We start from the raw sequence: 55,576 nt of genomic DNA, 5'->3' as shown, positions 1-55,576 counted from the left end.
CCCCCAGCGCGACCGCGACGATCACGGTCGCCGCGACGGTGGCCCTGACCCGGACTGACAGTCGTGACATCTCAGGCCTCCAGCCGGTATCCGGCGCCGCGCACGGTCACCAGGGTCGACCGGCCGAACGGGGCGTCGATCTTCCGGCGGAGCGCGCTGATGTACACCTCGACGATGTTCGGGTCGCCGTCGTAGGAGAAGTCCCACGCCTGGGCGAGCAGCTCGCTCTTGGAGACCACCTCGCCCTGCCTGCGGGCCAGGCCGTGCAGGACGGCGAACTCCTTCGGGGTGAGGGGGATCTCCGTCTCCCCCCGGCGGCACCGCAGCCCGGCGGGATCGACGGTCAGGTCGCCGACCGTGATGGAGACCGGCCGCGCCGTACCGCCCCGGCGCACCAGCGCGCGCAGCCGGGCCAGCAGCACGACGTAGGAGAACGGTTTGGACAGGAAGTCGTCGGCTCCGGTGTCCAGGGCCTCGGCCTCGTCCTGCACCCCGTCCTTGGCGGTGAGCATCAGGATCGGCGTCCAGTTCTCCGCGTCGCGGAGCCTGGCGCAGACGGCGTAGCCGTTCATCCGGGGCAGCATGACGTCGAGAACGATCACGTCGTAGGCGTTCTCGGTCGCCATCCACAGCCCGTCGCGTCCGTCGTGGGCGACGTCCACGGCGAACCCCTCACCGGCCAGGCCGCCCTTCAGCAGGTCGGTCAGGCGCTTCTCGTCCTCGATCAGCAGCACGCGCATGCGGTCAGCCTGACGCACGCCACCTAAAGACAACCTGAAGACGGGTTCGGGGACCTTCAGGCTCCTTTCAGGTGCCGGACGGGAGCGTGGGCCCGACCGAATCGCCGATCGACTCAGGAGAAGCACCCATGCGAATCCGCATTCTCGCCGCCGCCGTGGTCACCGCCGGGGCCCTGGTGACGGTCATGACCGGCGCGGCCGGCGCCGCCACGTCCGCGACCCCTCCTTCCCCGGCCGTCCCCGTGGAGGAGGGGGACTTCGTCATCGTCTGCGAGGGCGGTGAGGGCAGCGAGGGCCACGTCGTCGTCACCAGGCACAGGCTCGCCGACGACGAGGTGAGGAGGCTCAAGGGGAAGGCCAAGAAGTTCAGGGAGAGCGGGGACGTGGTGATCGTGAAGCGGCCGGACGGCATCGAGGTGACCCGGGCCGTCCCGGTCAAGGCCGGCAGGCACGGGGTCGTCGCCAGGTCGGCCAGGCCGGGCAAGCCGTTCCACGCCAGGCCGGCCAAGCCCGCCAAGCCCCTCCCCGACGACCTCGTCGTGGCCTGCGGCGAGCCGGAGTCCGTGGAGAAGATCGAGATCAAGAAGATCAAGGAGTGACACGGGCGCGGAGCCGTACCGGACGAGGGCCGGTACGGCTCGCGCGGACCCGGGCGTGCGGACCCGGGCCGCGCGCGTGATCCGGCCGGCCCCGCCCGCGGGTCCGGGCGTGCGGCCCGGACCCGCGGGACGGGGTCAGGCCTCAGGGAAGGACGGGTGCGGGCCCAGCGCCCAGTACTCGTAGAGGCCGTAGCCGACCTGCGTGCCCTGCGCGGCCCCCGACGGGTCGTCGTACTCGAAGCGGCCCACCGCGTCGATCATGCCCCACATGCGGGAGGCGTCCTGCGGGAAGGTGTGGGTGACGCCCTGCACCACCGGGTCCGGGCCCTGGTACATGCCGTGTTTCCAGCCGGGTTCCAGGCCATACCCGGTGCCCACCATCAGGTGCACCGGGAGGATCGGCGTGCACCGCATGTCGAAGGGCTTGCCGCCCGGTGGTGCGAAGGAGATCGTCGCCTCGCGAACCTCCCGGGTGCCCTCCGCGTACACGGGGCGGTACTCCGGGCGCCCGAGATACTCCTGCTCACCCTCCCTGGCCGAGCCGAAGCCCCAGACCCGGACCGCCTCCTCCAGGACGCGGCGGCCCTTCTCGTCCTCCTGGACGATGCACAGGATGGCGTGGTCGTCGAACTGGACGGGCGCGTAGAGCCAGTAGAAGGTCCCGGCGTTCTTGGTCTGGATGCCCGGGGGCTCCGGCTCGCCCACGGGGCGGATGCCCCACGAGCGGTCGCGGGTCCCCTGCCACCGGTCGGGGGTGACCTCGATCCGCTCGTCGCCGATCATGATGTGCCCGCTCCACCGCCCGGTCTGGGCCAGCCGCGAGGAGTTGAAGACGACGCGCTCCTGCCAGCGCAGGAAGTGGCGCGGCTCCAGGGTCGCGGGGATCGTGCCCTGCCAGGTGAGGTCGTAGGACAGGCCGTGCTCGGTGGGGTCGAGCACGACCCGGAGCGTGCGCAGCCCCTCGATCACCTCGACGCGGAACGGGCCGACCGCGGTGTCCATCCGGTCGTCGCCCAGTTCCCTGGAGGCGCGGACGACCCGGTGGATGTCCCGGTGGCGCACGCAGGCGAAGGCGTCGGTGACACCGAGGTTGGGGTACTGCCCGACGCCGATGATCAGCATCAGCTCGTCGGATCCGGCGTGGCAGTTGAAGTAGTAACGGTCGTAGAAGTTGCGGTCCGACGTCGTGACGTGCCGCATGACCTCGGGGGACTGGTGGACGGGGTAGTCGTCGAGCGGTGACAGCGTCATCCGTGTTCCTCCGTGCCTGGGGAACACGATCTAACAAGCGCTTGGTGAAACCGTCAACACCGTCCCGGGCCGGGCACGGGTACGGCCCGCATCGTGGGGATGCGGGCCGTACCCATGGGCACCCAGGCGTGTCAGGACATCAGATTTCAGGGCGAATTCTTGGAGGCCGTCGTCGACTCGGTGCTGATCTTGTTACCGAACTCGTCCGACGAAGGATCCGCCTTGTGACCGAACTCCTCGGCCCTGTCTTTGACGCCACCGGCGGTGCCGGAGACCTTGTCCGCGGCGGTCCGGGCCTTGTCGCTGACCCAGTGGGACGCGTCGGCCGTGGTGCTCTTGAAGCTCTCCGACCACTGGCTGCCGGAGCTCCTGCGGTACATCGCGAAGCCGGCGGCGCCGACCGCGACACCGGTGAGCAGCAGGACCACCGGCCACCGCGACCTGCTCCGGGGCGAAGGATCGACCTTCGCCGCGGCCTGGGACAGCATCGCCGTGATCCTCGGCGCGAGTTGGTCCTCGAAAGAGTGGGCGGCGGCGTCTAGTCTTGGTGCTGCCCACCCGCGGGCATCGAGGACCTTCGCGGCGGCGGCGTCACGCGCCGCGTCGCGGGCATGGACCGCCATCGGTCCGACCTGCCCGACAGCTCGCTTGAGCTGGGACTTCGCCATGTACAGCCGGGTTTCCGGAACCACCTTGATGGTGCGGCGCTTTCCAATTAGTGCAAGAGGCACAGCAACTCCTCCCCTGTCGTTGGGGCCCCGCAGGCACCCCTTCCCGCTCGAAAGCGGCTCAATCATGACCAGCCGTGGGAGGATGCTGGAGGGGTCGGCGGCGACCCTCAATCTCAAAACATCACAAACATCGCGCCTTGTACAGGCTCCGCCTGTTGACCTGAAGGGGGCAGCCCCATCGTGGCTGAGAAGTTGTTCGCGACCCTCAAGACCAACCGTGGCACCGTGAAGCTCGAGCTCTTCCCGAACCACGCGCCCAAGACCGTGCGGAACTTCGTCGAGCTGGCCGAGGGCGCCCGGGAGTGGACGCACCCCGAGACCGGCCAGAAGACCACCGACAAGCTCTACGACGGCACCGTCTTCCACCGCGTCATCGCCGGCTTCATGATCCAGGGCGGTGACCCGCTGGGTCAGGGCATCGGCGGCCCGGGCTACAAGTTCGACGACGAGATCAGCCCGGACCTCTACTTCAACCGTCCCTACCTGCTCGCCATGGCCAACGCCGGCATCCAGATGGGCCGCGGCACCAACGGCTCGCAGTTCTTCATCACCGTGGTGCCCACGCCGCACCTCAACGGCAGGCACACCATCTTCGGCGAGGTCGTCGAGGGCCAGGAGGTCGTCGACGCCATCGCCAAGACCGAGACCGACGGCCGCGACCGCCCGGTCGAGCCGGTCGTGCTGGAGTCGGTCACCATCGACCGCGTCCAGGGCTGACCCGCCTGCGGCGGCCACCCGCCGGTGGCCGCCGCACGGGCGCCGGTGATTCTGCATAGGCTGGACGCAGGAAGAAGCACGGTCGAAAGGGTCACCGACACGCCATGACCACCCAGCCGCCCGGCGAGCCCGGCACGCAGGCCGTACCCACCTGTTACCGTCACCCGGACCGCGAGACCTACGTGCGCTGCCAGCGCTGCGAGCGGCCCATCTGCCCCGACTGCATGCGCGACGCCTCGGTCGGCTTCCAGTGCCCGGAGTGCGTGGCCGAGGGAAGCAAGGGAGTACGGCGGGCGCAGTCGGTGTTCGGCGGCAAGGCGGTCACCACGCCCCGGGTCACCTGGGGCCTGATAGTCCTCAACGTCCTGGCCTACGCCGCCGAGTTGATCGCCCCGGACCGGGTGCTGGGCGACTACGCGATGCATTCGGGCGCCGTCGCCTACGGAGGCGAGTGGTGGCGCCTGATCACCGGTGCCTTCCTGCACGCACCGCCGCAGGGCGGAGGGTTCGCGCTCACCCACATCCTGTTCAACATGTGGGTGCTGTACGCCGTCGGCCCGGAGCTGGAGCGGCGGCTGGGCTCGATCCGCTTCCTCATGCTCTATCTGCTGTCCGCGCTGGGCGGCTCCGTCGCGATCTACTTCCTCGGCATCGCCGCTGTCGGGGCCTCCGGGGCGGTCTACGGCCTGTTCGGCGCGCTGTTCGTGGTCTCCAAGAGGCTCGGCTACGACATCCGGGGCGTGCTCTGGCTGATCGGCATCAACGTGGTGATCACTTTTGTGGTCCCCAACGTCAGCTGGCAGGGCCACCTGGGAGGTCTCATCACCGGCGCCGTCGTCAGCGCGATCCTCGTCTACGCCCCGGCCAGGAACAGGAACCTGGTCCAGTGGGGCGGGTGCGCGCTGGTCCTGCTGGCGCTGGTCGCCGCGGTCGTGCTGCTGCCGCCGTTCGCCTACGACGCGTACATGCTCTCCGGAGGCTGATCCACACCCTGGTGCTTCCCCAGGGTGTGGATATGTCTGTGGAAAGATCTAGCGCCAGCGGGTGGAGAGCACCACACCGAAGATGATGAAAGCGAACCCGATCAGCAGGTTCCAGTTCTGGAGCGAGCCGATCAGCGGGGCGTCCGGCGCCACATAGTAGATCGAGATCCACAGGATCCCGATGATCCAGGAGGCCACCATGACGGGCGCCAGCCAGCGCGGGCTAATCTTGACCTGCTGGGACGTCTTCGGCGGGGTGTAGACCGCCTTCTTGCGAGCCTTGGACTTGGGCACTGGGTTCTCCTGCGTCAACCCTGCGCGATCCGGATCGTGCGCAGGTTCTGTCAGCTAGCGTAATCGCTGGTGGGCGACGACCCGAGTAAGGATAGTCGCCGCGTGCGGGACATGCGATCCCGCGGCAGGACCATCCTCGGGCAAACAACCGTCCAACGCCTCGATCGTCGCGGTTCGGACGTGACATCCTCTCACTAGCCTGACGCCATGAGGGCCGTGATGCGCGTGTGCGGGGAGCTGGGCCTCACCGTGGGAGGGGTCCTGCTGCTCCTGTGCGCCTACCTGATCTGGGGGACCGGAGGCTACACCGCCGGTCGGCAGGCGGTGCTGCGCGAGCAGCTGCAGCAGCCGCCGCAGCCGCTCTCCGGCGGCTCCCGCAGGCCGGAGAGGGTCCGGACGGGTGAGCCCCTGGCGATGCTGCGCATCCCCCGCTTCGGCGAGGACTACCGCTACGTCGTGGTGGAGGGGGTGGACCGGGAGGAGCTGCGGGCGGGCCCCGGCCACTATCCCGGCACCGCCCTGCCGGGAGGGACCGGCAACTTCGTCCTGGCGGGCCACCGGACCACCTACGCCGCGCCCTTCAACCGCATCGACGAGCTCCGCAGGGGGGACGAGATCATCGTCGACACCCGCGACACCCGTTACGTCTACCGGGTCACCGAGACCCGCATCGTCGCCCCCGCCGAGATGAGTGTGATCGCCCCCGTCCCGGGCAGTCCGGGTCGCAGGCCCACCAGGGCGCGCATCACGCTGTCCACCTGCCACCCGGAGTACTCCGCCGCGCAGCGGCTCATCGTCTTCGGCCGGCTCGACGACAGGCGGGATCCCGACCGGTGACCGAGCAAGGAGGAAGCACGTGTACGAATGGATCTGGCGGATGCTCTCCGGCGGCCCCGTGGCCAAGATGTGCACCGCACTGGTGCTGGCCGGGATGACGGCGGCCGTACTCTGGTATGTCGTGTTCCCCTGGATCGAACCGTATGTCCTCTTCGACCGCGCGACCATGAGTCCATGAGCCGAATCCTGGTGGTGGACAATCACGACAGCTTCGTCCACACCATCGTCCAGTATCTTCGCGAGCTGGGCGCCGACTGCGATGTGCGTCCCCGGGACCACGTCGCGGTCGGCGACACGGCGGGCTTCGACGGAGTCCTGATCAGCCCCGGGCCCGGCACACCCGAGGACGCCGGGGTGAGCGTCCCCCTGGTCGGTCACTGCGCGGCCCGGGGCCTGCCGCTGCTCGGCGTCTGCCTCGGGCACCAGGCCATCGCGGTGGCCTACGGCGCCACCGTGGCCAGGGCGCCCGAGCTGATGCACGGCCGGACGAGCGCCGTCTCGCACGACGGGCGCGGGGTCTTCGCCGGACTGCCGTCGCCGGTCACCATGACGCGCTATCACTCGCTGGCCGTACGGCCCGAGACCGTGCCGCCGGTCCTGGAGGTGACCTCGACCACCGATGACGGAGTCGTCATGGGATTGCGCCACCGCGACGCTCCCGTCGAGGGCGTGCAGTTCCATCCCGAGTCGGTGATCTCAGAGTACGGTCACCGGCTGCTCGGAAACTGGCTCACGAAAATCGTGTAACGCATCGGACGCGCTGGACGACTAACCAGTGAGGGCCCTGCCGCCATTGCCCCCGAGTGGCGGAGGGGCCCTCCTCATGTGTGAGGAGGGCCCCCGTCGCGCGGCTGCGGAGATCAGCCGTTCTCGCCGTCTCCGGAGGGGTCGTCGACGAACGGGTCGTCCGTCGGCTCGTCGGTCGGGACGCTCGGCTCCTCGGTCGGGAACGTCGGCTCCTCGGTCGGGACGGTCGGGTCCTCCGTCGGGACCGGCGGCTGGCCCGTGGACACGGTCAGCGTGATCGTGGTGTTCGGCTGGAGCTTGGCGCCGGCCTCGGGGGTCTGGTTGAGCACCGTGCCCTCGGCCTGGTCGCTGGCCTGCTCGACGACCTTGACCCGGAAGCCCGCTTCCACGAGCGTGCTCCTGGCCTCCTTGATGTCGAAGCCGAGGACGTTGGGGACCTCCTGGGCCTGCGCGGGAATGGTGATCTTGACCGAGCTGCCCTTGGCGGCCTTCGTGCCGGCCTCCGGGGACATGGCGAAGACGACGTTCTGCTGGCGGGCGGACGGCTTGGTCACCACGCTCGGCCTGAAGCCCGCGTCCTCGAGCGTCTGCGTCGCCTCTTCCTTGGTCTGGCCGATCACATCGGGGATCTCGAGCCTCTCCACGCCCTTGGAGACGATGAGCGTGATCTCGGTGCCCTTGGGGACCTCGCTGCCCGGGCCGGGATCGGTGCCGATGACCGAGCCCTTGCGCTGCTCGTCGCTGAACTCCTCGGTCTTCTTGACCTTCAGGCCCATGTCCGTGAGGGTCTTGATCGCCGCCTCCTCCGTCCGGGAGGCCAGCGTCGGGACCGACACCTTGCCGCCCTCGGTGGGCGTGCCGGGGGAGCTCAGGAACTGGTAGCCCGCCCAGATGAAGGCGCCGATGATCAGGACCGGGATCAGGATCCAGGCGGCGACCTTGACGGCGTTGTTGCCCCCGCTCTTCTGGCGCCGGCGTCCGCGCTCGCCGCGCCCGGCCTCCTCCGTGCCGTACTCGTACGGCGGGACGGCGGTGGTGCGCTGCGTGACCGGACCGGCCGGGCCGGGCGGCTGCTGCATGGTGCGGGTGGCCGTGCCGTAGTTGGAGGCCAGCGCCATCGTCTGGGCGTCCATCGGCATGCCCGACATCGCCCGCTGGATGTCGGCCCGCATGTCCCCGGCGCTCTGGTAGCGCTGCGCCGGGTCCTTGGCCATCGCCTTGAGCACGATGGCGTCGGCCCACTTGGGGATGTCCGGGTCGATCTGCGAGGGCGGGATCGGGTCCTCGCGGACGTGCTGGTAGGCGATCGCCACAGGGGAGTCGCCGGTGAACGGCGGCTGCCCGGTCAGCAGCTCGTACAGCACGCAGCCGGTGGAGTACAGGTCGCTGCGGGCGTCGACCCGCTCGCCCCTGGCCTGCTCCGGCGACAGGTACTGGGCCGTGCCGATGACCTGGGCGGTCTGGGTCATGGTCGCGGCCGAGTCGGCCATCGCGCGGGCGATGCCGAAGTCCATCACCTTCACGTCGCCGTTACGGGTGATCATGATGTTGGCCGGCTTGATGTCCCGGTGGACGATGCCGCCGCGGTGGCTGTAGTCCAGCGCCCGCAGGATCCCGTCGACCAGCTCGGCCGCGCGCTCGGGCATCAGCCGCCGGTCGTTGCGCAGCAGGTCGCGCAGGGTGCTGCCGTCGACGTACTCCATCACGATGTAGGGCACGGGCGCGCCCTCGGAGGTGTCCTCGCCCGTGTCGTAGACCGCGACGATGGACGGGTGGTTCAGTGACGCGGCGGACTGCGCCTCCCGGCGGAAACGCGCCTGGAAGGTGTGGTCCCTGGCCAGGTCCGCGCGGAGGGTCTTGATCGCTACGACCCGGTCCAGTCGGATGTCCCGGGCGCGATAGACCTCGGCCATGCCGCCACGGCCGACGACGCCGTCAAGCTCGTAGCGATCGCCGAGGCGTCGGGGCTGAGTCATTTCCTGCACTGTCCCTTACCGTTCATCTTGGGTGCCGGTGGGCTCTCGGGCCACCGGTGTCCATCATCGGCCTCTCGGCGCATCACGTCTCCCCGTTCGGAGCGGTTGTGTCCCCGGGGCCGGGAGTGGCACTCGGTGTGAGGCTCGGTGTCACCGTCGGAGTGGGGGGCGTCGGGGTCGGGGTGGGCGGGCTGGGGCTCGGGGACGGAGACTTCGTCGGCCGGGGTGTGGGCGTGACCGACGTACTTACCGTAGCCGACGGCGAAGGGGACGGGCGTGGCGACTTGGCGGGAGTGGCCACCGGACGGGTCGTGACCGGCCTGCTCCGGGTGGCCTTGACCGTGGGCGACTCGGCGGCCGGAGTCGGGGGTGTGAACGGCTCCGACGACCCGTTGTCGTCCTGCCGGCCGGTCAGGTCCTGGACCACCAGGGTGCCCAGGCCGACGGCCGCGGCGCAGCCGGCCGCCGCGGCGACGATCACGCTGGTACGGCGCAGCCCGTGACGCCTCGGGACCGTGCTCCCCGCCGTCCCGGCGGCGAGCACCGGAACGGCGGCGGGCGGTGTCTCGTGATCACTCCGGCCCGTTCCGGGCTCCTGGAAGTGACCGGGCTCCTGGAAGTGACCGGCGTCCTGGAAACGGCCGGGCTCCTGGAAACGGCCGGATCCGGTCACCGTCGGGTGCCCCGCGGGCTCCCCCGGCGGCGCCGCGCCCGGTTCGGCCCGCCATCCGGCCGGATCGGTGAGCATGCCGAGCTCCAGCGCCCCCGCGGTGGCCAGCGACTCGCGCAGCACGTAGGCGCGGTCCGACAGGCTCCTGGAGCCGGCCGGGCGGTGCGCGGAGTCCTTCGCCAGGCACTCCATGACCAGGTCGCGCACCGGCGCGGGAACGTTCTCGGGCAGCGGCGGCGGAGGGTCGTTGAGGTGCATCAGCGCCATCGCCACCTGGTTGTCGGCGACGAACGGCGGGCGGCCGGTCAGGCACTCGTAGGCCACGACGCCCAGGGAGTACAGATCGGTGGCCGGAGTCGTCGTGTCGCCGGAGGCCTGCTCGGGGCTGACGTACTGGGCGGTGCCGAGCACGGTCCCCGTCTGGGTCACCGGCGCGGCCTCCAGCGCCCTGGCGATCCCGAAGTCAGTGATCTTGACGGTGCCGCTCTCGGTGACCAGCAGGTTGCCGGGCTTGATGTCCCGGTGGATGATCCCCGAGCTGTGCGCGGCGTGCAGGGCCCTGGCGGTCTGGTGCACGACGTCGAGCGTGATCTCCGGGCTCAGCGTGCCGTTGCGGGCCAGGATGTTGGCCAGGGACTCGCCCGGGACCAGCTCCATCACCAGATAGGCGACGTCGCCGTCCTCGCCGTAGTCGAAGACCTGGGCGATGCCCGGGTCGGCCAGCCCGGCGGCGATCCGCGCCTCGGTGCGGAACCGCTCGCGGAAGTGCGGGTCGGCCGCCACGTGGCTGCGCAGCAGCTTCACGGCCACATCGCGGGCGAGCAACTCGTCCCGGCACCGCCAGACCTCGCCCATGCCGCCGGCGGCGATCCGCCTCAACGGGCGGTATCGGCCGCCGAGCAACGACGTCATCTACCCAGCACCGCTTCCATCACGCTCTTGGCGATGGGGGCGGCGGTCTGGCCACCCGAGGCGTCGTTTCCGGCGCTGCCCGACTCGACGATGAGCGCGACGGCGACCTTCGGGTTGTCGGCGGGGGCGAAGGAGATGAACCACGCGTGCGGGGCGCGGCCCTCGGCGGTCTCGGCGGTGCCGGTCTTGCCGCCGACGGTCTCACCGGGGATCTGCGCGGCCGAGGCGGTGCCGAGGTTGACGACGTTGACCATCATCTCCTTGAGCTTGGCCGCGTTCTCCTCGCTCATCGCGGTGTCGAGCTCCTCGGGGTCGGCCGTCTTGATCTCCCCGCCCTCGGCGTCGGTGACCTTGTTGACGAGGTACGGCTTCATGACGACGCCGTTGTTGGCGATGCCGGCGGCGACCATGGCCATCTGGAGCGGCGACATCTGGTTGCTGCGCTGGCCGATCGAGGCCTGGGCGAGCGCGGCCTGGTCCTCCTCGGGCCCGATGCTGCTGGGGGAGACCGCCATCGGGATCTCCAGCGGGTCCAGGTTCTCCCCGATGCCGAACTTGGCGGCCTGCTCCTTCATCGCGTCGTAGCCCAGCTCCATGCCGATCTTGCCGAACGGCGTGTTGCAGGACTTCTCCAGCGCGAAGGAGAGCGTCACCCGTCCGGCGCCGCACGCCGCGCCGCCGTAGTTGGGCAGGTCGGCGGTGGTGTTGGGCAGGTCGAGCCGCTGCGGGGCGTCCACCTGGCTCTGCGGGCCCAGGGAGTCGTCGCTCTCCAGGTAGGCGGCCATGGTGACGACCTTGAAGGTCGAGCCCGGCGGGTAGGTGCGCGCGATCGCCCGGTTGACCAGCGGCTTGTCCTCGTCGGCGTCCAGCTTCTTGTAGGCCTCGTTGACCGCGGCCTTGTCGGCCGGGGCGAGCAGGTTGGGGTCGTAGGTCGGGATGGACACCATCGCCAGGATGGCCCCGGTCTTCGGCTCGATCGCGACCAGCGCGCCCTTCTTGCCGCTGGCCCCCAGCGCCTTGTAGGCGGCCTCCTGGGCCTTGGGGTTGATCGTCAGCTGGACGTTGGCGCCCTTGGTCTGCTTGCCGGTGAACAGGTCGATGCCGCGCCGGATGACCAGGGAGGGGCTGGAGCCGTCGAGCAGGTCGTTCTCGGCCCGCTCGATGTCGCTGGTGTTCTCCGGCGCGAAGAACCCGGTGACGGGCGCGTAGACCTTGCCCTCGGGGTAGATGCGCTTGAACCGGGTCTCCGGGTCCCCGGTGTCCTCGGAGCGGGCGATCACCTTGTTGCCCGCGGTGATCAGGCCGCGCTCGACCTCGTAGCGGGCGAAGAAGTTGCGGCGGTCGCGGGAGTCCTGCTTCAGGTCCTCGGCCCGTACGGCCTGCAGGTAGTTGATGTTGATCATGAGCAGGCCGAACATGAGGATGCAGGCCAGGGCGGTGCGTTTGAGGGGACTGTTCATCGCTGGAACACCTGGGTGAGTCCTTCGTCCTGGATTGCCTGGGGCGGCGGCTTCCTGGCCGCATCAGACATGCGTACCAACAGCGCGATAAGGATCCAGTTAGCCAGCAGCGCGGAGCCGCCCTGGGACATGAACGGCGTGACCAGACCGGTCAGCGGGATCAGGTTGGTGACGCCGCCGACGATGATGAAGACCTGCCAGGCCAGCAGGAAGGACAGGCCGCCCGCCAGGAGCTTGGAGAACGGGTCACGGGCGGCGATCGAGGTGCGCAGCCCGCGCTCGACCAGCAGCCCGTAGACCATCAGCAGGGCCATCAGGCCGGTCAGGCCCAGCTCCTCGCCGATGGCGGCGAAGATGAAGTCGGAGAAGGCCAGCGGGATCAGGCCGGGGTGGCCCTGACCGAGGCCGGTGCCCAGGATGCCGCCCTGGCTCATGCCGAACAGGCCTTCCATGAGCTGGAAGCTGCCGCCCAGCTCACGCCGGTAGAGCGCGTCGTCCTCGGGGTTGAGGTAGACCTCGAAACGGGCCTGGACGTGGTCGAAGGCCAGCCCGGCCAGGATCGCGCCGCCGACGAACAGCAGGATGCCGATCAGCACCCAGGAGGTGCGCTGGGTGGCGATGTAGAGCATCGCGATGAACGTGCCGAAGATCAGCAGGGAGGAGCCGAGGTCCTTCTGCAGGATCAGCACGCCGAGGCTGAGCCCCCAGGTGATGAGGATCGGGCCGAGGTCGCGGGCGCGGGGCAGGTCGATGAAGAGCAGCCGCCGGCCGGCCAGCGCCAGCACGTCGCGTTTGGCGACCAGGTAGCCCGCGAAGAAGATCACCAGGGCGAGCTTGGCCAGCTCGGCCGGCTGGAGGGTGAAGCCGGCCAGGCCGATCCAGATGCGGGCGCCGTTGATCTCCTGACCGAGGACCGGCAGCAGCGGCGAGACCAGCAGCAGCAGACCGGCGGCCCCGGCGGTGTAGGTCAGGCGCTGCAGCGCGCGGTGGTCGCGCAGCACGATCAGCGTCACGCTGAAGACGACCACGCCGACGGCGGTCCACAGCAGCTGGCTGGTGGCCGAGGCGCCGCCCTTGCCGCCCGCGCCCACCTCCAGGCGGTAGATCATGACCAGGCCGAGGCCGTTGATCAGCGTCACCAGGGGCAGGATCAGCGGGTCGGCCCAGGGGGCGAAGCGGGCCAGCACCAGGTAGGCGGCCAGCATGAACCCGCCCAGGCCGAGGCCGTAGGTCAGCATGCCGGAGGGGATCTTCTGGTCGATGCCCATCCCCACGGCGGCGTAGGCGGCCATCACGATCAGGACCGCGGAGGCGAGCATCACCAGTTGCGCCACCCGCCGCTTGGCCGGCAGGGGGACGGCTTCGGCTCCTGGAGCGCTGACGGTGGGGACACTCATGAGTTCGTGGGCCTCGGGGTCGCGGTGCCGCCGGGTTTCGAGCTGGGCTTGGGACTGGCGGTCGGCGACGGCGTGGCGGAGGCCGCGTCGCCGGAGCTCTGCTGGGAGGAGGCCCGCAGTTCCTCGATCTTCTTGACGCCCGCGGCCTCGTCGGCGACCGGGATGCCGTTGCGGACCTGGGACTGCTCCAGCGTGCCGAGCGTCGCGACCGGCACGGTGGAGGTGCGGACGGTGTCGAAGAGCTCGAACGGGCCGAGAGTGGTGTTCACACCGCGGTTGACCACGATCTCCTCACCTCGCAATCCCACGAAATACTGGTCGTCGAGCCACTGGTTCCCGAAGTACCAGCCTAGGCCGCCGCCGAGGAGGATGACGCCCCCGATGGAGACCAGCAGCGGCCACAGCCGCCGTCGGCGTCCGGCCGGCCGGGCCGCCACGGCCCTGGCCTCCTGCTCGTCGAGGTCGTCGTCGGTGATGACGGGCTGCGGCATGGTGGCCGGGTTGACCAGGCCGGGCGAGGTGTCCTGCGAGCCCTGCGAGGTGCGGGCGAGCGTGGAGCCCGCGGCGCCCACCACGGCCGCCTCGGTGGCCGGCGGGAATCCCTCGTCGACCTCCAGGACGTCGGCGATCACACAGGTGATGTTGTCCGGACCGCCGCCGCGGTTGGCCAGGTCGACGAGCGTGCGGACGACCGTCTCGGGATCGTCGATCGTGGACAGGGTGTGGTGCAGGGTCTCCGCGCTGACGACGCCGGACAGGCCGTCGGAGCACAGCAGATAGCGGTCTCCGAGCTGGGCCTCGCGCAGCGAGAGGTCGGGGTCGACCTCGCCGCTGCCGTCCAGGGCGCGCAGCAGGATCGACCGCTGCGGGTGGGTGGCGGCCTCCTCCTGGGTGATCCGGCCGTCGTCCACCAGGGACTGCACGAGGGTGTGGTCGTGCGTGATCTGGTAGAGCTCACCGGAGCGCAGCAGGTAGGCGCGGGAGTCTCCGACGTGGACCAGGGCGACCCGCGTGCCGGACCACAGCATGGCCGTCAGCGTGGTGCCCATGCCCTTGAGGCTGGGGTCCCGCCCCACCATCTCGTGGAGCCGCCGGTTCGCGTCACGGACCGCGGCCTCGATGGCGCTGAGCAGGTCACCCCCGAACGCGTCCTCGTCGAGGGACGACATGGCGGCGATGGCGACCGAGCTGGCCACCTCGCCGTGTGCGTGCCCGCCCATGCCGTCCGCGACGGCGAGCAGGCGTCCGCTGGCGTACGCGGAGTCCTCGTTGCCTTCGCGGAGGAGGCCGACGTCAGAGCGGGCGGCGTAACGGAGTGCGATGGTCATTTGCGCAATTCGATGACGGTCTTACCGATGCGGATCGGAACACCGAGCGGCACCGGGGTCGGACGGGTGACTTTGGAGCGGTCGAGATACGTGCCGTTGGTGGAGCCGAGATCTTCCACGATCCACTGACCGTCCTGGGGGAAGAGCCGGGCGTGCCGGCTGGATGCGTAGTCGTCGGTGACCACCAGCGTGGCGTCGTTCGCCCGGCCGATGGTGATCGGCGTCTCCGAGAGCGTGATGGTGGTGCCCTGCAGGGGACCACCGGTGACGACCATCTGCCGGGGCTCCCCCTTCTTGGGTTTGGCCGGTGGTTTGACCGGCTTGGGAGCCTTGCGGGCGGGAGCCGCGGCGGCCGTACGGGACCCGAACAAGTCTGTCCGGATCACGCCGACCGCGGCAATCACGAAGAACCACAGCACCGCGAGGAAGGCGAGCCGGATCAGCAGCAGCGTGAGCTCGGACATGGACCGTCTGTTTACCTTTAATCGCGCCGGAAAACCAGAGTCGTGCGTCCCAGAGTCACGCGAGTGCCGTTCTGGAGCTCGACCCGGCGAACCGGCTGGCCGTTGACGAAGGTGCCGTTCGTGGATCCGAGGTCGACCAGGACCACCTGGGGACCCTCCACGCGCAGCTCGGCGTGGTGCCGGGACACGCCCGGGTCGACCAGCCGTAGATCACAGTCGGTGCCCCTGCCGAGCAGGGTAACCGGGGTGGTCAGATCGTAGGAGCGCTGTCCCTGCGGGTCGTCCTGGGTGGAGACCAGCAGGCGGGGGCGCCCGTTGAAGGCTTGCGGCCGGCCCTGGGGCACGTCGCTCACCGGCTGGCGGATCTCGTCCTGCTCGACCGTCGCACCGCGGATCACTCCGGAACGGATGCGGAACAGACCGACCGCCAGATCGTCGGCGGTCTCGAACCTCACCCGCACCGGTCCCACGAACGAGTAGCCCTGTTCCTTGGCGTACTCCCTCGCGAGGTTGGCCAGCTCGTGGCCGATGCTGTCGGCGTACACCTCCAGCCGCTCGCTGTCGGTCGTGGACAGCTCGACCACGAAGTCGTTCGGGACGAGTGTCCGTCCCTGAGCGACGATCGCAGCCCGCTCGTCCATCTCCCGCTGAACCGCGCTGGCGACCTCGACCGGCTGAAGGTCGGACTTGAACGCCCGCGCAAAGGCGCCCTCAACCAAGCCTTCGAGCCTGCGCTCGAAGCGCTGAAGGACTCCCACCGGCTACCTCCCTTCCTCCGTACTTATGGTCGCGGCCGCTGGGGCGTCGGTTGGCACGTTTTCCGTTCTCTCGCACCCGGCTCCTCCGCTCCGCACCTAGAAGGATCGTATCCGGGTTCGTAGGTACCGGCTGATCCGTGCTAATGTTTCGACCGCACCCAACAAGGGCGGGTGGCGGAACGGCAGACGCGCACGGTTCAGGTCCGTGTGTCCGAAAGGACGTGAGGGTTCAAATCCCTCCTCGCCCACTCGATGTCGGCCCCGGATGGTCGCGGACGAAAGTCCGCCTCCACCGGGGCCTTCTCGTTCTCCGGCTCCTGCGGGCACGCCTCGTGAGGCCGTCCTCGGAGGGGTTCGGGCGGTCGTGATCAAGATGGTCGTGCTCCGTCATGCAAGGCCCCGCGAGGGCCGTTGGGGGGTTCGTGGCGGACGGCGTGCGCCCGCCCTCCGTTGTACCCCTCTCCACTTGCTTGTCACTTTCGGGCGACTTGCAGGGAGTGCCGGTATGTGATTCTCGTTACGCTCACAGAGAAACCCCAGGCCGCGCATGCGAGGCGGCGGCGGGAGACCGGGGGCCGGGGGCTTCTCCGGCCTCCCGGCCTCCCGGCCCCTCTGCTCCTCAGCCCCGGTCTCCGTCTCCGGCCCCCGGTCTCAGCGGGCGGCCGGAGCCCTGACGTCCAGGAGCTCGCCCAGCAGGTCGGTGAGGCTCACCATCCCGATGACCTCTCCCGCGTCGGTGATGAGGCCCACATGCGCGTGGGCGTCCTGCAGGGCGGCCACCGCGTCCGGGATGGTCGTGGACCGCGGCAGGCGGGGCACCGGCCGGGCCAGCTCCCCGGGGCTCGCCTCGGGCCGCACCAGGGCGTCCCTGACGTGCAGCACGCCCACGACGTCCCGCTCCCCGCCCGAGTTGACCAGCAGGCGCAGGTGACCGCTCTCGGCGGCGATCCTGCGCGCCTCGGAGCCGGCGGCGTCGGCCGGTACGGCGGCGGCCCGCTCGATGGGCAGCATCAGCCGCTCCGCGGACTGCTGGTGGACCCGCAGGGCCCTGGTCAGCAGGTCGTGCTCCTCCCGGTCGAGCAGGCCCATCCGGCCCGACTCTCCGACGAGCATGGCGAGCTGGACCGGTGTCCTGGTGGTGGCAAGCTCGTCCCTGGCGTGCACGCCGAACAGCCTCAGCATCCCGTTGGTCAGCCGGTTGAGCGCGGCCAGCACCGGCCTGACGACCCAGGTGAAACCGCGGAACGGCAGGGAGACGCCCATCGCCGCGGTCTCCGGGTGGGTCAGCGCCCACGACTTGGGCGCCATCTCGCCGACCACCATGTGCAGGAAGGTGACCAGGGCCAGCGCGATCATCAGTGAGATCGGCACCCGGAGCGACTCGGGCACGCCGACCGCGCCGAAGACCGGCTCCAGGAGGTGTTCGATCGCCGGTTCGGTCACCATGCCCAGGCCGAGCGAGCACAGGGTGATGCCGAGCTGGGCTCCGGCCAGCATCAGCGACAGCTCCCTGCCGCCGCGTACGGCGGCGCGGGCGGCGATCCGGGTGAGCCGGCCGCCCCTGGCCGCGAGCTCCTCCAGGCGGTGCCTGCGGGCCGAGATGACCGCGAACTCGGCGGCGACGAAGAAGGCGTTGCCCGCCAGCAGGACCACGCCGAGCAGCAGGGCGGCTCCGGTGCTCACTGGCTCCCCCCTTCAGCCCGGGCCCCGTGGCCGTGGCCGGACATCGCGTGCTCCTGTCGCGGATCCTGCGACTGCGGCCGGGGCTGGGACAGCGCCGGGGACGCGCCCTCGGTGACGGGGGCGATCCGCACCCACTCGGGGACCCTGCGGTGGACCGACAGCACGGTCAGGACCGCGTCGGCCTCGTCCGGGTCGTCCTTCTCCAGCGGGTCGCTCTCCAGCGTGAGCGTGACGGTCACCGTGTCCTCGGGCTCGGCCATCCGGCCCAGGGCGGCCAGGACGAGGCCGGCGACGGTGTCGTAGTCGTCGCTCTCGGGGAGCGAGAGGCCGGTCGCCCGCTCGACCTCGTCGACGCGCAGTGTGCCGGGGACGTCCCAGGTGCCGTCGTCGTTGGCCACGACGCCCGCGGGCTCGGGGTCGTTCTCGTCCATCAGCTCGCCGACGAGCTCCTCGGCGAGGTCCTCGACGGTGAGCACTCCGGCCAGCCCGCCGTACTCGTCGATGACGCAGGCCAGGTCGTCGCGGGCGGCGCGCATGCGCTCCAGGACGGCCGGCAGGGGCAGCGAGTCGGGGACCAGCAGGGCCGGGCGGGTGATCTTCTCCAGCGGCCCGTCGGCCAGGCCGGAGCGGAGCAGCTCGCGCACTCCGGTGACGCCGACCACGTCCTCGCCGTTCTCGTTGCAGAGCACCGGATAGCGGGAGTGGCCGTGCTCGCGCATGGCCTCCAGCAGATCGGAGATCGGGCGGTCGTCGCGCAGCAGCACCACGCGGGGGCGCGGCACCATGACGTCCTCGGCCGTGCGGTCGCCGAACTCCAGCGCGCGCTCCAGCAGCTCGGACAGGCGCGGGGGAAGGTCGCCCGCCGCGCCGGACTCGGCGATGATCCTGGACAGCTCCTCGGGGCTCGCCCCGTGCTCGACCTCCTCGACCGGTTCCACGCCGACCTTCCGCAGCAGCCCGGTGGCGGCGGAGTCGAACAGCCGGATGACCGGACCGGCGATCTTGAGGTAGACCAGGGTCGAGCGGGACAGGAACTTGGCCACCGGCTCCGGCCGGGCGATGCCGAGGTTCTTGGGGGCCAGCTCGCCGATGACCATCTGGACGATGGTCGCGATCGCGACGGCCAGGGCGACCGCGATGCCCGGCACCGCGGCCGAGGGCACCCCCGCGGCCTCCAGCCAGGGACGGACCACCGAGGCGATGGCCGGCTCGGCGATGAAGCCGACCAGCAGGGCCGTGACGGTGATGCCGAGCTGCGCGCCCGAGAGCATGAAGGACAGTCGCCCCGTCACCTTCAGCGCCCGTTGCGCGGCGTCGTCACCGGCGTCGGCCTGCTCGCGCAGCACGCCGCGGTCGGCGGCCACGAAGGCGAACTCCTGGGCGACGAAGTAGCCGGTGGCGAGGGTGAGGAGCAGTACGGCCAGCAGGCCGAAGGCGGTGTTCACCGGGTGTTTCCCCCGGTCAGGTCAGTGGGTCCCGTGCGGTCGCACGGGCAGGTACTCCACGGGTCCGAACTGGACACGGTCTTCCTTTCGAGCGGTGGTCGTCCTCTACGGTAACGACCGAGGTGGCGGCCGATGTTTCCGGATCGGCCGGTGACCTTTCATCGGCGATCGAATACCCCTCTGAGTACTTTTACACTGGGAAAACCTTGAGGACGCATCTACGCGGGTGCGAGCCACGAAGTAGCGTCGATGGTGACGATTTCACCGTCAGTTGGTGTGTGGCCCCGAGAAGTGGCGGAGATGCGACGTGGGTGACTGGCAGGAAGACGACGACCGCACGCGTGCGCTCCGGTCGCCCGCATCCGTGCCGCCCCGGGCGGCCGGGCAGCCCGCCCATCCCGTTCCCGGGCAGGCTCCGGGGCAGGGCGGCGCCCCCGGGCGGCGCGGTTCCGCGGCCGCAGGACCGCAGGCGGGGGTCCCGCTCCAGGCCTCCTCCTCCGGCGGGGCCGTACGCGACGACACCGTGCCCAGGGCGGTCTCGCAGGTGTACGGCAAGGCCCGGTCGGGCACGAGCCCCGTCCGGCCCCTGAAGGGGCCGTCCGACGGGCCGCAGGCCGGTCCGCCGGGATCGCCGCTCGCCGGATCCGCCGGCGGGTCCTCAGGCGGGAAGGGCGGTGCCGTGCCGAACGTGTCTTCGCGCTCCAAGAGCCCCAGGGGTCCCCGGCGGACCGGCCGGCTGATCGCGCGGATCCTCATCGGCCTGCTCGTGCTGCTGCTCGTGCTCGCCGTAGCCGGATATTTCACCATCGACGGGCGGATGAAGCGGATCGACGCCCTCACCGACTACGAGGGCCGTCCCGCCGACACCCCGGGCACGACCTGGCTGCTGGTCGGCTCCGACAGCCGCGAGGGGCTCACCAAGGCCCAGCGCAGGAAGCTCGCCACCGGCAGTTCCGTGGGCCGCCGCACCGACACGATGATGCTCCTGCACATTCCCGACAACGACGGCCGTCCGACGCTGGTCAGCCTGCCGCGCGACTCCTACGTGCCCATCGAGGGCCACGGCAGCGCCAAGCTCAACGCCGCCTACTCCTTCCAGGACGGCGGCCCCGCGCTGCTGGCCAAGACCGTGGAGAAGGTCACCGGGCTGCGCATCGACAACTACATGGAGATCGGCTTCGCCGGCTTCGTGGGCATCGTCGACGCCATCGGCGGCGTCGAGATCGACGTCAAGCAGAACATCAACGACCCCAAGGCCGGGATCAAGCTGAAGAAGGGCGTGCAGACCCTCGACGGCGCCACGGCCCTGGGCTACGTCCGCACCCGCCAGACCGGGGCGACGGGCATCCCCGACTTCGAGCGGACCCAGCGCCAGCGGCAGTTCTTCTCCGCCGTGGTGAAGAAGGCCGCCAGCCCCGGGGTCCTGATCAATCCGTTCACGTCCGTCCCGCTGGCGTTCAGCGCCGCCGACTCGGTGGCCGTCGGGCAGGAGACCGGCGTCTTCGACCTGCTCTCGCTCGGCCTGGCCATGGGCGACAACCCGGTGACCACGATCGTCCCGTTCAGCGGCTTCGAGGACATCAACGGTGAGAACGTCGTCCGGTGGGACCGGGACAAGGCCCTGCGCATGTTCGAGGCCCTGGCCCAGGACAAGCAGGTCCCGAAGGACGTCCTGGCCAAGTAGGGGCGCCCCGATTAGGGAGAGGCCGGCCGCTTTCGCAGAGGCCGGCTGTCCCCGAGCGGTCCGGCCGCTCCCGAAGAGGCGCGGCCGGCCGTCCCGGCCCGGAGGTCAGCTGGCCGCTCCCGCGGCGGCCGCCCCGCCGGCGATGATGGCCGCGTTGATCGAGGCGATGGTCTTGGCCACCGCGTCGCCGACCCAGTCGCCCTCGGCGATCTCCTTGATGCGCTCCTTGCCCGCCTCGGGGAACGCCTTACGGTCGATCTTGGCCGCGTGCAGGATGGCGATCAGCACGGCCACCCGCTCGTCGGGCTCGGCGCCGTTCAGCACGTTCTGCACCCGCTCGCGCACGGCCTGCTCGATGCGCGGGTCGCGCTCCGGATAGCGCGAGCTGGGGAAGATCCCCAGGATCTTGCGGTGCTCCTCGCCCAGCACGCCGCGCTCGGCCAGCCCGGTGAGCAGGCGCTTGCGGAGCTTGTTGGAGTAGAGCTTGTAGACCCAGCGGTCGGGCTTGCGTTCCTTGTCCTCGGCGATCCGGGCGAGCGTCGCGTCGAGCTCGGGGTCTCCGAGCGGGGTCGTGTCCTTGACCGTGACCTTCTTGCCCGAAAGGTCGATCCGGTCGTTGATGGCGAGCTCGGCCAAGAGTGCGCCCCCGAGGGCGGCGTCGAGCTGCAGCGAACCGACCAGCTGCTTTCCCTCGTCCTCGCTGTAGGCCAGGAGGAGCACTTCCTCAACGATGGTCGTCATGCCTCCGACCCTATGCCGTGATCTTCGTTCGTAAGCACTACGTAAGCGGCGGGTGCCACCCTGCGGGATAGCGTCGATCCGAGGCCGGGAGGACATCATGAAGATCAAGACAATGCTCCGCCACCCTCTTGCCTGGGTGGTCCTGGGAGTCGGCGCCGTGGCCGTCGCCGTCGCCCTCTATCTGTTCCAGCCGTGGCGGCTGTTCACCACGGTCGAGGTGAACGAGGCCCCGCCCGTGGCCGCCGGGAGCACGCAGGCGCCCGGCACGGCGGGGAAGGGCGCGCAGGGCTCCGAGGGGCGGGCGGACGAGACCAAGGTGCTGGCCACCGGCAAGTTCGTCTCCCACGAGCACGACACCTCGGGCACGGCCAAGCTCCTGGAGCTGGCCGACGGCAGCCGGGTGCTCAGGATCGAGGACCTGGACACCTCCGACGGACCCGACCTGCGGGTGTGGCTGAGCGACCAGCCCGTCAAGAAGGGCCAGGCCGGGTGGTTCAATCTCGACGACGGCGAGCACCTGGAGCTGGGCGAGCTCAAGGGCAACAAGGGCGACGCCAACTACGCCGTCCCCGCCGACGCCGACCTGGACGCGCTGAAGAGCGTCACCATCTGGTGCAGGCGCTTCAGCGTCTCCTTCGGCGCCGCGGCCCTGACCGCCTGACCGCCTGACCGCCTGACCGTCTGACCGCCTGACCGTCTGACTGCCCGGCCGTCTGACTGCCCGGCCGTCTGGCTGCCTGACCGCCGGGCCGCCTGGCCGGAGCCCGGCCGCCCGCCGTACGGTGCGGTCGGGAGCTCGGCCGGCCGCCCGCCGTACGGCGCACGGAACGGAGTCCGCCATGATCCCCCGGCTGGTGGGTTCTGCCACAATCCCTGACCTATGAGCATTTCTCGGGAACTCCATGCCGTCGGCCGCCCCCTGATCGAGGCGCAGCTCGCCCACCCGACCGTGGTGGGCATCGCCAAGGGCGACCTGGCCGAGCCGGTGTTCCGGTCGTGGCTGGAGCAGGACTACCTCTTCCTCCTCGACTACGTGCGGGTGTTCTCCCGGCTGGCGTGGCAGGCGCCCGACGGACATCTCGGGGACCTGGTGGACCTGGCCCACTCCACCTTCCACGAGGAGCTGGACCTGCACCGCTCCCTGTCGGCGGAGTTCGGCGCCGACCTGGGCGGGGCGCGCAAGGGCCCGGCGTGCGCGGCCTACACCTCGTTCCTGCTGGAGTCGGCGGCGGACTACGCGGAGGGGCTGGCCGCGCTCTACCCGTGCATGTGGGGCTACTCCACCCTCGGCCGCACCCTCGCCGAGAACCCGCCGGCCGAGCCGCGCTATCGCGCCTGGGTGGACACCTACGCCCATCCCGGCTTCGCGGCGCTGACCGAGCGCATCGCGGTGATGATCGACGAGGTGGACCTCGACCCCGGCCGGGCCGGGGAGCTGTTCACCAGAGGGATGGCCCACGAGCTGGCCTTCTGGGACGTGCCCTGAGACGGCCGGACGCTTGGGCCGCATTCATCGGGATTTGCAGGTCAACGTGAATGGAATCGCAGGTGGACGTGCGGTTTTGCGTCCGATCTGGTGACGGGATTGGAACAATGAGGGCCATGAACATTCCTGAGGTCGATGTGCACGCCGTGCCGGACGACGCGTTCCTGCTGGACGTCCGGGAGGACGACGAGTGGCACGCCGGGCACGCGCCCGAGGCCCTCCACATCCCGCTCGGCGAGTTGCAGGCCAGGGTCGAGGAGCTGCCCAAGGACGCGGCCGTCTACGTGATCTGCCGGGTCGGGGGCCGTTCCGCGCACGCCGCCGCCTGGCTCAACGCCGTCGGGCGCGATGCGATCAACGTCGGCGGCGGCATGCAGTCCTGGGCCTTCGCCGGCCGCCCCATGGTGAGCGAGAGCGGGCACGAGCCGTTCGTCGCCTGAGAACGGGTTCTGGGCGGGTTCTCCCGCGCAGAGGCTCACGGCCCGGGCGGGCGCTTGCCACGAAGAGCCGCGATGGCATAATCCGGAGCGAAATGTCTACCGCGGGAGCTCGGGCGTTGCCGGGCTGAGAGGGCGGAACCGCGGAGGGCCTGCAGGGTCCTCCCACGCACCGCCGACCGCATGAACCTGTCCGGGTAATGCCGGCGTAGGGAGCGGTGATGACGTCCGACGTCATTGTGTCCAAACATGCCGAAGCCCCCCTCACCCTCGACGAGGCGCCGCCGAAGACGCTCGGCGTGCTCGACCAGGGCGCCCTCTGGGCCAACCTCGGCGTCAGCCTGCTCGGGTTCTCCGGCGCGATCGCGCTGATCAACCCGCTGCAGGACCGGCCCCTGAGTTTCCTGGCCGCGATCGCCGCCGCCGTCGTCGGCAGCCTCATCGGCACCGCGATGGTCGCTCTGGCGGCGATCCCCGGCCAGCAGACCGGCGCCCCGGCGATGGTGCTGCTGCGCGGGTTGTTCGGGGCGAGGCTGTCATACGTCCCGACCGTGCTCAACATCATCCAGATGCTCGGCTGGGGGGCGTTCGAGCTGTGGGTCATCGCCCAGGGCGCCCAGGCCATCGCCGGCTCCTTCGGGATCGAGGTGCCCTACGCCGTCTGGGTGGTCCTCGGCGGAGCGATCACCGTCGCGCTGACCATCCGCCCGCTGGGCGCGGTGCGCCTGCTGCGCCGCTACGTCACGGCGGGCGTGATCATCTCGATGATCTGGTTCGCCGTCGCGCTGTTCAGCCGCGGGCCGTCACTCGGCGCGGGCACCTGGGAGGCGTTCGCCCCCTCCGTCGACTACGTGATCGCGCTGTCGGTCTCGTGGGTGCCGGTGGCGGCGGACTTCGCCCGGTTCTCCCGTTCGGGCCGGGCCGCCTTCGCCGGAGTGGTCGGCGGTTACACGATCGCCCAGGTGGCCTGCCTGACCCTGGGCGTCGCCGCGCTCGCGCTCGTCGGCAACGACCCGGACAAGGTGTGGGACCCGTTCGTGGCGGCCCCGCTCGGCTGGCTGTTCTTCGGCATCCTGGTGCTGCGCGAGACCGACCAGTCGTTCGTCAACGTCTACTCCACCGCGATGTCGCTGCAGAACCTGCTGCCCCGGCTGGACCGGCGGATCATCTCCGTCGGCACCGGCGTGGTGGTCACCCTGCTGGCGATCTTCGTCGAGGCCGAGGACTACATCGCCTTCCTCGGGATCATCGGCGCCGTGTTCGTGCCGATGTTCGGTGTGCTGGCGGTGGACTACTTCCTGCTCGGCCGCGGCGCGAACTGGGACACCTCGGAGAACGCGCCCTCCCGCTGGCTCATGGTGCTCCCGTGGGTGCTCGGCTTCGCGGCCTGGTGGATGCTCGCCGCGCTGCCGACCGCCGAGGAGATGGGCTGGTGGAGCGGTTTCTGGACCGGTGTCCGCGAGGCGATCGGGTTCGTCCCGCAGCCCTGGATGAGCGCGGCCATCGGCGCCTTCCTCGTCTCCGGCCTGGTCACCCTCGCCCTGGGCAGGCTGTCCCGCCGCTAACGGATCCCCTCGATCCTGAAGAGCCGTTCCTTGGCGGTCGTGCCGCCGGCGTAGCCGCCGAGGACGCTCTCGCTCTCCACCACCCGGTGGCAGGGCACGATCACGCACACCGGGTTGGCGCCGATCGCGTTGCCGACCGCGCGCAGCGCCCGGGGCCTGCCGATCCGCTCGGCGATCCGCTGGTAGGTGGTCACCGTCCCGTACGGCACCGCCGGCATCATCTGCAGCACGGTCCTGGCGAACGGGGTGGCGAGCTGGAGGTCCACGGGGGTGGTGAAGGTGCGCAGGCGGCCCGAGAAGTAGGCGTCCAGCTCACGGCGGACCGGGTCGATCCGCCGGGGGTCGCCCCCGATGAACGTGCTGATGTCGCGGGCGACGCGCTCGAAGACGACGTTCTCGTCCTCGTAGCTGCACGAGACCACCCCCCGGGCGGTCACCGCGAGGACCAGGCGGCCCACCGGCCCGTCATGGGTGCTGAACGCGACGTCGGGATGCCTGTCGCCGACATAGGTGGGCGAAGTCACCCGTAGCAGTGCGTCGAGGTCGCCGGCCGGCCCGGATGACATGGCCCCACCCTTTCGCGTCCAGGTGTGTGGTGACCGCAGCGTATCGGACGGATCGCCTCCCGGACCGTCAGCACATGCGGGGCGAAAGTGCCAAGATCAGGCCGTCTGAAACGGCACTATGGAGATGTGCGTGATGACAGCACTGCGATCAGTGACGACGCCATCGGCCGCGAGATCGTCGCCAGCTCCCCCAACGCGGTCGTCGCCCTCGATCGGGACCAGACGATCCTGACGTGGAACCCCGCCGCCGAGCGCCTGTTCGGCTGGTCCGCCGAGGAGGCTCTCGGCCGGCGCCTCCCGATAGTCCCCGAGGAGCTCACCGCCGAGCACAACGCCGTCCTCGAACGTGTCCGCACCGGGGGCCAGGTCTCGCTGCGGACCAAGCGGTTCCGGCGTGACGGCAGGCTGTTCGACGTGCGCGTGGACACCGGCGCGCTCTGCTCGGAGGCCGGCGCCCTGCTCGGCTACGTCAGCGTCTACCACCTGACCCAGGACGACGAGAGCGCCAGCGACAAGGCCGTACGCCGGGCCCAGCTCGTGCGCAGGCTGACCGACGTGGTCGCCGACATCAACGCCGAGCTGGAGCTGCCCACGGTGCTCGACCGGATCGCGGCCAGCCTCACCGAGCTGACGGGCGCCGACGCGGGCGGATTCGTGCTCATCGAGGGAGACCGGCTGCGCCTGGTGGCCTGCCACAGGCTCCCCGACGAGCTGCGCGGCTCGACCGCCGACCTGCGCACCAGCCTGGTGGGCAAGCTCCTGCGGGCCGGCCGTACCGTGCTGCTGGAGACCGGCGACCAGGCCCGGCTGGACGAACTGGTCTGGTCGTGGCTGCCGGGCCTGCACACCATCGCGCTCGGCGTGGCGGCCGTGGGCGGGCGGCCGTACGGCGCGCTCTACGCCCTGTTCGCCAACGGCAAGGCCGGTCACGTCGAGCTCGAGCTCCTGGAGCTGCTGGCCGGGCACGCCGGGATCGCCGTCGGCAACGCCATGGCCTACCAGGAGGCCGTACGGCAGCGCGCCCACGAGCGCGCGGTGTTCGACGCCAGCGCCGACGGCATCGCGGTCCTCGACACCCTGGGCCGGGTCATCCAGTGGAACCCGGCGGCGGCGGAGCTGACCGGCTTCCACGTCGCCGAGATGATCGGCGAGCCGCCGCCGTTCCCGCTGCCCGAGCCGGGGGACAAGCTCACCTACCAGCTCCCCTCGGGCATCTGGCTCGACGTGCTCCGCGCGGAGATCCCGGAGACCGGGGAGACCGTGGTGGACTTCCGCGACATCACCCGGGCCAAGGAGCTGGAGGAGGCCAAGGACCTGTTCCTGGCCACCACCAGCCACGAGCTGCGCACCCCGATCACCGTGGTCCGCGGCTTCGCCGCCATGCTCGACACGCGCTGGGACGGGCTGAGCGACACCGAGCGCCGCTCCGCGGTCCACACCATCGCCGAGCGGGCGCGTTCCCTGGGCGATCTCATGGACCACCTGCTGCTGGGCTCGCGCGCCGGGGCCGGGGAGCTCACCCTCAAGATCGAGGCGTTCGACCTCGGCGAGCTGGTCAGGTCCGCCACCCTGGGCCTGCCGGTCCTGTCGGACGTGCACCGGGTCGAGGTGGTCGTCCCCGACGACCTGCCGATGGTCTCCGGGGACGCGCTCGCCACCGACATCGTGCTGGGCCAGCTCCTGGAGAACGCCTTCAAGTACTCCCCGGACGGCGGCCTGATCAAGGTCGCGGCGTGGCCGGACGGCGAACGGGTGGTCCTCGCCGTCGACGACGAGGGCGTGGGCATCGCCCCGGCCGACCGCGACCGCATCTTCGAGCGCTTCGTCCAGGTGGAGAGCGGCGACCGGCGACGGTTCGGCGGGGTCGGCCTCGGCCTCTACATCGTGCGCAGCCTGGCCCTGGCCCAGGGAGGCGACGTGTCGGCCTATCCCCGGGCCGGCGGGGGCACCCGTATGAGGCTTTCCCTGAGGAGGGCCGACACGCCGGGCGCTCTTAGCGGCTCCGACACGCTCGTGCGGTAACGGGCCGGTAACGGGAGGGCTGATCTATTGTCCATGTGCACAAGCGGTGATCGGAGTGCGGTTTCTCCGTCCATGTAACGGGGCATTTCGGTCGTATCTGGGGTGTGTTCCTCAGGGGGAACAGGGATACGGGGGGTGAGTCCGTCGAGCGTCGTGATGTTGCCTTACGCACCGTCAAGCGTCGCCGTCGCGCGCCAGTGCCTCAGCTCCGACCTGCAGGAATGGGGTGTCTACGAGACCGCGATCAACGACGCCGTGCTGGTGGTGAGCGAGCTGCTGAGCAACGCGCTGCGACATGCGCACCCCCTGCCGTCCGGGCAGGTCAAAGTGTCATGGCGCTGGACCGACGGGCACGTCGAAGTAGCGGTGAGTGACGGGGGAGCCACCACCGAACCACGTGCGGGAAGAGCCTCGCTGTCCGCGCTGGGAGGCCGTGGCCTGGGCATCGTCGAGTATCTGGCCGAAAGATGGGGCGTCAGGCACGAGGGCGAGATGACCACGGTCTGGGCCGTGGTCACGGCTCTCAACGCCGTGGGCGGCGGCCGGATGCCCGTTCCCGAGCCTGCGGGGAGAGAGCGGGTCTGAGTCCTGTGGATCCCGCCGCGGCGGGATCCACAGGCGTGCTCGTCCGGGGTGAGCGGGGGCTCACCCGCGGATCACTTGGAGGTCCGGGAGAACTTGGCCGCGACGGTGACCGCGAGAACGACCGCGAACGCCACCAGGGCCAGCACGAACATGAACTTGATCAGCCCGAACAGCGCGGGGAGAACGATCCCGAACACCACGTAGAGCGCCAGGATGCCGCCCAGCACTGCCATCACAGTACGACCCATGGGTCCACCGTACGTCCGCCGCGCCTGCGGCAGCGGTCCGGGCGCATAACGATCGAGTCTTACGGTCCGGTGACGTGGTTCGGCGATCGGCGGTGTCCCGCCTACGGTGGAGGGCATGAGCGCGCGGATTCTGGTGGTCGACGACGATCCGACCGTGGCCGAGGTCGTGGCCCGCTATCTCGAACGCGACGGGCACGACGTCGAGTGCGTCGGAGACGGCGCGGAGGCCCTCAGGCGCGCGCTGTCCAACCCGCCGGACCTGCTCGTGCTCGACCTGATGCTTCCCAAGATGGACGGCCTGCAGGTCTGCAGGAAGCTCAGGGAACGCTGGCCGGTCCCGGTGATCATGCTGACCGCGCTCGGTGAGGAGATCGACCGGGTCGTCGGCCTGGAGACCGGCGCCGACGACTACGTGACCAAGCCGTTCAGCCCGCGCGAGCTGGCCCTGCGGGTGCAGTCGGTGCTGCGGCGGGCCCGCGGCGCCTCCGTCCCGGCGGGCACCGGCGTGCTGCGGGACGGCGAACTGGTGGTCGACGTGGGCGCGCACGAGGTGCGGCTCGACGACGAGCTGATCATGCTGACCGCGCGCGAGTTCGACCTGCTGGCCCACATGATGCGCAACCCCCGCCAGGCCTTCAGCCGCTCCGCCCTGCTCGACCAGGTCTGGGGCTGGTCCTTCGGCGACTCCTCCACGGTGACCGTGCACGTCCGCCGCCTCCGCGAGAAGATCGAGCCCGACCCGACCGCCCCCCGGCGCATCGTCACCGTGTGGGGCGTCGGCTACCGCTACGAACCGCTGGACCTGTCGTGATCCCGGACATCGTGGAGATCGTCGCGGTCACCGCCGGGATCGGCCTGCTGGTCGCGCTGACCGGGCTGGGCGCGATGCACCTGCTGCGGAAGCGGTCGATCGGGGTCATGCTCGCGGTGGTCGCGGCCGTCCCGGTGGTGGTGACGGTGGCGGGCATGGTGGCGATCACCCTGAAAATGATCATCGAGGGCACGCCCAGGAACATCGTGCTCAGCGTGGTCGCCGTCAGCGGCCTGATCGGCCTGGGCGTGGCGGCGGTGCTGGCCCGGCGGATCGTGGCCGCCAGCCGCAGGCTCGTCGCCGCCGTACAGGAGGTCCCCCCGTCCGGGGAGTTCACCCCGCCGCAGGGCCTGCCCGCCGAGCTCGACACGATCGCCGCGAGCCTGGATGAGGCCTACCGGCGGATCCGCCTGGGCCGCGAGCGCGAGCGCGCCCTGGAGGACGCCCGCCGCGAGCTCGTCTCCTGGGTCAGCCACGACCTGCGCACCCCGCTGGCCGGGATGCGCGCGATGGCCGAGGCGCTGGAGGACGGCGTGGTCTCCGACCGCGAGACCGTGGACCGCTATCACACCCGGATCCGCCTGGAGGTGGACCGCCTGTCGGGCATGGTCGACGACCTGTTCGAGCTGTCCAGGATCCACGCCGGGTCGCTGCGCCTGTCCCGCACCAGGATCGGCCTCGGCGACCTGGTCGCCGACGCCCTGGCCGGGGTGGAGCCGCTGGCCCGCGCCAAGGGGGTGCGGCTGGAGGGGGCGATCGAGCCGGCGGTGCCCGTCCAGGCGGACGCCGGAGAGCTCTCCCGGGCCCTGAGCAACCTGGTGGTCAACGCCATCCGGCACACCCCCGCCGACGGCACGGTCTCGGTCAGCGCGACGGTCGAGGACGGCCTCGCCTGCCTGTCGGTGGCCGACGCCTGCGGCGGGATCCCGGCCGACGACCTGCCCCGCGTGTTCGACGTGGCCTTCCGCGGAGAGACGGCCCGCAGCCCGCTCGGGGACGGCGCCGGGGCGGGGCTCGGCCTGGCGATCGCCCGCGGCATCGTGGAGGCCCACGAGGGGGACATCGGCGTCGTCAACTCCGGCCCCGGCTGCCGCTTCGAGATCCGCCTGCCGCTGTCGTCCTGACGGCCTCCGGGGCCGTTCTCCAGGCCGTTCCCCGGGCCGCTCTCCAGGCCGTTCTCCGGAGGGGCAGGGGCCGATGGCCGGTTCTCCGGAGAGCCGGAGGTCAGCCCTCCGACGGTCCGGTGGGGAGCGCGAGCGCCGCGGTCTCACCCTCCGACTGGGCCGGGATCATGACGGTCATCCGGACGGCGCCGGCCTCATGGCCTCCTGTCCCGCCGTCGTCGGGCTCGACACGGTGGCGGAGGACGGGGGTGTCGTCGTACTCGTCGTGCCCGCGTGGTTCGCCGAAGGTCTCCGACATGGCGCGGAAGGTCGGGCACGGCCAGCGCCACATGCAGCTCCGGCAGCGCAGGATCGGGTGCGCGGTGTCGCTGGTGATGCCGCCCGCGTCGCGGGGCTGGTGGAGGTCGAGGAGCCGTACCCCGAGAACGGCGAAGTCCAGCAGTTCCTCGCGCGCCTCTTCGAGGAAGTCGAGATCCTCGCGGCTCAGGCGGGTCCTTATCGGAACGAAGCCCTCCCGGTTGACCAGGCCACGGAGCGGGGCGGCCGCCTCACGCCAGGACGTGGCCCTCCTGGCACGGGCGATGGCGGACTCCAGGCGCTCCTGGAGCCGTCGCCGCTGGGAATCCTCGGGAAGATCGAGATCGGTGTTCATCGAATGCCTCCAGCGTGGAGACCCCGGTCTCCGGTCCTGATGTCCTGCGCGACCGGTTCCGTGGCGGTGCGGTCCCCCACTGGGCGCCTTCCTCTCTGTCGAGCTGACGTCGCACAGTGTCAAGCTTTGCGCACTGAGGGTTCTCATGAGGGGAGAACGGGGGACAAAGAACAGACGACCCTGATCCGGCGATGCCTCGCAGACACCATGCGGCCGAGAGAACGTGACCCCGGGCCTTCGCGCCGCTAGTGTGCCCGCTGTGGAGCTAAAAGTCTCAACTCGATCTCATGGCGGGCGCACCGTCATGGCCATTGTCGGAGAAATCGACCTATATACCGCGCCTCGCCTGCAAGCCGAGTTCACCCGGCTGCTCCAGGAGGGCGCCACGACCCTCGTGGTCATCGACATGTCCGGCGTGGAGTTCTGCGACTCCACGGGGATGAACGTGCTGCTCTCCGCGCTCAAGCGGTTGCGTGAGCGCGGCGGCGCCCTTGAGGTGGCCGGGCCCCGGCCCGCCGTCCGCAAGATCCTCCAGGTGACCGGTCTCGACTCGGTGTTCACCGTGCACGAGACGGTGCCCGAGGAACTGCTGACGGCCGAACCCAAGGCGTGAGCCGCCTGGGCGGCATCAGCCGGACGGACGGGCGGCGCGGCCGCCCGGTGGAGCGAGTTCGGGAGCGGGAGTCGTGACCGGAACAGCGGTGATCATCCCGGCCAAGGACGAGGAGGACCGGATCGGCGCCACCGTGACGGCGGCGATGGCGCTGTCCGGTGTGGACCTCGTCGTGGTCGTGGACGACGGCTCGTCCGACCGGACGGGCCAGAAGGCCAGGGCCACCGGGGCCCGTGTCGTACGGCACAGCCGCAACCGGGGCAAGGCCGCGGCCATGGAGAGCGGCGCCGAGGTCGTGCGGCTGCTCGACGCCGAGGACGAGCAGCCGCGTCACCTTCTGTTCCTGGACGCCGATCTGGGGGAGACCGCGCACACGGCCGCCCCCCTGATCGAGCCGGTCCGGTCGGGTGAGGCGGACATGACCATCGCGGTCTTCGTCACCCGCGTGAAGCTGGGCGGCCACGGCTTCGTGGTGAACCTCGCCCGCCAGGGCATCGAGCGCGCCACCGGCTGGACTCCCGCCCAGCCGCTCAACGGCCAGCGATGCCTGACCAGGGCCGCCTTCGACGCCGCCCTGCCCCTGGCACGCGGCTTCGGGGTGGAGACGGGTCTGACCATCGACCTGATCCGCCGGGGGTTCCGGGTCCGCGAGGTCGAGGTGGAGATGGCCCACCGGGCCACCGGCACCGACTGGCGGGCCCAGATCCATCGCGCCCGCCAGTTCCGCGACGTCGGCCGCGCCCTCCTGGCGCGCAAAGCCCTGCGCCCCTGACCGGCCGGTCGCCGTACGCCGCTGATCGGTCGAGGCCGTCGGCCACTGTACGCCGCTGATCGGCCGACGTTTTCGGTCATCCGGCGTCGTTGACCGCCGAGCCTTGGCAGCCGGTGGGGGCATGGCTGTTCCGCCGGTGTGTCGTTGTGGGGCACCGGCGTGCAGACCTTTCCGGCGCCGGTGTACGGCGGGCGGCCCGGTGGACGGGGGGACGAGCGGGCGGGGGCCGGAGTGCCCGGTGGCTTGCGCGTCACCGGTTACCCGGGGCCTGTGGATAACTCGGGGGCTGTGGACAACCGGGACGGGCGAGCCGCCGGGTGTGCTGGAATTTGCGGGTGACCCTGGATTCGGCGGTGGCCGGGAAGAACACGGCGCCCGGCTCGCGTGACGCCCTCGGCGCCTTCGCGCGCTGGGCCATGGGCGTGTCGGTCCTGCTGACGATCCTGATCGGGCTGCTGGGGCCGTCGGCCATGGTGCCCGGGCCGGCCGGGCCCTCCTGGCACCCGCCATACTCCCTGGACGCCGCCCCGAGCGGCCACCTGGTGATCGCCATGGCCGCCCTCGCGGTCCTGCTGGGCGGGGCCGGGCTCGGCGCGGCGCTGCGGTCGCGGTGGCGGCCGGACCCGCGGTGGCTGCTGGCCGCCGGGTCGGCCGCGGTGGCGCTGCTCGCCTTCCTGCCGCCCTCCGGCTCGCCGGACCACCTGAACTACGCGGCCTACGGCCGGCTGGCCGCCCTCGGCCACGACCCCTACGCCGTCACCCCGGCCGAGCTGCCCGATGACCCGGTCACCGGCTCGGTCGAGGAGTGGGCCGGGGTGACCAGCGTCTACGGCCCGGTGGCCACCGTCCTGCAGGCACTGGCGAGCCTGGCGGGCGGCGACTCGGTCAGGCTGACCGTCTTCGTGATGGCGCTGTTCAACGCCGCCGCCTTCATCGGCACCTCGCTGCTGATCCACCGGTTCACCGGCGGGGACGACGATCTTCAGCGACGGGCGGCGCTGCTGTGGGCGGTCAACCCGCTGATGATCTACCACCTGTCCGCCGGGATGCACGTCGACACCCTCGCCGTCGTCTGCATGATCGCCGCCCTGGTCGCGCTGGGGGCCGGGCGGCTGACGGGCGGGGCGGGGACGGCGGGCGCGGTGGACGCGGTCGGCGCGCCACCGCACGGGGCAACCGGGATGGTGGCCGGAGGCCGGGCGGGGAGGCGGTCCGGCAGGCTGTGGCCGTTGCTGGCCGCCTCCGGGCTGCTGCTCGGGGCCGGGATCGCGGTCAAGCTCAACGCCGGGCTGGTCGCCCTCGGGCCCGCCTGGGCGCTGCGACGCTCACCCCGCAGGCTCGCCGTCGTCGCGGGCACGGCGACCGCCGCGGTGGTGGTCGCCTACGGGCTCGCCGGACCGCACGTGCTGGACCAGGTGGGCGAAGCCGGCAAGAAGGTCTCCCTGGCCACCCCCTGGCAGCTGGTGAAGATCGGCCTGCAGTCGCTGTTCGGACCGGGCGCCTACACCCTGTGGATCCAGATCGGCACCATGGGCCTGCTGGCCGTCCTGGCCTGGCTGCTCCTGCGCGCCGCCTCCGGTGCCGGGATCACGCCGGGACCGCGATCCGGTGTCATCGCGCCGGTCCCCGCGCCCGGCGGAAGCATCCCGGGGTCCGGGGCGGGCGGGACGGGCGTGCCGCTCTCGGCTCCGGCGGTGGCGGCGGTGATCGTGACCGCCTGGCTGTTCGCCGCGCCGTACGCCCTGCCGTGGTACGACGGGCTGGCCTTCGCGCTCCTGGCCATGACGGCCTCGTGGCCCGCGCTGGAGGGCTTCGTGGTGGCCAGGACGACGATCCTGTCGCTCGGCTACCTGCCCGCCAGGGAGGCGCTGCGCCCCGACGACCTGCTCTGGCTGAAGACCGTCGTCAGGCAGCAGGTGGTGCCGTGGTCCCTGCTGGCGTTGACGGCCGCTCTGGTGTGGTGGGCGGCGAGAGCCGCAGGGCGCGCACGCAGGCGGCCAGCGTCAGCGGCACCGCGACGGTGAGGGCCATCGCGGGGATGGCGATGCCCGAGTCGTTCATCAGGAACCCGATGAGCGCGCAGGTCAGGGCGCCGATCAACCCGGCGCGCAGCGTGGGCGCGAGGGCGTAGGCCCGGCCCAGCGCGGGCGCGCCCCACCGGGAGGGCCGGTTCAGCACCAGGAACAGGAAGGCCAGCGCGACCAGGGACAGCAGGGTCAGCGACCAGTTCCCGACCGTGACCCCGATCATCGCGCCGAACTTGCGGGCGACCACCGTCCAGGCCTCGCCGTCCAGCACCTGCTGGACGAACGTGCCCAGGTGGGTGCGGCGCTCGGTGGGCCGCAGCCAGTCGGCGACCGCGATCGCGCCGATCAGCACGGCGCCGGCCAGGCCGATCATGCCGAGCTTGACCGGCGAGACCCGGCGGCCGGACAGCAGGATCAGGAAGACGGCCACCCCGGCCAGGAACGCCGGGACCCCGCCGAAGTCCGCCCCCCAGGCGGGCCACCCGTCGGCGAACACCGCCAGCCCGCCGTACAGCGCGCAGACCGTCAGAGCGGGCCCGCGCCGTCCGCGGTCGATCAGCCACTGGGCGACTCCGGCCAGGGCCAGGATCGTCCCGGCCGCGTAGACGGCGAAGGCGATGTTGCCGAACCCGTAGAACCGCCCGCCGGTCACGGGCTCGTAGCCGGTGACGGCGTTGACCTGAAGGGTGGAGCCGGTCATCACGTCGGCCAGCAGGGCCAGCGAGGTGATCCCGGCGACCACGGTCAGCGGGCCGAGCACGTGCCGCCGCCACGGACCGCCGAGCGCGATCCCGGCGACCGCGCAGGCGATGGCGAGGATGGTCACGATCAGCCCGGCCATCGGCGCGGGGAAGGTCCACCAGGGCACGAGCTGGGCCAGGAAGGTCGCAACCGCGACGGCGCCGCTGACCACGGCGACCATCTGGGCGGCGGACAGCGCGCGGGCGCCGCCCCAGCCCCGGCGGATCGCGGCGGCGGCCAGCACGTAGAACAGGATCTCCACGGCCACGAAGACGCTGAAGAACGGTCCGCGGACCTCGCGCAGGACCTGGCTGGCCAGGTCCTCGCCGGCCAGGTCCGCCACGGTCGAGGCGGCCGGCTCTCCGCTCGGGCCCTGGCCGGTCCAGGCGCGGCCGACGGCGGTCGTGGGCTGGTCCAGGCCGAGCAGGGCGATCGCGGTGGCGGTCAGGTCGGTGACGGTGACCAGGCCGTCCTGGCGGGTGGAGGCGGCCGACAGACGGCCGCGGGGGTACGGCTCGCTGTTCGGTGACCGACCCGAGGCGAGGGCGACGTGCAGGTGGGCCGTGGCGGCCGCGTCGGACAGCCCGGCGACGAGGAGCGTCGTGTCCGCGGGGAGCCGGGAGACCACCGCGCCCACCTGCCGGTCGATCGCCGCCACGGCCTCGCGCCTGGCCTGCTCGGGCAGGTCCGCAGGGCCGCCGTCCGCGGCCGCACCGGTCGCCGTCCAGGCCCGGGCGAGGTCTCCGGCCTCGACGACGACCAACCGGTACGGCGTCAGGTCGCCGAGCTGGTCAACGGTCTCCGCATATTTCCCGACTTTTCCGGACTCGTCGGCGGCGCCCAGCACGGCCCCCGGCCCGACCGCGGCCACCGCGCCGCCCGCCGCGGTCACCAGCCCGCCCAGTTGACCCAGCACCGGCTCGTAGTCGGTCTCGTCGCGGTTGTAGGCCAGCATCTCCGTCCAGCCCGGCACGCTCGCCCCGGCGCCGGAGACCTGCGGAGCCGGGACCGGCGCGCACCCCGTCCCCGGGGCCCCCGCGCGCTGCCCGGCCGAGAACGTCAGCCAGCCCTCGACCGGGCAGATGAAACCCCGGCCCTTGGGCGGAGCGGCCCGGGTGGACAGGGACGCCGCCCCGCCGCTCTCGACGAGCTTCCACAGGTTCGGCGTCCGGGCGGGGTCGAGGTCGCTCCACAGCAGCCCCGGCGCCCCGACGACCACCACCCGCACGGGCTCGGGCCTGACGGAGGCGGCCGCCGTACCGGCGGACAGCAGCGGCAGCGCGACGGCGGCGAGCAGGAGGAAGAGCACCGTGAGCGGGCCGGACGGCCGGTGACACCCGCGTACTGAGCCCATCCGGCCCTCCCTGTCGTGCCCTGTCGTGTTCGCCGGTGACTGATGGCGTTCCCGGACGCTCACGGTAGCCTGCCTGGTCGTGACGACTGGCGAGACGACCGTGGCGACCGGGCGGCCCGCGTGGGCGTGGCCGCTCGCGCTGCTGCTCATCATGGCGGCGGCCGGACCCCTGGTGCTCCACTGGCTCGGCAACGTCGACGACCAGCGCCTGGTCGACCTGGACGTTTACCGTACCGGTGGCGAGATGATCCTCTCCGGCCGGCCGGTCTACGACTTCGCCACGCCCGCGCCGCAGCTGCTGCCCTTCACCTACCCGCCCATCGCGGCCCTGCTGGCCACGCCGCTGGCGGTGATGTCGTGGCCGGTGGCCCAGTGGGTGTGGACGGCGGGGATCTTCGTCACGCTGGCGATCACCGTCGGGTACGGCTTCCGCGCCGTGCTCGCCCGCATCGGCCGTCCCGGGGTGCCCGGTGTCTCCGGCGGCGCGGAGGCCGCCCCCGGCCGTCCGGGGCCCGCATGGGCGATTCCGCGCCCGGTGTGGATGCCGCTGGCGTTCGCGTTCCTGACGGTCATGTGCACATACCTGATGCCGATCAGGGACCAGGTGCGCTTCGGGCAGGTGGACATCCTGCTGGTCGCGCTCTGCCTGGCCGACTGCGCGGCCCGGCGGCCGGTGTGGCCTCGCGGCATGCTGATCGGCCTGGCCACGGCGGTCAAGCTCACCCCCGGCGTCTTCCTGATCTATCTCCTCATCGCCGGCTTCGGTCCCGGGGCGCGCGAGGAGCAGCGCAGAACCTTCTTCATGGCCGTCTTCACGGCGGCGCTGCTGACGCTGCTGCCGTTCCTGGTGATCCCGGACGACGCCAGGGACTTCTGGTTCCGCGCGCTGCTCGACCCCGAACGGCTGGGCGCCAACGCCGCGACCACCAACCAGTCGATGCGCGGCATGCTCATCCGGCTCTACCTGCCCGACGCGCTGACGAGCGCGATCTGGCTCGTCCTGGTGGCGGCCGTCGGCTGGTACGGCTTCCGCCACGCCCGCAGGGCCACGCTCGGCGGTGACACGGTGACCGCCGTCGCCCTGGTCGGGCTGATGGCCGTGCTGCTGTCCCCGGTGGCCTGGATCCACCACCTGGCCTGGGTGGTCGTCGTGCTCGGCGCCATCGTCGGCGACGGGCGGGACCCGGTGCGCCTGCGGGTGGCGGCCGGGGTCTGGCTCTACTACGTGGTGCCGATCCCGTGGTGGGGAGTGGCGATCAGGGCGGCGGAGATCCCGGTGCTCAGCCCGGTGGCGGGCAAGATCGTGCAGAACGCGTTCGGGCTCGGCGCGCTGGGGTTGGTGTGGCTGCTGGGCGTCTGGCTGCCGGGACGGCGCGCGGCCTTCCACGCGGGGACGGGGCCGGCCGGGGCCGGGTGAGCGGACCGGCCGGGGTCGGGCGAGCGGATGAGCGGACCGGCCGGGGGCGAGTGCGCCGAGGGGGCTCAGCCGGGAGGGCGTCCTGCCGATCCGGGTGCTCCCCTGCTTTTCGGCATTTTTCCGGAGGTCGAGTATGTCGTTCTCCGCACACTTCCGGACACCCACCGGATAACCTGGGGGTATGCCGAAACTCGCCTACCTGGGCCCCGAGGGCACCTTCGCCGAGGAAGCCCTGCGGATCCTGGCGCCGGACGCCGAGCGCCTGCCGAGCGCGAACGTCAGCGCGGCGCTCGACGCGGCCCGTCGCGGCGAGGCCGACGGTGCCGTCGTCCCGCTGGAGAACTCCCTCGAAGGCGGCATCGCCACGACCCTGGACGAGCTGGCCTGGGGCGAGCCGCTGCTGATCACCGCCGAGGTGCTGCTGCCGGTCGAGTTCTCGCTGCTGGCCCGTCCCGGCACCGAGATCGGCAACATCAAGCGGATCTTCTCCCACCCGGCGGCCCTCACCCAGTGCCGCGGGTTCGTCGCCCGCGAGCTGCCCGACGCGGTGACCGTCGCCGCCCCGTCGACCGCGGGCGCGGCCCAGGAGGTCGCCCTGCCCGGCTCGCCGTACGACGCGGCCATCGCCGCGCGCATCGCCGGCGAGCACTACGGCCTGGTCGAGCTGGCCTCGGGCATCGGCGACCGCTCCGACACGGTGACCCGGTTCGTCCACGTGACCAGGCCCGCCCCGCTGCCCGAGCCCACCGGCGCCGACCGGACCTCGCTGGTGGTCTTCCTCTCCGACGACCACCCGGGCGCTCTGCTGGAGATGCTGACCGAGTTCGCGGTGCGCGGGGTCAACCTGACCCGCATCGAGTCGCGGCCCACCGGCGACGGCATCGGCCGTTACTTCTTCCACTTCGACTTCGAGGGCCACGTGGCCGACGCCCGGGTCGGCGAGGCGATCTCCGGTCTGCACCGGGTCTGCGCCGACGTGCGCTTCCTCGGCAGCTATCCGCGCGCCGACCGCCTGTCCCCCCAGATCAAGCGGGGCACGGCCGACGCCGACTTCGCCGAGGCCGCCGGCTGGCTGTCCAGGATCAGGACCGGCCAGGTCTGATCACCGCAAATCCGGTCGGCTGGAGGCCGGAGAGCGGCGGCCTCTCGCACGTCCTCGACCTGAAGGCGCTCCGATAGGCGATATATCCACGCGGGTGCGGTCCGTACATCGGTAGCCTATGTGTGTGATTGACCTGCGTACCCTTCGTGAGGATCCCGACCGGCTACGGGCGTCGCAGCGTGCCCGCGGTGAGGACGACTCTGTCGTCGACACGCTGCTCGACCTCGACGAGCGCCGCCGCTCCGCGCTGGCCTCGTTCGAGTCGCTGCGCGCCGAGCAGAAGACCATGGGCAAGTCGGTCTCGAAGGCGTCCGGTGAGGAGAAGACGGCGCTGCTGAGCCGCGCCAAGGACCTCGCCGCGCAGGTGAAGGCGCTGGAGGCCGAGGCCGAGAAGCTGGCGGTCGAGCTCGACGAGGTCCTGCAGACGGTGCCCAACATCGTCGAGGAGGGCGCCCCGCAGGGCGGCGAGGACGACTACGTCGTGCTCGAGGAGGTCGGCGAGAGGCGTGCCTTCGACTTCGAGCCCCGCGACCACCTGGAGCTGGGCGAGCTGCTCGGCGCCATCGACATGGAGCGCGGCGCGAAGGTGTCGGGCTCGCGGTTCTTCTTCCTCAAGGGCGCCGGCGCCCGCCTCCAGCTCGGCCTGCTCAACATGGCGATGCAGCAGGCGGTCGAGGCCGGGTTCACCCCGATGATCACCCCTGTCCTGGTCAAGCCCGAGGCCATGCAGGGCACCGGTTTCCACGTCGCCCACGACAAGGAGATCTACCGCCTGCCCGATGACGACCTCTACCTGGTCGGCACCTCGGAGGTGCCGCTGGCGGCCTACCACGCCGACGAGATCCTCGACGGCTCCGCGCTGCCGTACCGTTACGCCGGATGGTCGTCCTGCTTCCGCAGGGAGGCCGGCTCGTACGGCAAGGACACCCGCGGCATCATCCGGGTCCACCAGTTCGACAAGGTCGAGATGTTCTCCTACTGCCGTCCCGAGGACGCGCACGAGGAGCACCTGCGCCTTCTCGCCTGGGAGAAGGAGATGCTCGCCAAGATCGAGGTGCCCTACCGCATCATCGACACGGCCGCGGGCGACCTCGGCACCTCGGCCGCGCGCAAGTACGACTGCGAGGCCTGGATCCCGACCCAGGGCCGCTACCGCGAGCTGACCTCGACCTCCAACTGCACCGACTTCCAGGCCCGCCGCCTGGGCGTGCGCTTCCGCGACTCCGGCGGCAAGCCCCAGCACGTCGCCACGCTGAACGGCACGCTGGCCACCACCCGCTGGATCGTCGCCATCCTGGAGAACCACCAGCAGGCCGACGGCTCGGTCGTGGTGCCCAGGGCCCTGCGCCCCTACGTCGGCCTCGACGTCCTGGAGCCGGCCAAGTAAGTCCCGCGATCCCCGGGGGCCCGCCGCCGGCGGGCCCCCGGAGATTCACGAACGGCCCACGCGGGCCGGGTCCCTCCGGCCTTTCCACCCGGCCAGCGCCGCCCCCGCCAGCCCGATGACCGTGGCCGAGCAGGAGAAAGCCACCGCCGTCCCGTAGCCGCCCGGGGTCCCCGAGATCCAGCCGAGGAAGACGGCCCAGATCGCCAGCGCGGTGCCCGCGGCCGACGCCAGAACGCAGGACCACGCCCAGCCGGGCATGCGTGCCGGGCGGGCCGCGGCGATCGCGAACGCCCCGCTCACCACGGCGAAGGTCAGAGCCGCCATGGTCATCACGGGCGAGAACAGCTGCCCGTCCGAGGTGATCGCGACGAGGAGGCCGACCGAGGCCAGGGCGTAGGCCGCGGCCGCGTAACCGTGGCCGGGGGCACGACGGCGGCGGGCCACGGCGACCCCGGCCAGGAGGACGATCAACCCGGCGAACAGGCCCATCGCATACTCCCGGGTCAGGTCGGGATCCGCTGCGTTGAGCGGGACCGCCGCCTCGGCGGAGAGCGAGAGGCCGTCGGCGGAGAAACCCAGGCGCCGCCAGGTGCCGTCCGCGTCCCGTACGGCGACGCCGTCGCTGCCGTTGGCCGCGACCACCACGTGGCCGTCCTGGGCCGGGTGCACCGCGACGGCCCCGGAACCCCATTCCCCCCGTCGTGTGCCGTCCCAGTTCCGCCGGAGTATCTCCTCGCGGTCCTCGGGGACCTCCCACGCGATCTTCCAACTCCCCCCGTCGTCACGCGACTCCTCCACGGCCAGCCGGCCCCGGACGACGCGGTAGCAGTGCCCGGGCTCACCGGGGACGCAGCTCTCGGGCACCGGGGACACCGGCCGGGCCGGCGCGATCGACGCCGAACCCGCCTCCGGGGTGCGCGCGGCCGGGGCGGACGGATCCGGAGACGAGCTCGGACCGGGGGTGGGAGCCGGTTGCCGGACCCAGGTCCGGCCGCCGTCCCGTGACGTGATCGGGCCGTAGTCCACTCTGTACCCGTCGAAAACGGTGATCGTCTCACCGTCACTGACGACAGTGGTCGCGTCGGGAGGCGGGGGCGCCGCCGCGGTGGCGGTGACGGCGATCAGGGCGATGGGGACGATGATGAGGGTGCGGGCTCGTTGTGCGGCCTGTTCGGATTGGCAGCGGCGCCAGATGAGCCAGGCGGCGGCCAGGGCGGGCAGGGTGATCAGGTCGGTGGGGTCGGCCAGGATGCGGGAGGGGCCGGCGATCAGGGTCCAGGCTTGGGAGGCGGTCTCGGCGCCTGCTTGCGTGGTTTTGACCAGGGTGAAGCCGGCGCCGGTGATCAGGATGGCGGCCGGGGCGGGGATGCGGGCCAGGGCGAGCAGGGGCGGGGCGACCATCAGGCCGGCCAGGTCGCTGAGTTTGCCGGTGATGAAGCCGGGCCACAGGTGTTTGAGCAGGTGGTCGTTGATCAGCAGGACGAAGGTGGCGGTCACGGTCACCGGATGACCGATCCACGCCGGCGCCGAACCGGGCGGACACCTCATGCCGGGTCCTCGGTGTCTCCACCCGTCACGATCTCCAGCTGGGGCCCGTCGTTCTCCCGGACGATGCGCCTGCGGCCCCGGTAGCCGGCCGTCACTGTGGTCGCCACGCCGATGACCACTGTGAGGCAGGAGAGCCGTACCGCCGTCGAGTAGTCGTCGGGAGCGCCCTGGGCCCAGCCGGAGAACAGGCTCCAGATGGTGAGCATGGTGGCCGGTGGGGTGATGAGGAGGAAGAGCCACGTCCAGCCGTTCGGGCGTATCGCCATGGCCGCGATGACCGCGAAGATCAGGCCCAGCAGGCCGCAGGCGCCGCCCAGTATGAACGGCATGTTGACCAGGAGGTATCCGTCCAAACCTTCGAGGGCGATCAGGAAGCCGGCCACGATGAGTACGGAAGCGACCATGGCGAAGACGACGGCGGCTCTCCCGGAACGGCAGGCCGCGGCGACTCCGGCCAGGAAGGTGAGCAGCCCGGCGAAGAAGCCCATGGTGCGCTCCGACTCCAGGTCGACGTCCGACGGCCGCAGGGACTCCGCAGCTTCCGGGGAGAAACCTTCGCTGGAGGCGCCGAGCCGCCGCCAGGCCCCGCTCTCATCCCGTACGGCGATGCCGTCGGTGCCGTTCGCCGCGACCACCACATGACCCCCGGCCGTCTTCTGCACCGCGATGGCCTGGGAACCCCTCCAGAAGTGTTCCCCCGTGGGACCGTAACGCCGCCGCAGCATGTCCTCCCGTCCCTCCGAGAGCTGCCAGGCCGTGTTCCAGGTCCTCGCTCCGTCACGGGACTCCTGCACGGCCAGCCGGGGCGGGTCGACGCGGTAGCAGTGGGCGGGCTCGCCGGGCACGCACTCCTGGGTGCTGGAGCGTGGGCGGGGATAGGCCACCGGGGTCGACCGCGGCGGCGGGGTCTGCCAGGTCCGGCCGCCGTCCCGGGAGACGTAGGGACCGGCATAGTCGTTCTCGAAGAAGACGGTGATCGCGTCACCGTCGGCGGAGACCCCGGTCGTCGCGCTCCAGCGCGACGCCCCCTCCGGCGCGGTGGCGGTGACGGCGATCAGGGCGATGGGGACGATGATGAGGGTGCGGGCTCGTTGTGCGGCCTGCTCGGATTGGCAGCGGCGCCAGATGAGCCAGGCGGCGGCCAGGGCGGGCAGGGCGAGAAGGTCGGTGGGGTCGGCCAGGATGCGGGAGGGGCCGGCGATCAGGGTCCAGGCCTGGGAGGCGGTCTCGGCGCCTGCTTGCGTGGTTTTGACCAGGGTGAAGCCGGCGCCGGTGATCAGGATGGCGGCCGGGGCGGGGATGCGGGCCAGGGCGAGCAGGGGCGGGGCGACCATCAGGCCGGCCAGGTCGCTGAGTTTGCCGGTGATGAAGCCGGGCCACAGGTGTTTGAGCAGGTGGTCGTTGATCAGCAGGACGAAGGTGGCGGTCACGGTCACCGGATGACCGATCCACGCCAGTGCCGAACCGGGCAGATGCCTCATGCCGGGATGGACATCGCGGCAGGGGACCTGGTTCGGCCCGTGACGGTTCCTGGATCAAGCCGTGTCCGCTCCGTGTCCGGCGGTGCCGTACCCGGGGAGCGGGTGCGGCTCACTCGGTGAGATAGCGCTGGAGGGTCGGGCCCAGCCAGTGCACGATCTCCTCGCGGGACAGGGCGACGACGGGCGGCAGGCGGAGTACGTAGCGGCACAGGGCCATGCCCAGCACCTGCGAGGCGGCGAGCCCGGCCCGTGCGGGGGCCTGGGCGGGGTCGCCGCAGAGCGCGGCGGCCGGCGGGCCGAGCTGGGCGGCGAAGATCCCGCGCATGCGCTCGGCGACGACCTCGTTGGTGACGCCGGTGCGCAACAGGATCATCATCCCCTCGTCCTCCTCCCATCGGTCGAGGAAGTGGGCGGCGAGCGCCGCTCCCACGGTCTCGCGGGGAAGGGCGGTCAGATCGGGGAGCCGCAGGTCCACCTCCGCCGCCGCGGCGAACAGCTTGTCCTTGCTGCCGAAGTAGCGCATGACCATGGACGGGTCGATCTCCGCGTCCGCGGCGATGGCGCGGATGGTCGCCTTCTCGTAGCCGTCGGCGGCGAACCGCTCGCGGGCCGCGGTCAGGATCACGGCCTTGGTGTCCTCCGAGGATCTCCTCATGCCAACAACTGTAGGCCAACGGGTGTTGACAACGCCAGCCGACAGGCGCACAGTTAAGTCAACGGACGTTGGCCAACAATCGTTGGCATCGTTTACCGGAGCCCACCGGAGCCCACCGGAGCTCATTGGAGGTCGAAAATGCTTCCCACCAGCACGGACGTTCTCGTCGTCGGCGCCGGCCCGACCGGCCTCACCGTCGCCGTCTCCCTCGCCGGCCAGGGCCACGACGTGATCGTCGTCGACAACCAGGCCGCCGGCGACAACACCTCGCGGGCCGCAGTGGTCCACGCCAGGACGCTGGAGGTCCTGGAGCCGCTGGGGGTCTCCGGCCGGCTGACCGGGCTGGGCATCCACGCCCGCCGGTTCACGATCAGGGACCGCGACCGGCTGCTCGTCCCGGTCGAGTTCGACCGGCTCCCCACCGCCTACCCCTACACCCTGATGATCTCCCAGGCCGAGACCGAGCGGATCCTGCTGGAGCGCCTGACCGAGCTGGGCGCCCGCGTCGCCAGGCCGTACACGCTCCGCAGCCTCACCCAGGACGACGACGGGGTGACGGCGGTGATGACCGACGGGAGCAGCGTGCGGGCGAGATACCTGGTCGGGGCGGACGGCATGCACAGCACGGTCCGCGAGCAGGCGGGCATCGGCTTCACCGGCGGGCGGTACGCCGAGTCGTTCAGCCTGGCCGACGTCCGGCTCACCGGCGGGGTGCCCGCCGACGAGGTCGTCCTGTACTTCTCGCCCGCCGGGCTCGTCGTGGTCGCCCCGCTGCCCGGAGGGAGCCACCGGATCGTGGCGACCGTGGACGAGGCGCCCGCCGTACCCGACGCGGCCTTCGTCCAGGCGCTCCTGGACGCCAGGGGGCCGGAGCGGGACCCGGCGGTGGTGCACGAGGTCATCTGGGGATCACGGTTCCGGGTCCACCACAGGGTGGCCGACGCCTACCGGGCCGGCCGGGTCGTCCTGGCCGGGGACGCCGCCCACGTCCACAGCCCCGCAGGAGGCCAGGGGATGAACACCGGGATCCAGGACGCCACGGTGCTGGGCGAGGCGCTCAGCGCGGCGCTGAAGGGGGACGAGGCCGCCCTGGAGGCCTACGGGGCCGCCCGGAGGCCGGTGGCCGAGCAGGTGGTCGCGTTCGCCGGGCGCCTCACCCGGCTGGCGACCCTGAGCAGGAGCGTCCGCCCGGCCCGCAACCTCGTGCTGCGCACTCTGGCGCACGTGGCCGGGTTCCGCCGGAGCCTGGCCTGGCGGCTGTCGGGACTGGTCTACCGCGCTTGAGCCGCCGTTCGCGGAGCTCTGACGGATTTGCTCCCAAGAGTTCTATTACGGTTCATCTATGAAGATTTTCCGTACCCGCCCGGAAACGGCCCTTCAGGGCAGTCCTCCGGGCGGGACCGGAAAACACAGAGGCGAGGTTCGCGTTAAGCGAAACCTCGCCTCTGTGGTTATCAGGTCTGGGGATCAGACGGCGCGGACCTGCGAGGCCTGCGGGCCCTTCTGGCCCTGCGTGATCTCGAATTCGACCCGCTGGCCGTCCTCGAGGCTACGGTAGCCGTTGCCGACGATCTCGGAGAAGTGCACGAACACGTCCGGCGCACCGCCGTCCGGTGCGATGAAGCCGAAGCCCTTTTCAGCGTTGAACCACTTGACGGTTCCCTGAGCCATTAAAGCTCTCCCTCAGGATTTGAAGCTATGGGATTCACACCTCGTGAACCCCCGTGTGTCGTACAGCGGGGCCCCGGGTGGCTCAGATCTAGCTCTGGTCATGCACTACGGGATCAGCTAATACAACGCCATCACATCTAACACTATCTCGGGGCCGCGTGTTCCCGCCATCATGAAGATTCCTCTCCGCACGGGTCCCGGGGCTGGCGCCGGAAGGATCACAGTGCACACTGGGACCTGTTATGGGAAGTCCCCGGCTCGTCGCCACCGACCTCGACGGCACCGCCCTGCGCTCTGACGGCACCGTCTCGCCCCGTACCGCCGCCGCGTTCGCCCGCGTCGAGAACGCCGGCGCCACGCTGGTCTTCGTCACCGGCCGCCCGCCCCGGTGGATGCACACCGTCGCGGGCGCCGTACACCACCGGGGGCTGGCCATATGCGCCAACGGAGCCCTGGTGTACGACCTGCACACCGAGCAGATCGTGAAGTCGCGCCTCATCCAGCCGGACGTGCTGGAGGAGGTGGTGAGGAGGCTGCGCGACAAGGTCCCCGAACTGTCGTTCTCCGTGGAGTACGAGGGCGGCTTCGCCCACGAGTCGGACTTCCGCCTCGGCGGCTGGGACCGCAAGGCGGTCGCCGGGCTCCGTGTCGGCACCGCCACACTCACCTCACGTCCGTGCGCCAAACTTCTGGCCCTGCATCCCCGGATGGACCCCGACATCCTCCAGGCGGCCGTGTGCGGGGTGGTGGGGGACCTGGTGACGCCCACCCACTCCAGCGGCCGGGCCCTGATCGAGATGAGCGCCCACGGCGTGACGAAGGCCTCGGCGCTGGCCGAGCTCGCGCAGGCGCAGCAGATCACCCCGGAGAGCGTGGTGGCCTTCGGGGACATGCCGAACGACCTGCCGATGCTGCGGTGGGCCGGTACGGCCTACGCCGTCGCCAACGCCCATCCCGAGGTGCTGGCCGCGGTGCACCACGTGACCGCGGCCAACGACGAGGACGGGGTCGCCCGGGTCTTGGAGGAACTCTTCCAGGACACGCCGCAGGAGCCCCTCGGCGAGCCCTCGGCGAGCCGGGGGACCTGACCGGCGGCCCCGGCCGACCGGACCCCTGCGGGCCTATCAGGGCCTGCGGGGCCTGCGGGCCCTGTGAGGCCCGCAGGTCCTTCAGGTCTCCTACAGGTAGGGGCCGGAGCTCGCCTGCTGGTGGCCCTCCTGCAGGGAGGCGCCGCCGGGCAGCGCCCTGCGCATGTTCTCCAGCTGGGCCCTGGCGGCCATCTGCTGGGCGAACAGCGTGGTCTGTATCCCGTGGAACAGGCCCTCCAGCCAGCCGACCAGCTGCGCGTGCGCGACCCGCAGCTCCGCGTCGCTGGGCGGGGAGCCGTTGTCCTCCTCGGTGAAGGGAAGCGACAGGCGCTCCAGTTCTTCCACCAGTTCGGGTGCCAGGCCGTCCTCGAGCTCCTTGATGGAGCTCTGGTGGATCTCCTTGAGCCGCTTGCGGCTGGCCTCGTCCAGCGGAGCGGCCCGGACCTCCTCGAGGAGCTGGCGGATCATGCTGCCGATGCGCATCACCTTGGCGGGCTGCTCGACAAGATCAGTGATCGACCGCTCGTCGCCGTCGTCCTGGGACTGGACGCCCTGGGGACCCACGACAACGATGTGCGGGGTGTTCTCCTCTGCGTTCATGACCTCAACCTACTAACTGCCGTACCGCCGCGAGACGGTACGGGGGCCGACACGTCATCCCCGTCCCCCGCTCACGGAGCGTTCGTCAGGATGACCTTCCCGACGTGCTCTCCGGACTCCATGATCTCGTGCGCCCGGGCGGCCTCGCTCATCGGCACCCGCGCGTGCACCACCGGGCGGATCACCCCGGCGTCGGCCAGCGGCCAGACGTTCTCCACGACGCCGCGGACGATGACGCCCTTCTCGTCGACCGGCCGCGCGCGCAGCGTGGTCCCGTGCACCGAGGCGCGCTTGACGAGCAGGGCGCCCAGATCGAGCTCGCCCTTGGACCCGCCCTGCATCCCGATCACCACGATCCGCCCGCCGGTCTTGAGCGCCTTGACGTTCTGCGGGAGATACCGCCCGCCGATGATGTCGAGGATCACGTCGGCCTGGATCTTCTCCGCGAAGTCCTCCCGGCGGTAGTCGACGCCCTCGTCCGCGCCGAGCTCCAGGCACCTGGCGATCTTCTCGGGCGAGCCCGCGGTGACGGCGACACGCGAGCCGAACGCCTTGGCCAGCTGGATGGCGAACGTGCCGATCCCGCTGGCGCCGCCGTGGACGAGCAGGGTCTCGCCCTTCCTGAGCCGCGCGGTCATGAAAACGTTGGACCAGACCGTGCACGCGACCTCGGGCAGCCCGGCGGCGTCGACCAGGTCCACCCGCTCGGGGACGCGCATGACCTGCTGCCAGGGGACGGCCACCCGCTCGGCGTATCCGCCGCCGGCCAGGAGGGCGCACACCCGGTCACCCGGAGTGAATCCGATCACATCCGGGCCCGTCTCGCTGACGACCCCCGAGCACTCCAGCCCCGGGTACGGCGGGGTTCCGGGGGGCGGGTCGTAGAAGCCCTGCCGCTGCAACAGGTCGGCCCGGTTGACCGCCGAGGCGGTGACGTCGATGATGATTTCGCCCCGTTCGGGACGAGGGTCGGGGACCTCCCGCCAGGAGAGGACCTCGGGCCCGCCGGGCCTGTCGATCACGATGGCGTGCATACGGCTCACGCTATCGGGGAACCCAACTCGGTGGTTGCCCGCATTGAAGAGAACACGTGGCGTTAATCTTCAATGTGTTTGCTGCCCCTTTAGCCCATCCCGAGGGGGAACACGGTGGCACGACACGATCGTGAAGAATCTCTCGAGGAACAGCTCGCCTGGCTCGACGCCATCAAGGAGCAGGAGGAGGCACCGATCGCGGTGACCGCCAAGGTCGCCACGACCTCCGACGACGCCGTCGTCTCGCCATATCCGCAGGACCCGTGGAGCCTGGTGCCCACGGAGCCGGACCCCGCCTCCTCTCCGCTGTTCCGTACGGCCGCCGACCCGGACCGCGGCTCCACGAGCCCGTCCGCGACCGTCGCCGACCCGCCGTCGGAGCGTCAGGCGGAGGAGGCCGACGCGGCCGAGTGGCTGGAGGCCGCCGAGGCGGCGGGTTCGTTCACCCTGCCCTCAGCCCCCTCCGCGCCCGCTCCGGCCGACAACGACGCCTTCCTGGCGCCGCTCAAGCCGCTGCCCCGTCAGGAGGACGGCGGCTACGGCCCCGCGGACGGCGGCGACTTCGCCGGATCGGACAGGTCCGAGCGAGAGTCTTCCCGGGGCCTGTTCGAGGAGCCCCGCCGTACCGCGCCCGATCAGCCGGAGTCCTTCACGCTCCCGTCCGTCAGGCCGCCGGCTCCCGGCGCGGAGCCGTTCGCTCCGGGCGGCGAGCAGGAGACCGGGCGCTGGAGCACCGGGCCGGACAACGGGGGATTCGGCGGCGCGGCCGAGCCGGAGGCCGAGCGCCCCGCCGGTCACGCCGAGTCGGAGGGCGACCGGTTCGTCTCCGGTGGCGCCGAGCAGGACGCGGAGCCGTCCAGGGGCGCCGGGCATTTCGGCGGTGCTGAGCGTGACGCCGGACACTTCGGCGGTGCCGAGCCCTTCGGCGGTGCCGAGCCCTTCGGTGGCACGGCCGAGGCCGAGCAGGCCGCCGACCGCTTCGACCGGGGCGACACCGACCCCGGATTCGGACGTTTCGACCGCAGTGACACCGACCCCGGGTACGACCGCTTCGCGCGTGGCGCCACCGAGTCCGCGCACGACCGCTTCGCGCCCGGCGGCTCCTGGCCCGAGCCTCCCGCCGCCTTCGGGCCCGAACGGCCCGCGCCGGCCGCCGAGGGCCCCGCCCCGAGCATGTTCGACCCCGAGCCCTCCGACCCTTCGGACACCAGGGCCTTCCCCCGCGACCGGGGCACGGCCTTCGGGCCCGACAGGGGCGAGACGTCCGGCGGGGACACGGCCTTCGCCCGCGAGCAGGAGGCGAAGGCCTCCGCCCCCGGCCGTTCCGGGCCCGACCGGGACACGGCCGAGAACGTGCGCGAGCCGTACCAGCCGCGCCGTCGCCAGGCCGCCCCGCCGCACGCCTTCGCCTCCCCGGCGCGGCAGACGAACCTCGGCGGCGCTCCCCGGCCGTCGGCCGACAGCCTCGACCCCGAGTCGCTGCTCAAGGGCCGCCGCAACGGGCCCTCCGGCGGCTGGCGCAAGCTCGTCTACAAGGCCTCGGCCGGTCTGATCAAGCCGGGTGAGTCCCCCGAGGTGCGCCGCCGCAGGGAACTCGTCGGCCGTGCCCGCACTCCCGTGGCGACCGGTCACCACCGCGTGGCCGTATTGAGCCTGAAGGGCGGTGTCGGCAAGACCACCACCACGGTCGGCCTGGGCGCCACCCTGGCCCAGGTCCGCGGTGACCGGGTGATCGCGGTCGACGCCAACCCCGACCGCGGCACCCTGTCCGACAAGGTCGAGCTGGAGACCGCCGCCACCGTCCGGGACCTGCTCAACGAGCGCAACCAGATCAAGCGCTACGTCGACATCCGGGCTTTCACCTCGCAGGCCCCCTCCCGCCTGGAGATCCTCGCCTCCGACCGCGACCCGTCGGTGTCGGAGGCCTTCAGCGCGTCCGACTATCAGTCGGTGGCCCAGGTCCTGGAGAACTTCTACTCGATCTGCATCACCGACTGCGGCACCGGCCTGCTCCACTCGGCCATGTCGGGCGTCCTCGGCCTGGCCGACCAGCTCGTCCTGGTCAGCTCCCCGTCCGTGGACGGCGCCAGGGCCGCCTCGGCGACCCTGGACTGGCTGGAGGCGCACCACTACGAGCATCTCGTCCGCGCCGCCACGGTGGTGCTGTGCAGCGTCCGCCCCCGGTCGAAGTCCACCGTCGACCTCGACCGCCTGGAAGCCCACTTCGCCGCCCGCTGCCGCGCGGTCATCCGCGTCCCCTACGACCCCCACCTCGAAGAGGGAGCCGAGATCGACCTCGAAAGGCTCCAGCCCGCCACCCGCGAGGCCTACCTCCACCTGGCCGCCTCCGTGGGCGACGGCTTCGCCCCGCCCCAGAACTGACCCGGACCGGGTGGCGTGATCGCCATGGCGCCACCCGGCCCACCCCATGAGGCGCTAAGGTTCAATCTGACGCGTCCCCCGGGACGCGCCACCGGGAGAGCTCGCCTAGTGGACGATGGCGGCGGTCTTGAAAACCGCTAGGGCCGGCGACGGTCCTCGTGGGTTCGAATCCCACGCTCTCCGCCGAGCACACGAAACGGCGTCTGACCAGGTTTTACGGCCCGGGGAGGCGCCGTTGATCGTTTCCGGGATGCGCAGCCGTACGCCGCCGTGAGCGGCTCTCGGCCGGTGCCCGCGGGATATACGCGGGATGGATCTTGACGCGTTTTCCCAGTTCGGCACAGGCGAATGAGGGCCTCGGGACTTGCCGTCCCCGGACCTCTGCCAAACGAGAGCATCGCCCGCCCCGCGGGCGCCGAGGAACGACTTCGTGAAGGCGGGCAACGTGCCCGCTCCGACTCGGCTCCTGCCCATCCTGACATCGCCGCCAGGTGCCGGCGACAGGGCCCTAGCGGTGGCCATCCACTACGACCCTGTCGCACTACTACACCGAATCAGGTCCCCGGCAATCCGCGGTGCTGGGACGACGGTGAAACGGGGCAATCACCTACACCTGGGTGGATCACACCCGTCCGAGTGGGCGCTCGCGGGGTAGCCGAAGGCATAAACGCCGACGGGCTGGCTGTTCCAGCTCGGTCCCTGGCCGTCGGCGAGGTCGGTCGTACGGCTGACGCCGAACGCGGCGACCAGCAGAGCGGCAGCTAGCCCGATGCCGCCGAGGGTGCGGAACGAATGTCTCAACATGGTCCTCCTTTCAGATCGTGACGTGAGGGGGAAGGGGACAGCGTCCCCGCCGCCTCCTCGATGTCGTTGTCGACGCTGAAGCTTCGCAGCGCGCTTTGGTGATCAACTTGCAGTTGACTTGGAACGAGGCCGGCCGGACTGTCTACGGGCTGGCCGTCCCTGCCCTGCGGCTCGCCGTGGCTTCGGGAGTTCTGGACCGTCTGGGGAGCCGATGCAGACCGCCATAACCACAGCTGCCAGCGCGGCGGATACGGGTAGTAGCAGACGGCGACCGTCGAGCACCGCCGAATGGGTCGACATCACTGCCTCCACATAGGACATGCAGGGAGGTCACCTCGATGTGCCCTCGTCAGACTGCAGGGTGATGGAAGTGCCGTCGGGGGTGAACCGGTGCTTGGCCAGCAAGTCACGCCGAATCTGCCGGCGGCTGGTGAGGACGGTCAGAGACATACCCAACACCCCGCCGATCTTGATTCCCCAAGAACCGGGTTCGCCCATCAGCCTGAAGACGTCCGCCAGTGTGAGCGGCAGGTAAGTCAGGGACAGCCACGTCCCGAGGAGACGCACGGGGAAGAACCGGCCGAGGACGTCGTCTCGGACCCACCAGCGGTAGCGCAAAGGGAGCCGCTTACCGGACAGGCGGTAGCAGAGCCAGCGCCACAGGGGCGGGCGCTCTTGCAGACGCCAGAGCACGCCGGCGCGTACGACGTCCAGCACGGTACGCAGGTCCGGCCGGGTCTGGCCGGGATCGGCCAGATCGAGAAGGGTGCTCAGGAATTCCTCGCCGCGCGCCTGCACGAAGCGCGGCGGATAGGCCACGCGCAGCAGCCGGCGGCAATGATCCGCGTATGCGTCGCTCCGGCATTCGGCGGTGCGGGGCTTGGGACCGGTCATCGCGTTCCCCATCCCGGCTGCAGGGACAGGCGATTGCGGGCCGTGGCGGCCAGCCGTGTCAGGCGGGCGGTCTCCTCGGCCAGGACGGTACGGCCATGGCCGGTCAGGTCGTAGTAACGGCGGTGGCGGCCGGCGACGACCTCTTCCTTGACCACGGATACCAGGCCGTCGCCTGACAGTCGGTCGAGCGCGCCGTACAAGGTGCCCGCGCCGAGCCGTACCCGCTCCTCCGACAGCTCCCGTACGGCTTTGATCACGCCGTAGCCGTGGAGCGGGCCGTCGGCCAAGGCCAGCAGGATGAGGTAGCTCTGTTCGCGTAGCGCCATACGCGATATATATCGCTGAGCGTTGTATTGGTCAATGAGTGATCACATACGGGCTGCTCAACCTCGTCGAGCAGCAGCCGGCCGAACCCACCCAGGCGTCCGGCCCTCGTCGTCCCCGCCCGCCTCGCCGAACCGGCTCATGCTCGGCAGAGCCGCGGATCCACGTGAGTCGCCGAATCGTTCAACGTCGCTGCATTTGGGTGTGCGGCCGTACGTCAAGACCCGGCATCTGCTCGATAGTGAAGGATCTTGAACGCCACCAGACTGCTCCCGTCGATGGGGGCAGCAGACTCGACCCGCTTCGAAGCGTTCATCAGGTCGCTCAGGAAGGTTGTTCCGTCCGATCGATGACATCGGAAGCGTGTCGGCGGTCGCCTTGATCGGCATAGGTTGGATGATCGGCGCTGTCGCTGAGGTTGGGGCGGGCGGCGGTCCGGGACTTCGTTCCTCTGGGATCAGCACGACGGCACTTCAGACGATCATGGTGCGGCGGCTTCCGAACCGGTGGACAACGACCACGTGACAACCGCCTTCTAGACTGCGGAAGTGATCGAGCTGGGTTCGCGAGAGCGTAAGCAGCCGCCGCCGCCTCACATCGTGTGGGGGAGCTTGACCGATCCTCGGCGACCTGGCGGGCGGCGGTGGCTGGACCTGACCTCCGATGAGGTCGAGCCGCGTATCCTGCGGGCGGTGGAGCCGGAACTCGTGGTCTGGTCGTCACTGTGGCCGGAAAGGCCCGATGACGAGATCCGGTTCGACATCCGGCCGACCGAGGATGGTGGCTGCTCACTGCGCTGGACGCTGCTGACACCTGCGGAAGCTCCGGAACAGGCTGTGATCGGTCATCTGCGTTACCGGCTCAACTTCCTGATCAATGCTCAGCTCCGGTTTTCCTTCGGGCAGTGAGGGCTCTCGGCAGACGCGTACTGCAACGGATGCACACGCCGGCTGCGAGAGCGGGCCGGGCACGCCAAGGCCGATGAGTAACCGTTACGGGACATACGCGGGATGATCTTCCGCAGTCAGGGGCCGGACCGGTGCCTCCAGCCTGGTGAGAAGCCATGTCATCACCAGGAACGTGATCTTCTTGAAAACTGCCAGGGTCGGCGACGGTCCTCGTGGGTTCGAACACCGCGCTCTCCGCTGAGCATGCGAAACGGCGCCTGGCCAGGGGATTCCCCAGATCAGGCGCCGTTGACCGTTTCCGGCCCGCGCAGCCGTACGCCGCCGACCTGGTTGCCGGGCACAGGCTCAGTACGGCAGCCCCCGGAGGGGTCACTCGCCTCCGATCTTGTCCAGCTCGGCGAGGTCTTCATCGGACAGTGAGAGCCGGGCGCCGGTGATGTTCTCGTGCAGGTGCGCGATCGAGGAGGTTCCAGGGATCAGCAGGATGTTCGGCGACCTGTGCAGCAACCAGGCCAGGGCAACCGACATGGGGGTGGCGTCCAGTCGGGCGGCGACCGCGGAGAGTGCGGAGGACTGGAGAGGGTTGAACCCGCCGAGCGGGAAGAACGGCACGTAGGCGATGCCTTCGGCGGCGAGTCGGTCGATCAACTCGTCGTCGTGGCGGTGGGCGAGGTTGTACATGTTCTGCACGCTCACGATCGGCGCGATGCTCTGAGCTTCGGCAACCTGCTCGGCGGTGGCGTTGCTCACACCGAGGTGACGGATGACACCCTGCCTCTGGAGTTCGACGAGCGTCTCGAACGCTTCGGCGATCGAGCCCGCTTGAGGTCCCTCGGCGTTGCCGAGCCGGAGGTTCACCAGGTCCAGCGTCTCGAGTCCGAGGGATTCGAGGTTCTCCTCGACCTGACGACGCAACTGGTCAGGCCGCCGTGCCGTCGGCCACCCGCCCTGCTCATCCCGCCGCGCGCCGACCTTCGTCACGATGCGCAGCGACTCGGGGTAAGGATGCAGTGCTTCGCGGATCAGTTGGTTGGTGATGCGCGGGCCGTAGGCGTCGCTGGTGTCGATGTGGGTGATCCCGAGGCCGACGGCCTCGCGCAGGACGGCGATCGCGCCGTCCCGGTCGGCGGGCGGCCCCATGACCCAGGGGCCCGCAAGCTGCATCGCACCATAGCCGAAGCGGGTGACGGTCAGATCACCCAGAACCCAGGTGCCACCGGGAAGCGAAAGGGAAAGTGTGCTCATGCCTCTTGTCTTTCGTGTCGATCTCAGTGATGGTGCCTCATGGCGCCTAACTTCATAATTGTTATGCAACTCTCCAATGGGAAGCAGGCACTTCAGAGTGCCTTGGTAACCCGCAGGTGACAGGAGTGGACGATGAGCACGACCACGGCAGCCGAGAAGAGAGCCCAGGCCAAGATCGAGTACAACGCGTTCCTGGCCGTATGCCCGAGCCGGAAACTGCTCGATCTGATCTCCGACAAATGGGTCGCCCTGATCCTGTGCGCACTCGGCGGTGGCGGGACTCCCCGAAGTGACGCGAGCCACCCCGCAGGCCGCGACGGCGGTCTGCCCCGGACCGAGGCAGACCGCCTGGGCGAGCCTCGGGCGATGCGCTTCTCGGAGCTGTCCCGGTTGCTTGCGGGCGTCAGTCAGAAGATGCTCACCCAGACGCTGCGTTCCCTGGAGCGCGACGGTCTCATCACGCGCACCGCGACTCCCACCGTCCCCGTCACGGTCTCCTACGAGCTCACCGAACTCGGCCTGTCACTGCACCACCTGATGCGCGGACTCAAGAACTGGGCCGAGACGCACATGGACGAAGTCCTCACCAACCGTGAAAGACACGATGCCCGCACCG

Annotated in this window: 55 protein-coding genes and 2 tRNA genes (1 of these 57 cut by a window edge); 28 read left to right on the top strand and 29 right to left on the bottom strand. The window is 70.9% G+C overall.

Going from position 1 to position 55,576, the window contains the following annotated elements; translation table 11 throughout:
• Positions 1–70, bottom strand: partial view of a sensor histidine kinase gene (locus Pta02_RS33755; RefSeq protein WP_203879056.1) — the 5' portion only. 1,460 nt of this gene lie to the left of the window's left edge; 70 of the gene's 1,530 nt are visible here — the first part of the coding sequence; it begins with the start codon at positions 68–70; its stop codon lies off the left edge, out of view.
• Between the two features lies 1 nt (position 71).
• Complete coding sequence (locus tag Pta02_RS33750; protein ID WP_203879055.1) at positions 72–740, bottom strand: response regulator transcription factor; 669 nt, start codon at positions 738–740, stop codon at positions 72–74.
• A gap of 128 nt (positions 741–868) precedes the next feature.
• On the opposite strand from Pta02_RS33750, the gene Pta02_RS33745 reads away from it, so the two are divergent.
• Positions 869–1,339 carry a hypothetical protein gene (locus Pta02_RS33745; RefSeq protein ID WP_203879054.1) on the top strand — a complete coding sequence of 157 codons (471 nt, stop codon included), beginning with the start codon at positions 869–871 and terminating at the stop codon, positions 1,337–1,339.
• Positions 1,340–1,474: 135 nt separating this feature from the next.
• Here Pta02_RS33745 and Pta02_RS33740 read toward each other — a convergent pair whose 3' ends face one another.
• Both Pta02_RS33740 and Pta02_RS33735 read right to left on the bottom strand, forming a co-directional pair.
• Positions 1,475–2,590 carry an Rv3169 family protein gene (locus Pta02_RS33740; RefSeq protein ID WP_203879053.1) on the bottom strand — a complete coding sequence of 372 codons (1,116 nt, stop codon included), beginning with the start codon at positions 2,588–2,590 and terminating at the stop codon, positions 1,475–1,477.
• A gap of 146 nt (positions 2,591–2,736) precedes the next feature.
• A complete protein-coding gene (locus Pta02_RS33735; RefSeq protein ID WP_203879052.1) occupies positions 2,737–3,321 on the bottom strand; it encodes a hypothetical protein in 585 nt (194 codons plus the stop codon).
• Positions 3,322–3,501: 180 nt separating this feature from the next.
• On the opposite strand from Pta02_RS33735, the gene Pta02_RS33730 reads away from it, so the two are divergent.
• Positions 3,502–4,038 carry a peptidylprolyl isomerase gene (locus Pta02_RS33730; RefSeq protein ID WP_203879051.1) on the top strand — a complete coding sequence of 179 codons (537 nt, stop codon included), beginning with the start codon at positions 3,502–3,504 and terminating at the stop codon, positions 4,036–4,038.
• A 104-nt stretch (positions 4,039–4,142) separates the two neighbouring features.
• Positions 4,143–5,021 (top strand): rhomboid family intramembrane serine protease, encoded by an 879-nt coding sequence (locus tag Pta02_RS33725; RefSeq protein ID WP_203879050.1) that lies wholly within the window; start codon positions 4,143–4,145, stop codon positions 5,019–5,021.
• Between the two features lie 48 nt (positions 5,022–5,069).
• Here Pta02_RS33725 and Pta02_RS33720 read toward each other — a convergent pair whose 3' ends face one another.
• On the bottom strand, positions 5,070–5,315 hold the full coding sequence (locus Pta02_RS33720) for a cell division protein CrgA (RefSeq protein WP_203879049.1): 246 nt from the start codon (positions 5,313–5,315) through the stop codon (positions 5,070–5,072).
• A gap of 207 nt (positions 5,316–5,522) precedes the next feature.
• On the opposite strand from Pta02_RS33720, the gene Pta02_RS33715 reads away from it, so the two are divergent.
• Genes Pta02_RS33715 through Pta02_RS33705 form a run of 3 tightly spaced genes read left to right on the top strand, consistent with a single transcriptional unit; the run spans position 5,523 to position 6,899 of the window.
• Positions 5,523–6,152 carry a class E sortase gene (locus Pta02_RS33715; RefSeq protein ID WP_203879048.1) on the top strand — a complete coding sequence of 210 codons (630 nt, stop codon included), beginning with the start codon at positions 5,523–5,525 and terminating at the stop codon, positions 6,150–6,152.
• A gap of 19 nt (positions 6,153–6,171) precedes the next feature.
• Positions 6,172–6,330 (top strand): hypothetical protein, encoded by a 159-nt coding sequence (locus Pta02_RS33710; RefSeq protein WP_203879047.1) that lies wholly within the window; start codon positions 6,172–6,174, stop codon positions 6,328–6,330.
• Complete coding sequence (locus tag Pta02_RS33705; RefSeq protein WP_203879046.1) at positions 6,327–6,899, top strand: anthranilate synthase component II; 573 nt, start codon at positions 6,327–6,329, stop codon at positions 6,897–6,899. Before Pta02_RS33710 ends, Pta02_RS33705 begins: the two co-directional genes overlap by 4 nt.
• Before the next feature lie 113 nt (positions 6,900–7,012).
• On the opposite strand, the gene pknB is transcribed toward Pta02_RS33705, so the two are convergent.
• From pknB to Pta02_RS33670, 7 genes are all read right to left on the bottom strand, one after another.
• On the bottom strand, positions 7,013–8,875 hold the full coding sequence (pknB, locus tag Pta02_RS33700) for a Stk1 family PASTA domain-containing Ser/Thr kinase (protein ID WP_203879045.1): 1,863 nt from the start codon (positions 8,873–8,875) through the stop codon (positions 7,013–7,015).
• Positions 8,876–8,957: 82 nt separating this feature from the next.
• The gene (locus tag Pta02_RS33695) at positions 8,958–10,457 is read right to left on the bottom strand and encodes a serine/threonine-protein kinase (protein WP_203879044.1); all 1,500 of its coding nucleotides are present in this window, start codon (positions 10,455–10,457) and stop codon (positions 8,958–8,960) included.
• Positions 10,454–11,917, bottom strand: coding sequence for a peptidoglycan D,D-transpeptidase FtsI family protein (locus Pta02_RS33690; RefSeq protein WP_203879043.1), 1,464 nt, complete (start codon positions 11,915–11,917; stop codon positions 10,454–10,456). The genes Pta02_RS33695 and Pta02_RS33690 overlap by 4 nt, the downstream gene beginning before the upstream one ends.
• Complete coding sequence (locus Pta02_RS33685) at positions 11,914–13,314, bottom strand: FtsW/RodA/SpoVE family cell cycle protein (RefSeq protein ID WP_203879042.1); 1,401 nt, start codon at positions 13,312–13,314, stop codon at positions 11,914–11,916. Before Pta02_RS33685 ends, Pta02_RS33690 begins: the two co-directional genes overlap by 4 nt.
• On the bottom strand, positions 13,311–14,642 hold the full coding sequence (locus Pta02_RS33680) for a Stp1/IreP family PP2C-type Ser/Thr phosphatase (protein WP_203879041.1): 1,332 nt from the start codon (positions 14,640–14,642) through the stop codon (positions 13,311–13,313). Before Pta02_RS33680 ends, Pta02_RS33685 begins: the two co-directional genes overlap by 4 nt.
• Positions 14,639–15,106: an FHA domain-containing protein FhaB/FipA gene (locus Pta02_RS33675; RefSeq protein ID WP_203879040.1), complete on the bottom strand. Its 468-nt coding sequence runs from the start codon at positions 15,104–15,106 to the stop codon at positions 14,639–14,641. The genes Pta02_RS33680 and Pta02_RS33675 overlap by 4 nt, the downstream gene beginning before the upstream one ends.
• Before the next feature lie 17 nt (positions 15,107–15,123).
• On the bottom strand, positions 15,124–15,864 hold the full coding sequence (locus tag Pta02_RS33670) for an FHA domain-containing protein (protein WP_203879039.1): 741 nt from the start codon (positions 15,862–15,864) through the stop codon (positions 15,124–15,126).
• Positions 15,865–16,029: 165 nt separating this feature from the next.
• On the opposite strand from Pta02_RS33670, the gene Pta02_RS33665 reads away from it, so the two are divergent.
• Positions 16,030–16,112 (top strand) — tRNA-Leu (locus Pta02_RS33665).
• A 403-nt stretch (positions 16,113–16,515) separates the two neighbouring features.
• Here Pta02_RS33665 and Pta02_RS33660 read toward each other — a convergent pair.
• Together Pta02_RS33660 and Pta02_RS33655 are read right to left on the bottom strand one after the other, a co-directional pair.
• Entirely contained in the window at positions 16,516–17,547 is a 1,032-nt protein-coding gene (locus Pta02_RS33660; protein WP_203879038.1) for a hemolysin family protein, read from the bottom strand.
• Entirely contained in the window at positions 17,544–18,992 is a 1,449-nt protein-coding gene (locus Pta02_RS33655; RefSeq protein ID WP_203879037.1) for a hemolysin family protein, read from the bottom strand. Before Pta02_RS33655 ends, Pta02_RS33660 begins: the two co-directional genes overlap by 4 nt.
• 307 nt (positions 18,993–19,299) lie before the next feature.
• Between Pta02_RS33655 and Pta02_RS33650 the strand changes: the two genes are divergently transcribed.
• On the top strand, positions 19,300–20,676 hold the full coding sequence (locus Pta02_RS33650; RefSeq protein WP_239131438.1) for an LCP family protein: 1,377 nt from the start codon (positions 19,300–19,302) through the stop codon (positions 20,674–20,676).
• A gap of 105 nt (positions 20,677–20,781) precedes the next feature.
• Here the strand turns inward: Pta02_RS33650 and Pta02_RS33645 are convergent, their stop codons facing one another.
• On the bottom strand, positions 20,782–21,417 hold the full coding sequence (locus Pta02_RS33645) for a GOLPH3/VPS74 family protein (RefSeq protein ID WP_203879036.1): 636 nt from the start codon (positions 21,415–21,417) through the stop codon (positions 20,782–20,784).
• A 97-nt stretch (positions 21,418–21,514) separates the two neighbouring features.
• Here Pta02_RS33645 and Pta02_RS33640 point away from each other — a divergent pair, with 97 nt between their 5' ends.
• The 4 genes from Pta02_RS33640 (at position 21,515) to Pta02_RS33625 (ending at position 24,905) form a co-directional block, all read left to right on the top strand.
• Entirely contained in the window at positions 21,515–22,078 is a 564-nt protein-coding gene (locus Pta02_RS33640) for a DM13 domain-containing protein (protein WP_203879035.1), read from the top strand.
• 219 nt (positions 22,079–22,297) lie between these two features.
• On the top strand, positions 22,298–22,903 hold the full coding sequence (locus Pta02_RS33635) for a TenA family protein (protein ID WP_203879034.1): 606 nt from the start codon (positions 22,298–22,300) through the stop codon (positions 22,901–22,903).
• Between the two features lie 107 nt (positions 22,904–23,010).
• Positions 23,011–23,343 (top strand): rhodanese-like domain-containing protein, encoded by a 333-nt coding sequence (locus Pta02_RS33630; protein WP_203879033.1) that lies wholly within the window; start codon positions 23,011–23,013, stop codon positions 23,341–23,343.
• Positions 23,344–23,561: 218 nt separating this feature from the next.
• On the top strand, positions 23,562–24,905 hold the full coding sequence (locus Pta02_RS33625; RefSeq protein ID WP_203879032.1) for a purine-cytosine permease family protein: 1,344 nt from the start codon (positions 23,562–23,564) through the stop codon (positions 24,903–24,905).
• Here the strand turns inward: Pta02_RS33625 and Pta02_RS33620 are convergent.
• Positions 24,902–25,471 (bottom strand): methylated-DNA--[protein]-cysteine S-methyltransferase, encoded by a 570-nt coding sequence (locus Pta02_RS33620; RefSeq protein WP_203879031.1) that lies wholly within the window; start codon positions 25,469–25,471, stop codon positions 24,902–24,904. The two genes, Pta02_RS33625 and Pta02_RS33620, sit on opposite strands and share 4 nt — an antisense overlap.
• Before the next feature lie 126 nt (positions 25,472–25,597).
• On the opposite strand from Pta02_RS33620, the gene Pta02_RS33615 reads away from it, so the two are divergent.
• Together Pta02_RS33615 and Pta02_RS33610 are read left to right on the top strand one after the other, a co-directional pair.
• Positions 25,598–27,493 carry a sensor histidine kinase gene (locus Pta02_RS33615; protein WP_203879030.1) on the top strand — a complete coding sequence of 632 codons (1,896 nt, stop codon included), beginning with the start codon at positions 25,598–25,600 and terminating at the stop codon, positions 27,491–27,493.
• Positions 27,494–27,628: 135 nt separating this feature from the next.
• On the top strand, positions 27,629–28,078 hold the full coding sequence (locus tag Pta02_RS33610; RefSeq protein ID WP_239131437.1) for an ATP-binding protein: 450 nt from the start codon (positions 27,629–27,631) through the stop codon (positions 28,076–28,078).
• A 71-nt stretch (positions 28,079–28,149) separates the two neighbouring features.
• Here Pta02_RS33610 and Pta02_RS33605 read toward each other — a convergent pair whose 3' ends face one another.
• Positions 28,150–28,326 (bottom strand): hypothetical protein, encoded by a 177-nt coding sequence (locus tag Pta02_RS33605; RefSeq protein WP_203879083.1) that lies wholly within the window; start codon positions 28,324–28,326, stop codon positions 28,150–28,152.
• 115 nt (positions 28,327–28,441) lie between these two features.
• Here Pta02_RS33605 and Pta02_RS33600 point away from each other — a divergent pair, with 115 nt between their 5' ends.
• Together Pta02_RS33600 and Pta02_RS33595 are read left to right on the top strand one after the other, a co-directional pair.
• Positions 28,442–29,137 (top strand): response regulator, encoded by a 696-nt coding sequence (locus tag Pta02_RS33600; RefSeq protein ID WP_203879029.1) that lies wholly within the window; start codon positions 28,442–28,444, stop codon positions 29,135–29,137.
• Positions 29,134–30,261, top strand: a complete 1,128-nt coding sequence (locus tag Pta02_RS33595; RefSeq protein ID WP_203879028.1) for a sensor histidine kinase — start codon at positions 29,134–29,136, stop codon at positions 30,259–30,261. Before Pta02_RS33600 ends, Pta02_RS33595 begins: the two co-directional genes overlap by 4 nt.
• 100 nt (positions 30,262–30,361) lie before the next feature.
• Here the strand turns inward: Pta02_RS33595 and Pta02_RS33590 are convergent, their stop codons facing one another.
• Positions 30,362–30,913, bottom strand: coding sequence for a hypothetical protein (locus Pta02_RS33590; RefSeq protein ID WP_239131436.1), 552 nt, complete (start codon positions 30,911–30,913; stop codon positions 30,362–30,364).
• A gap of 259 nt (positions 30,914–31,172) precedes the next feature.
• Here Pta02_RS33590 and Pta02_RS33585 point away from each other — a divergent pair, with 259 nt between their 5' ends.
• The 3 genes from Pta02_RS33585 (at position 31,173) to mptB (ending at position 34,322) form a co-directional block, all read left to right on the top strand.
• Complete coding sequence (locus Pta02_RS33585; protein WP_203879027.1) at positions 31,173–31,526, top strand: STAS domain-containing protein; 354 nt, start codon at positions 31,173–31,175, stop codon at positions 31,524–31,526.
• Positions 31,527–31,599: 73 nt separating this feature from the next.
• Positions 31,600–32,298 (top strand): glycosyltransferase family 2 protein, encoded by a 699-nt coding sequence (locus Pta02_RS33580; protein WP_203879026.1) that lies wholly within the window; start codon positions 31,600–31,602, stop codon positions 32,296–32,298.
• 335 nt (positions 32,299–32,633) lie between these two features.
• The gene (gene mptB, locus Pta02_RS33575; protein WP_239131435.1) at positions 32,634–34,322 is read left to right on the top strand and encodes a polyprenol phosphomannose-dependent alpha 1,6 mannosyltransferase MptB; all 1,689 of its coding nucleotides are present in this window, start codon (positions 32,634–32,636) and stop codon (positions 34,320–34,322) included.
• Here mptB and Pta02_RS33570 read toward each other — a convergent pair.
• Positions 34,204–36,420, bottom strand: coding sequence for a hypothetical protein (locus Pta02_RS33570; RefSeq protein ID WP_203879025.1), 2,217 nt, complete (start codon positions 36,418–36,420; stop codon positions 34,204–34,206). The two genes, mptB and Pta02_RS33570, sit on opposite strands and share 119 nt — an antisense overlap.
• A gap of 79 nt (positions 36,421–36,499) precedes the next feature.
• On the opposite strand from Pta02_RS33570, the gene Pta02_RS33565 reads away from it, so the two are divergent.
• The 3 genes from Pta02_RS33565 (at position 36,500) to serS (ending at position 40,326) form a co-directional block, all read left to right on the top strand.
• Positions 36,500–37,837, top strand: a complete 1,338-nt coding sequence (locus tag Pta02_RS33565) for a glycosyltransferase 87 family protein (RefSeq protein WP_203879024.1) — start codon at positions 36,500–36,502, stop codon at positions 37,835–37,837.
• A gap of 181 nt (positions 37,838–38,018) precedes the next feature.
• Positions 38,019–38,939, top strand: a complete 921-nt coding sequence (gene pheA / locus Pta02_RS33560; protein ID WP_203879023.1) for a prephenate dehydratase — start codon at positions 38,019–38,021, stop codon at positions 38,937–38,939.
• A gap of 124 nt (positions 38,940–39,063) precedes the next feature.
• Complete coding sequence (gene serS, locus Pta02_RS33555; RefSeq protein WP_203879022.1) at positions 39,064–40,326, top strand: serine--tRNA ligase; 1,263 nt, start codon at positions 39,064–39,066, stop codon at positions 40,324–40,326.
• A gap of 45 nt (positions 40,327–40,371) precedes the next feature.
• Here serS and Pta02_RS33550 read toward each other — a convergent pair whose 3' ends face one another.
• The 3 genes from Pta02_RS33550 to Pta02_RS33540 all read right to left on the bottom strand — a co-directional run bounded on the left by Pta02_RS33550 (position 40,372) and on the right by Pta02_RS33540 (position 44,010).
• On the bottom strand, positions 40,372–41,829 hold the full coding sequence (locus Pta02_RS33550) for a hypothetical protein (RefSeq protein ID WP_203879021.1): 1,458 nt from the start codon (positions 41,827–41,829) through the stop codon (positions 40,372–40,374).
• A gap of 41 nt (positions 41,830–41,870) precedes the next feature.
• The gene (locus Pta02_RS33545) at positions 41,871–43,355 is read right to left on the bottom strand and encodes a hypothetical protein (protein WP_203879020.1); all 1,485 of its coding nucleotides are present in this window, start codon (positions 43,353–43,355) and stop codon (positions 41,871–41,873) included.
• 109 nt (positions 43,356–43,464) lie between these two features.
• Positions 43,465–44,010 carry a TetR/AcrR family transcriptional regulator gene (locus tag Pta02_RS33540; RefSeq protein WP_203879019.1) on the bottom strand — a complete coding sequence of 182 codons (546 nt, stop codon included), beginning with the start codon at positions 44,008–44,010 and terminating at the stop codon, positions 43,465–43,467.
• Between the two features lie 138 nt (positions 44,011–44,148).
• Between Pta02_RS33540 and Pta02_RS33535 the strand changes: the two genes are divergently transcribed.
• Positions 44,149–45,294, top strand: a complete 1,146-nt coding sequence (locus Pta02_RS33535) for an FAD-dependent oxidoreductase (RefSeq protein WP_203879018.1) — start codon at positions 44,149–44,151, stop codon at positions 45,292–45,294.
• Positions 45,295–45,477: 183 nt separating this feature from the next.
• On the opposite strand, the gene Pta02_RS33530 is transcribed toward Pta02_RS33535, so the two are convergent.
• Complete coding sequence (locus Pta02_RS33530; protein ID WP_196439280.1) at positions 45,478–45,681, bottom strand: cold-shock protein; 204 nt, start codon at positions 45,679–45,681, stop codon at positions 45,478–45,480.
• A gap of 242 nt (positions 45,682–45,923) precedes the next feature.
• Between Pta02_RS33530 and Pta02_RS33525 the strand changes: the two genes are divergently transcribed.
• Complete coding sequence (locus Pta02_RS33525; RefSeq protein ID WP_203879017.1) at positions 45,924–46,769, top strand: HAD family hydrolase; 846 nt, start codon at positions 45,924–45,926, stop codon at positions 46,767–46,769.
• A gap of 90 nt (positions 46,770–46,859) precedes the next feature.
• On the opposite strand, the gene Pta02_RS33520 is transcribed toward Pta02_RS33525, so the two are convergent.
• Entirely contained in the window at positions 46,860–47,369 is a 510-nt protein-coding gene (locus Pta02_RS33520; protein ID WP_203879016.1) for a bacterial proteasome activator family protein, read from the bottom strand.
• A gap of 71 nt (positions 47,370–47,440) precedes the next feature.
• Positions 47,441–48,403, bottom strand: a complete 963-nt coding sequence (locus Pta02_RS33515; RefSeq protein ID WP_203879015.1) for an NAD(P)H-quinone oxidoreductase — start codon at positions 48,401–48,403, stop codon at positions 47,441–47,443.
• A gap of 114 nt (positions 48,404–48,517) precedes the next feature.
• On the opposite strand from Pta02_RS33515, the gene Pta02_RS41580 reads away from it, so the two are divergent.
• Together Pta02_RS41580 and Pta02_RS33505 are read left to right on the top strand one after the other, a co-directional pair.
• Complete coding sequence (locus Pta02_RS41580) at positions 48,518–50,785, top strand: MinD/ParA family ATP-binding protein (RefSeq protein ID WP_239131434.1); 2,268 nt, start codon at positions 48,518–48,520, stop codon at positions 50,783–50,785.
• Positions 50,786–50,879: 94 nt separating this feature from the next.
• Positions 50,880–50,968: transfer RNA gene (locus Pta02_RS33505), tRNA-Ser, on the top strand.
• Between the two features lie 420 nt (positions 50,969–51,388).
• Here the strand turns inward: Pta02_RS33505 and Pta02_RS33500 are convergent.
• The 3 genes from Pta02_RS33500 to Pta02_RS33490 all read right to left on the bottom strand — a co-directional run bounded on the left by Pta02_RS33500 (position 51,389) and on the right by Pta02_RS33490 (position 52,809).
• Complete coding sequence (locus Pta02_RS33500) at positions 51,389–51,589, bottom strand: hypothetical protein (protein ID WP_203879014.1); 201 nt, start codon at positions 51,587–51,589, stop codon at positions 51,389–51,391.
• A 330-nt stretch (positions 51,590–51,919) separates the two neighbouring features.
• Positions 51,920–52,483, bottom strand: a complete 564-nt coding sequence (locus tag Pta02_RS33495; protein WP_203879013.1) for a DUF5313 family protein — start codon at positions 52,481–52,483, stop codon at positions 51,920–51,922.
• Positions 52,480–52,809 carry a PadR family transcriptional regulator gene (locus Pta02_RS33490; protein ID WP_203879012.1) on the bottom strand — a complete coding sequence of 110 codons (330 nt, stop codon included), beginning with the start codon at positions 52,807–52,809 and terminating at the stop codon, positions 52,480–52,482. Before Pta02_RS33490 ends, Pta02_RS33495 begins: the two co-directional genes overlap by 4 nt.
• A 546-nt stretch (positions 52,810–53,355) precedes the next feature.
• Here Pta02_RS33490 and Pta02_RS33485 point away from each other — a divergent pair.
• A complete protein-coding gene (locus Pta02_RS33485; RefSeq protein ID WP_203879011.1) occupies positions 53,356–53,715 on the top strand; it encodes a hypothetical protein in 360 nt (119 codons plus the stop codon).
• A 369-nt stretch (positions 53,716–54,084) separates the two neighbouring features.
• Here Pta02_RS33485 and Pta02_RS33480 read toward each other — a convergent pair whose 3' ends face one another.
• A complete protein-coding gene (locus Pta02_RS33480) occupies positions 54,085–54,960 on the bottom strand; it encodes an aldo/keto reductase family oxidoreductase (protein ID WP_203879010.1) in 876 nt (291 codons plus the stop codon).
• Positions 54,961–55,092: 132 nt separating this feature from the next.
• Between Pta02_RS33480 and Pta02_RS33475 the strand changes: the two genes are divergently transcribed.
• A partial coding sequence (locus tag Pta02_RS33475; protein ID WP_203879009.1) for a winged helix-turn-helix transcriptional regulator occupies positions 55,093–55,576 on the top strand: 484 nt, incomplete at its 3' end.

Source organism: Paraplanobispora takensis (assembly GCF_016863195.1).
Classification (GTDB): Bacteria; Actinomycetota; Actinomycetes; order Streptosporangiales; family Streptosporangiaceae; genus Planobispora; species Planobispora takensis.
The sequence above is the reverse complement of the archived record's forward strand: the minus strand, read 5'-3'. Positions and strand labels throughout refer to the sequence as shown.

Bases quoted from the DNA above. Each gene is read 5' to 3' on its own strand.
- Pta02_RS33545 (WP_203879020.1), bottom strand. From the start codon at position 43,355: ATGAGGCATCTGCCCGGTTCGGCACTGGCGTGGATCGGTCATCCGGTG.
- Pta02_RS33515 (WP_203879015.1), bottom strand. From the start codon at position 48,403: ATGCACGCCATCGTGATCGACAGGCCCGGCGGGCCCGAGGTCCTCTCC.
- Pta02_RS33630 (WP_203879033.1), top strand. From the start codon at position 23,011: ATGAGGGCCATGAACATTCCTGAGGTCGATGTGCACGCCGTGCCGGAC.
- Pta02_RS33705 (WP_203879046.1), top strand. From the start codon at position 6,327: ATGAGCCGAATCCTGGTGGTGGACAATCACGACAGCTTCGTCCACACC.
- Pta02_RS33525 (WP_203879017.1), top strand. From the start codon at position 45,924: ATGGGAAGTCCCCGGCTCGTCGCCACCGACCTCGACGGCACCGCCCTG.
- Pta02_RS33645 (WP_203879036.1), bottom strand. From the start codon at position 21,417: ATGACGACCATCGTTGAGGAAGTGCTCCTCCTGGCCTACAGCGAGGAC.
- pheA (WP_203879023.1), top strand. From the start codon at position 38,019: ATGCCGAAACTCGCCTACCTGGGCCCCGAGGGCACCTTCGCCGAGGAA.
- Pta02_RS33590 (WP_239131436.1), bottom strand. From the start codon at position 30,913: ATGAACACCGATCTCGATCTTCCCGAGGATTCCCAGCGGCGACGGCTC.
- Pta02_RS33495 (WP_203879013.1), bottom strand. From the start codon at position 52,483: ATGACCGGTCCCAAGCCCCGCACCGCCGAATGCCGGAGCGACGCATAC.
- Pta02_RS33490 (WP_203879012.1), bottom strand. From the start codon at position 52,809: ATGGCGCTACGCGAACAGAGCTACCTCATCCTGCTGGCCTTGGCCGAC.
- Pta02_RS33675 (WP_203879040.1), bottom strand. From the start codon at position 15,106: ATGTCCGAGCTCACGCTGCTGCTGATCCGGCTCGCCTTCCTCGCGGTG.
- Pta02_RS33540 (WP_203879019.1), bottom strand. From the start codon at position 44,010: ATGAGGAGATCCTCGGAGGACACCAAGGCCGTGATCCTGACCGCGGCC.
- Pta02_RS33715 (WP_203879048.1), top strand. From the start codon at position 5,523: ATGAGGGCCGTGATGCGCGTGTGCGGGGAGCTGGGCCTCACCGTGGGA.
- Pta02_RS33680 (WP_203879041.1), bottom strand. From the start codon at position 14,642: ATGACCATCGCACTCCGTTACGCCGCCCGCTCTGACGTCGGCCTCCTC.
- Pta02_RS33725 (WP_203879050.1), top strand. From the start codon at position 4,143: ATGACCACCCAGCCGCCCGGCGAGCCCGGCACGCAGGCCGTACCCACC.
- Pta02_RS33530 (WP_196439280.1), bottom strand. From the start codon at position 45,681: ATGGCTCAGGGAACCGTCAAGTGGTTCAACGCTGAAAAGGGCTTCGGC.
- Pta02_RS33635 (WP_203879034.1), top strand. From the start codon at position 22,298: ATGAGCATTTCTCGGGAACTCCATGCCGTCGGCCGCCCCCTGATCGAG.
- Pta02_RS33500 (WP_203879014.1), bottom strand. From the start codon at position 51,589: ATGTTGAGACATTCGTTCCGCACCCTCGGCGGCATCGGGCTAGCTGCC.
- Pta02_RS33695 (WP_203879044.1), bottom strand. From the start codon at position 10,457: ATGACGTCGTTGCTCGGCGGCCGATACCGCCCGTTGAGGCGGATCGCC.
- Pta02_RS33740 (WP_203879053.1), bottom strand. From the start codon at position 2,590: ATGACGCTGTCACCGCTCGACGACTACCCCGTCCACCAGTCCCCCGAG.
- pknB (WP_203879045.1), bottom strand. From the start codon at position 8,875: ATGACTCAGCCCCGACGCCTCGGCGATCGCTACGAGCTTGACGGCGTC.
- Pta02_RS33535 (WP_203879018.1), top strand. From the start codon at position 44,149: ATGCTTCCCACCAGCACGGACGTTCTCGTCGTCGGCGCCGGCCCGACC.
- Pta02_RS33745 (WP_203879054.1), top strand. From the start codon at position 869: ATGCGAATCCGCATTCTCGCCGCCGCCGTGGTCACCGCCGGGGCCCTG.
- Pta02_RS33620 (WP_203879031.1), bottom strand. From the start codon at position 25,471: ATGTCATCCGGGCCGGCCGGCGACCTCGACGCACTGCTACGGGTGACT.
- Pta02_RS33480 (WP_203879010.1), bottom strand. From the start codon at position 54,960: ATGAGCACACTTTCCCTTTCGCTTCCCGGTGGCACCTGGGTTCTGGGT.
- Pta02_RS33640 (WP_203879035.1), top strand. From the start codon at position 21,515: ATGAAGATCAAGACAATGCTCCGCCACCCTCTTGCCTGGGTGGTCCTG.
- Pta02_RS33600 (WP_203879029.1), top strand. From the start codon at position 28,442: ATGAGCGCGCGGATTCTGGTGGTCGACGACGATCCGACCGTGGCCGAG.
- Pta02_RS33625 (WP_203879032.1), top strand. From the start codon at position 23,562: ATGACGTCCGACGTCATTGTGTCCAAACATGCCGAAGCCCCCCTCACC.
- Pta02_RS33750 (WP_203879055.1), bottom strand. From the start codon at position 740: ATGCGCGTGCTGCTGATCGAGGACGAGAAGCGCCTGACCGACCTGCTG.
- Pta02_RS33685 (WP_203879042.1), bottom strand. From the start codon at position 13,314: ATGAGTGTCCCCACCGTCAGCGCTCCAGGAGCCGAAGCCGTCCCCCTG.
- Pta02_RS33690 (WP_203879043.1), bottom strand. From the start codon at position 11,917: ATGAACAGTCCCCTCAAACGCACCGCCCTGGCCTGCATCCTCATGTTC.
- Pta02_RS33570 (WP_203879025.1), bottom strand. From the start codon at position 36,420: ATGGGCTCAGTACGCGGGTGTCACCGGCCGTCCGGCCCGCTCACGGTG.
- Pta02_RS33605 (WP_203879083.1), bottom strand. From the start codon at position 28,326: ATGGGTCGTACTGTGATGGCAGTGCTGGGCGGCATCCTGGCGCTCTAC.
- Pta02_RS33520 (WP_203879016.1), bottom strand. From the start codon at position 47,369: ATGAACGCAGAGGAGAACACCCCGCACATCGTTGTCGTGGGTCCCCAG.